The organism is Arthrobacter sp. SlRoot2-15 (assembly GCF_059739345.1).
Genome location: NZ_AP046058.1, coordinates 2,600,506 through 2,656,882 on the forward strand (window position 1 = coordinate 2,600,506; position 56,377 = coordinate 2,656,882).

General features: G+C 65.5%; 60 protein-coding genes and 1 tRNA gene (1 of these 61 cut by a window edge). 48 read left to right on the plus strand and 13 right to left on the minus strand.

What is annotated here, in order from left to right:
* Positions 1-345, minus strand: partial view of a winged helix-turn-helix transcriptional regulator gene (locus AC6I9V_RS11990; RefSeq protein ID WP_146336841.1) — the beginning only. The gene continues 354 nt to the left of window position 1, outside the view; only the first 345 of its 699 coding nucleotides appear in the window; it begins with the start codon at positions 343-345; the stop codon falls past the left edge of the window.
* Positions 346-639: 294 nt separating this feature from the next.
* On the opposite strand from AC6I9V_RS11990, the gene AC6I9V_RS11995 reads away from it, so the two are divergent.
* The 6 genes from AC6I9V_RS11995 (at position 640) to AC6I9V_RS12020 (ending at position 6,101) form a co-directional block, all read left to right on the plus strand.
* A complete protein-coding gene (locus AC6I9V_RS11995) occupies positions 640-1,374 on the plus strand; it encodes a permease (protein ID WP_497899603.1) in 735 nt (244 codons plus the stop codon).
* A gap of 183 nt (positions 1,375-1,557) precedes the next feature.
* Positions 1,558-2,172 (plus strand): nitrobindin family protein, encoded by a 615-nt coding sequence (locus AC6I9V_RS12000; protein ID WP_349412233.1) that lies wholly within the window; start codon positions 1,558-1,560, stop codon positions 2,170-2,172.
* A gap of 75 nt (positions 2,173-2,247) precedes the next feature.
* On the plus strand, positions 2,248-2,970 hold the full coding sequence (locus AC6I9V_RS12005) for a flavodoxin family protein (RefSeq protein ID WP_349412232.1): 723 nt from the start codon (positions 2,248-2,250) through the stop codon (positions 2,968-2,970).
* Between the two features lie 22 nt (positions 2,971-2,992).
* Positions 2,993-4,075 (plus strand): CAF17-like 4Fe-4S cluster assembly/insertion protein YgfZ, encoded by a 1,083-nt coding sequence (gene ygfZ / locus AC6I9V_RS12010; RefSeq protein WP_497899604.1) that lies wholly within the window; start codon positions 2,993-2,995, stop codon positions 4,073-4,075.
* Complete coding sequence (locus AC6I9V_RS12015) at positions 4,072-4,503, plus strand: ankyrin repeat domain-containing protein (RefSeq protein WP_497899605.1); 432 nt, start codon at positions 4,072-4,074, stop codon at positions 4,501-4,503. Before ygfZ ends, AC6I9V_RS12015 begins: the two co-directional genes overlap by 4 nt.
* 62 nt (positions 4,504-4,565) lie before the next feature.
* Positions 4,566-6,101 carry a DHA2 family efflux MFS transporter permease subunit gene (locus AC6I9V_RS12020; protein ID WP_497899606.1) on the plus strand — a complete coding sequence of 512 codons (1,536 nt, stop codon included), beginning with the start codon at positions 4,566-4,568 and terminating at the stop codon, positions 6,099-6,101.
* A 38-nt stretch (positions 6,102-6,139) separates the two neighbouring features.
* Here AC6I9V_RS12020 and AC6I9V_RS12025 read toward each other — a convergent pair whose 3' ends face one another.
* The 5 genes from AC6I9V_RS12025 to AC6I9V_RS12045 all read right to left on the minus strand — a co-directional run bounded on the left by AC6I9V_RS12025 (position 6,140) and on the right by AC6I9V_RS12045 (position 10,207).
* A complete protein-coding gene (locus tag AC6I9V_RS12025) occupies positions 6,140-6,850 on the minus strand; it encodes a GNAT family N-acetyltransferase (RefSeq protein WP_497899607.1) in 711 nt (236 codons plus the stop codon).
* Positions 6,851-6,883: 33 nt separating this feature from the next.
* Positions 6,884-7,909: a 6-phosphofructokinase gene (locus AC6I9V_RS12030; protein WP_349412226.1), complete on the minus strand. Its 1,026-nt coding sequence runs from the start codon at positions 7,907-7,909 to the stop codon at positions 6,884-6,886.
* Between the two features lie 203 nt (positions 7,910-8,112).
* On the minus strand, positions 8,113-8,367 hold the full coding sequence (locus tag AC6I9V_RS12035; RefSeq protein WP_146336849.1) for a PspC domain-containing protein: 255 nt from the start codon (positions 8,365-8,367) through the stop codon (positions 8,113-8,115).
* Between the two features lie 3 nt (positions 8,368-8,370).
* Positions 8,371-8,643: a hypothetical protein gene (locus tag AC6I9V_RS12040; protein WP_497899608.1), complete on the minus strand. Its 273-nt coding sequence runs from the start codon at positions 8,641-8,643 to the stop codon at positions 8,371-8,373.
* A gap of 1 nt (position 8,644) precedes the next feature.
* The gene (locus AC6I9V_RS12045) at positions 8,645-10,207 is read right to left on the minus strand and encodes a PspC domain-containing protein (protein ID WP_497899609.1); all 1,563 of its coding nucleotides are present in this window, start codon (positions 10,205-10,207) and stop codon (positions 8,645-8,647) included.
* Positions 10,208-10,332: 125 nt separating this feature from the next.
* On the opposite strand from AC6I9V_RS12045, the gene AC6I9V_RS12050 reads away from it, so the two are divergent.
* Both AC6I9V_RS12050 and AC6I9V_RS12055 read left to right on the plus strand, forming a co-directional pair.
* Positions 10,333-11,697 (plus strand): ATP-binding protein, encoded by a 1,365-nt coding sequence (locus tag AC6I9V_RS12050; protein ID WP_497899610.1) that lies wholly within the window; start codon positions 10,333-10,335, stop codon positions 11,695-11,697.
* 53 nt (positions 11,698-11,750) lie between these two features.
* A complete protein-coding gene (locus AC6I9V_RS12055) occupies positions 11,751-12,383 on the plus strand; it encodes a LuxR C-terminal-related transcriptional regulator (RefSeq protein ID WP_349412462.1) in 633 nt (210 codons plus the stop codon).
* A gap of 231 nt (positions 12,384-12,614) precedes the next feature.
* Here AC6I9V_RS12055 and AC6I9V_RS12060 read toward each other — a convergent pair whose 3' ends face one another.
* Positions 12,615-13,832, minus strand: a complete 1,218-nt coding sequence (locus tag AC6I9V_RS12060; RefSeq protein WP_497899611.1) for a pyridoxal phosphate-dependent aminotransferase — start codon at positions 13,830-13,832, stop codon at positions 12,615-12,617.
* 288 nt (positions 13,833-14,120) lie between these two features.
* Here AC6I9V_RS12060 and AC6I9V_RS12065 point away from each other — a divergent pair.
* From AC6I9V_RS12065 to AC6I9V_RS12110, 10 genes are all read left to right on the plus strand, one after another.
* Positions 14,121-14,193 (plus strand) — tRNA-Trp (locus tag AC6I9V_RS12065).
* Positions 14,194-14,272: 79 nt separating this feature from the next.
* Positions 14,273-14,557 (plus strand): preprotein translocase subunit SecE, encoded by a 285-nt coding sequence (gene secE, locus AC6I9V_RS12070; RefSeq protein ID WP_146336854.1) that lies wholly within the window; start codon positions 14,273-14,275, stop codon positions 14,555-14,557.
* A 112-nt stretch (positions 14,558-14,669) separates the two neighbouring features.
* Positions 14,670-15,476: a transcription termination/antitermination protein NusG gene (nusG, locus tag AC6I9V_RS12075; protein WP_497899612.1), complete on the plus strand. Its 807-nt coding sequence runs from the start codon at positions 14,670-14,672 to the stop codon at positions 15,474-15,476.
* 130 nt (positions 15,477-15,606) lie between these two features.
* Positions 15,607-16,038, plus strand: a complete 432-nt coding sequence (rplK, locus tag AC6I9V_RS12080; RefSeq protein WP_018773647.1) for a 50S ribosomal protein L11 — start codon at positions 15,607-15,609, stop codon at positions 16,036-16,038.
* 177 nt (positions 16,039-16,215) lie between these two features.
* Positions 16,216-16,923 (plus strand): 50S ribosomal protein L1, encoded by a 708-nt coding sequence (gene rplA / locus AC6I9V_RS12085; protein ID WP_146336856.1) that lies wholly within the window; start codon positions 16,216-16,218, stop codon positions 16,921-16,923.
* Positions 16,924-17,016: 93 nt separating this feature from the next.
* Entirely contained in the window at positions 17,017-18,129 is a 1,113-nt protein-coding gene (locus AC6I9V_RS12090) for a GNAT family N-acetyltransferase (protein ID WP_497899613.1), read from the plus strand.
* Between the two features lie 140 nt (positions 18,130-18,269).
* Complete coding sequence (locus AC6I9V_RS12095; protein WP_349412219.1) at positions 18,270-19,379, plus strand: GNAT family N-acetyltransferase; 1,110 nt, start codon at positions 18,270-18,272, stop codon at positions 19,377-19,379.
* A gap of 293 nt (positions 19,380-19,672) precedes the next feature.
* The gene (rplJ, locus tag AC6I9V_RS12100; RefSeq protein WP_138768559.1) at positions 19,673-20,263 is read left to right on the plus strand and encodes a 50S ribosomal protein L10; all 591 of its coding nucleotides are present in this window, start codon (positions 19,673-19,675) and stop codon (positions 20,261-20,263) included.
* Between the two features lie 80 nt (positions 20,264-20,343).
* Positions 20,344-20,721 carry a 50S ribosomal protein L7/L12 gene (gene rplL, locus AC6I9V_RS12105; RefSeq protein ID WP_066436823.1) on the plus strand — a complete coding sequence of 126 codons (378 nt, stop codon included), beginning with the start codon at positions 20,344-20,346 and terminating at the stop codon, positions 20,719-20,721.
* A 204-nt stretch (positions 20,722-20,925) separates the two neighbouring features.
* Positions 20,926-22,758, plus strand: coding sequence for a 5'-nucleotidase C-terminal domain-containing protein (locus tag AC6I9V_RS12110; RefSeq protein ID WP_497899614.1), 1,833 nt, complete (start codon positions 20,926-20,928; stop codon positions 22,756-22,758).
* A 109-nt stretch (positions 22,759-22,867) separates the two neighbouring features.
* Here the strand turns inward: AC6I9V_RS12110 and AC6I9V_RS12115 are convergent, their stop codons facing one another.
* Both AC6I9V_RS12115 and AC6I9V_RS12120 read right to left on the minus strand, forming a co-directional pair.
* Positions 22,868-23,395, minus strand: a complete 528-nt coding sequence (locus AC6I9V_RS12115) for an aminoacyl-tRNA deacylase (protein WP_497899615.1) — start codon at positions 23,393-23,395, stop codon at positions 22,868-22,870.
* Positions 23,395-24,594: an acetyl-CoA C-acetyltransferase gene (locus AC6I9V_RS12120; RefSeq protein ID WP_349412216.1), complete on the minus strand. Its 1,200-nt coding sequence runs from the start codon at positions 24,592-24,594 to the stop codon at positions 23,395-23,397. The genes AC6I9V_RS12115 and AC6I9V_RS12120 overlap by 1 nt, the downstream gene beginning before the upstream one ends.
* Before the next feature lie 369 nt (positions 24,595-24,963).
* Between AC6I9V_RS12120 and rpoB the strand changes: the two genes are divergently transcribed.
* From rpoB to AC6I9V_RS12155, 7 genes are all read left to right on the plus strand, one after another.
* Entirely contained in the window at positions 24,964-28,479 is a 3,516-nt protein-coding gene (rpoB, locus tag AC6I9V_RS12125; protein WP_349412215.1) for a DNA-directed RNA polymerase subunit beta, read from the plus strand.
* Positions 28,480-28,585: 106 nt separating this feature from the next.
* A complete protein-coding gene (locus AC6I9V_RS12130) occupies positions 28,586-32,485 on the plus strand; it encodes a DNA-directed RNA polymerase subunit beta' (RefSeq protein WP_497899616.1) in 3,900 nt (1,299 codons plus the stop codon).
* Between the two features lie 412 nt (positions 32,486-32,897).
* On the plus strand, positions 32,898-33,272 hold the full coding sequence (rpsL, locus tag AC6I9V_RS12135; protein ID WP_011692814.1) for a 30S ribosomal protein S12: 375 nt from the start codon (positions 32,898-32,900) through the stop codon (positions 33,270-33,272).
* Position 33,273: 1 nt separating this feature from the next.
* Positions 33,274-33,744: a 30S ribosomal protein S7 gene (gene rpsG, locus AC6I9V_RS12140; protein WP_026531948.1), complete on the plus strand. Its 471-nt coding sequence runs from the start codon at positions 33,274-33,276 to the stop codon at positions 33,742-33,744.
* Positions 33,745-33,813: 69 nt separating this feature from the next.
* Positions 33,814-35,928 (plus strand): elongation factor G, encoded by a 2,115-nt coding sequence (fusA, locus tag AC6I9V_RS12145; protein ID WP_349413020.1) that lies wholly within the window; start codon positions 33,814-33,816, stop codon positions 35,926-35,928.
* 263 nt (positions 35,929-36,191) lie between these two features.
* On the plus strand, positions 36,192-37,382 hold the full coding sequence (tuf, locus tag AC6I9V_RS12150) for an elongation factor Tu (protein WP_349413019.1): 1,191 nt from the start codon (positions 36,192-36,194) through the stop codon (positions 37,380-37,382).
* A gap of 154 nt (positions 37,383-37,536) precedes the next feature.
* A complete protein-coding gene (locus AC6I9V_RS12155) occupies positions 37,537-37,662 on the plus strand; it encodes a hypothetical protein (protein ID WP_349413018.1) in 126 nt (41 codons plus the stop codon).
* Between the two features lie 19 nt (positions 37,663-37,681).
* Here AC6I9V_RS12155 and AC6I9V_RS12160 read toward each other — a convergent pair whose 3' ends face one another.
* Positions 37,682-39,109 (minus strand): GH1 family beta-glucosidase, encoded by a 1,428-nt coding sequence (locus tag AC6I9V_RS12160; RefSeq protein WP_497899617.1) that lies wholly within the window; start codon positions 39,107-39,109, stop codon positions 37,682-37,684.
* A gap of 453 nt (positions 39,110-39,562) precedes the next feature.
* Between AC6I9V_RS12160 and rpsJ the strand changes: the two genes are divergently transcribed.
* The 23 genes from rpsJ to map all read left to right on the plus strand — a co-directional run bounded on the left by rpsJ (position 39,563) and on the right by map (position 52,919).
* Positions 39,563-39,871, plus strand: a complete 309-nt coding sequence (rpsJ, locus tag AC6I9V_RS12165; RefSeq protein ID WP_003803825.1) for a 30S ribosomal protein S10 — start codon at positions 39,563-39,565, stop codon at positions 39,869-39,871.
* Between the two features lie 17 nt (positions 39,872-39,888).
* On the plus strand, positions 39,889-40,539 hold the full coding sequence (gene rplC, locus AC6I9V_RS12170; protein ID WP_003803812.1) for a 50S ribosomal protein L3: 651 nt from the start codon (positions 39,889-39,891) through the stop codon (positions 40,537-40,539).
* Positions 40,540-40,543: 4 nt separating this feature from the next.
* Positions 40,544-41,164 (plus strand): 50S ribosomal protein L4, encoded by a 621-nt coding sequence (gene rplD, locus AC6I9V_RS12175; protein WP_138768569.1) that lies wholly within the window; start codon positions 40,544-40,546, stop codon positions 41,162-41,164.
* On the plus strand, positions 41,161-41,466 hold the full coding sequence (gene rplW, locus AC6I9V_RS12180) for a 50S ribosomal protein L23 (protein ID WP_018773664.1): 306 nt from the start codon (positions 41,161-41,163) through the stop codon (positions 41,464-41,466). The genes rplD and rplW overlap by 4 nt, the downstream gene beginning before the upstream one ends.
* 29 nt (positions 41,467-41,495) lie before the next feature.
* Positions 41,496-42,335 (plus strand): 50S ribosomal protein L2, encoded by an 840-nt coding sequence (gene rplB, locus AC6I9V_RS12185; protein ID WP_024366131.1) that lies wholly within the window; start codon positions 41,496-41,498, stop codon positions 42,333-42,335.
* A gap of 12 nt (positions 42,336-42,347) precedes the next feature.
* On the plus strand, positions 42,348-42,629 hold the full coding sequence (gene rpsS / locus AC6I9V_RS12190) for a 30S ribosomal protein S19 (protein ID WP_018773666.1): 282 nt from the start codon (positions 42,348-42,350) through the stop codon (positions 42,627-42,629).
* A gap of 38 nt (positions 42,630-42,667) precedes the next feature.
* The gene (gene rplV / locus AC6I9V_RS12195; protein ID WP_003803798.1) at positions 42,668-43,033 is read left to right on the plus strand and encodes a 50S ribosomal protein L22; all 366 of its coding nucleotides are present in this window, start codon (positions 42,668-42,670) and stop codon (positions 43,031-43,033) included.
* Positions 43,034-43,867, plus strand: a complete 834-nt coding sequence (gene rpsC / locus AC6I9V_RS12200; RefSeq protein WP_146336867.1) for a 30S ribosomal protein S3 — start codon at positions 43,034-43,036, stop codon at positions 43,865-43,867.
* Entirely contained in the window at positions 43,868-44,284 is a 417-nt protein-coding gene (gene rplP / locus AC6I9V_RS12205; RefSeq protein WP_138768571.1) for a 50S ribosomal protein L16, read from the plus strand.
* Positions 44,285-44,286: 2 nt separating this feature from the next.
* Positions 44,287-44,616: a 50S ribosomal protein L29 gene (gene rpmC, locus AC6I9V_RS12210; protein ID WP_138768572.1), complete on the plus strand. Its 330-nt coding sequence runs from the start codon at positions 44,287-44,289 to the stop codon at positions 44,614-44,616.
* Positions 44,613-44,921 carry a 30S ribosomal protein S17 gene (gene rpsQ, locus AC6I9V_RS12215; RefSeq protein WP_056737811.1) on the plus strand — a complete coding sequence of 103 codons (309 nt, stop codon included), beginning with the start codon at positions 44,613-44,615 and terminating at the stop codon, positions 44,919-44,921. The genes rpmC and rpsQ overlap by 4 nt, the downstream gene beginning before the upstream one ends.
* A gap of 843 nt (positions 44,922-45,764) precedes the next feature.
* Positions 45,765-46,133, plus strand: a complete 369-nt coding sequence (rplN, locus tag AC6I9V_RS12220) for a 50S ribosomal protein L14 (protein ID WP_003803789.1) — start codon at positions 45,765-45,767, stop codon at positions 46,131-46,133.
* A gap of 3 nt (positions 46,134-46,136) precedes the next feature.
* Positions 46,137-46,496, plus strand: a complete 360-nt coding sequence (gene rplX / locus AC6I9V_RS12225; RefSeq protein ID WP_066436866.1) for a 50S ribosomal protein L24 — start codon at positions 46,137-46,139, stop codon at positions 46,494-46,496.
* Complete coding sequence (gene rplE / locus AC6I9V_RS12230; protein WP_056737813.1) at positions 46,496-47,077, plus strand: 50S ribosomal protein L5; 582 nt, start codon at positions 46,496-46,498, stop codon at positions 47,075-47,077. Before rplX ends, rplE begins: the two co-directional genes overlap by 1 nt.
* An 80-nt stretch (positions 47,078-47,157) precedes the next feature.
* Positions 47,158-47,556 carry a 30S ribosomal protein S8 gene (gene rpsH / locus AC6I9V_RS12235; RefSeq protein ID WP_056737814.1) on the plus strand — a complete coding sequence of 133 codons (399 nt, stop codon included), beginning with the start codon at positions 47,158-47,160 and terminating at the stop codon, positions 47,554-47,556.
* Between the two features lie 18 nt (positions 47,557-47,574).
* Complete coding sequence (gene rplF / locus AC6I9V_RS12240) at positions 47,575-48,111, plus strand: 50S ribosomal protein L6 (RefSeq protein ID WP_028269576.1); 537 nt, start codon at positions 47,575-47,577, stop codon at positions 48,109-48,111.
* Positions 48,112-48,113: 2 nt separating this feature from the next.
* Positions 48,114-48,497, plus strand: coding sequence for a 50S ribosomal protein L18 (gene rplR, locus AC6I9V_RS12245; protein WP_018773674.1), 384 nt, complete (start codon positions 48,114-48,116; stop codon positions 48,495-48,497).
* 26 nt (positions 48,498-48,523) lie between these two features.
* Complete coding sequence (gene rpsE / locus AC6I9V_RS12250) at positions 48,524-49,204, plus strand: 30S ribosomal protein S5 (protein WP_173403037.1); 681 nt, start codon at positions 48,524-48,526, stop codon at positions 49,202-49,204.
* A gap of 3 nt (positions 49,205-49,207) precedes the next feature.
* Positions 49,208-49,414: a 50S ribosomal protein L30 gene (gene rpmD / locus AC6I9V_RS12255; protein ID WP_056626615.1), complete on the plus strand. Its 207-nt coding sequence runs from the start codon at positions 49,208-49,210 to the stop codon at positions 49,412-49,414.
* Positions 49,415-49,909: a 50S ribosomal protein L15 gene (gene rplO / locus AC6I9V_RS12260; protein ID WP_497899618.1), complete on the plus strand. Its 495-nt coding sequence runs from the start codon at positions 49,415-49,417 to the stop codon at positions 49,907-49,909.
* Between the two features lie 185 nt (positions 49,910-50,094).
* Entirely contained in the window at positions 50,095-51,405 is a 1,311-nt protein-coding gene (gene secY, locus AC6I9V_RS12265; RefSeq protein WP_349413016.1) for a preprotein translocase subunit SecY, read from the plus strand.
* Positions 51,406-51,410: 5 nt separating this feature from the next.
* Positions 51,411-51,980, plus strand: coding sequence for an adenylate kinase (locus AC6I9V_RS12270; protein WP_349413028.1), 570 nt, complete (start codon positions 51,411-51,413; stop codon positions 51,978-51,980).
* A 111-nt stretch (positions 51,981-52,091) separates the two neighbouring features.
* On the plus strand, positions 52,092-52,919 hold the full coding sequence (gene map / locus AC6I9V_RS12275) for a type I methionyl aminopeptidase (RefSeq protein WP_497899619.1): 828 nt from the start codon (positions 52,092-52,094) through the stop codon (positions 52,917-52,919).
* Between the two features lie 85 nt (positions 52,920-53,004).
* Here the strand turns inward: map and AC6I9V_RS12280 are convergent, their stop codons facing one another.
* The 3 genes from AC6I9V_RS12280 to AC6I9V_RS12290 all read right to left on the minus strand — a co-directional run bounded on the left by AC6I9V_RS12280 (position 53,005) and on the right by AC6I9V_RS12290 (position 56,287).
* Complete coding sequence (locus AC6I9V_RS12280; protein ID WP_349413014.1) at positions 53,005-54,351, minus strand: ABC transporter substrate-binding protein; 1,347 nt, start codon at positions 54,349-54,351, stop codon at positions 53,005-53,007.
* A gap of 62 nt (positions 54,352-54,413) precedes the next feature.
* Positions 54,414-55,340: a carbohydrate ABC transporter permease gene (locus AC6I9V_RS12285; protein ID WP_497899620.1), complete on the minus strand. Its 927-nt coding sequence runs from the start codon at positions 55,338-55,340 to the stop codon at positions 54,414-54,416.
* Positions 55,337-56,287, minus strand: a complete 951-nt coding sequence (locus AC6I9V_RS12290; protein WP_349413013.1) for a carbohydrate ABC transporter permease — start codon at positions 56,285-56,287, stop codon at positions 55,337-55,339. The genes AC6I9V_RS12285 and AC6I9V_RS12290 overlap by 4 nt, the downstream gene beginning before the upstream one ends.
* Between the last annotated feature and the right edge of the window lie 90 nt (positions 56,288-56,377).

The following is a 56,377-nucleotide window of genomic DNA, read 5'->3' on the forward strand; positions in this document are numbered from 1 at the left end:
CCGGGCAACGCCGAGGCGGATGCGGGCCTCGACTTCGGCGGGGCCGGCGGATTCGAGCAGGATGTCGTCCACGGCCCAGGCCGAGGAGACTGCGGCCATGCCGCCTTCGGTCAGGATAAGCATCAGGGGGGCGCTCAGGCCGGTCGCCTTGAGCAACTGGGTGAGGGAGCGGGCGCCAACGAGGTCCTTGCGGGCGTCAAGCAGGACAATGTCGCACGGGTCGGTTTCCAGCAGGGCAGTGGGCTCGGCCGGCAGGATGTGGACGCGGTGGTTGAGCAGTTCCAGTGCAGGCAGGACATCCACCGATGACCCGGTGCTGTTCGTCAGTAGCAGGATGTGCGACATGGTTCCTCCAAGGGGTGTCCGCGCATCGTTGGGCGTCTGAGCCGGGCTTTCACCGGCCGGTACTGAGCTTCCTGGCGGTGCCCTGCCTGCGGCTGCCGGAGGAAGCGTAGCTGATTCTTGAGTATACCCAACACGCCCTGCGCAGGGCGTGTTCCGCCGCTCCAGCAGGGTTCTTTTGCGACACAAAACGTTCACATAGGGCAGGATTGATCGGGAAACCGCATTGGGAAGAGCCGCAGCGGAAGATCCGCAGGGGGAAACAGCAGTGGGAAGAGCCGCATTGGGAAGAACCGCGTGAAGTCCTGGAGCGTCGGGGCCATCGGCCTGGCCGGGCTCGCCGCGATCATCGCCGGTGCCTACTCAACGCCCGAGGCGCTGCTGGCCGTCGCCGCGCTCACCGCCGCCTGCGTCGGCATCGGCTGGCCGCACTTCCTGGGCATCCCGGCCAAGAAAACCCTCGCCGCCCTGATCGGCCTGCCCGGAATCGGCTCGGCCGTGGCCGCCACCTACCTGCCCGCCCCGGGTTTCCTGAACTGGACGCCGGCGTTTGTGGCGGCGGGGGTGATGGCGGTCTTTGTGATGCAGCTGATCCGAGGCACAGGCCAGGCCCAGCGCCTCGAATCGACCCTGGGCTCCTGCGCCGGCGTGCTGCTCTCCTGCCTGGGGGCCGGCTGGATCGCGTGTTCGCGCTTCAATGGTGTGCGCGAAATGCTGCTCATCGCCGCCATCAGCGCCGCGATCGCCCTGGCGGCGGGCCTGATCCGCTGGCCGGACCGGATTGTTGCGCCGCTGGGCATCGTCGGGGCCGGGCTCGCCGGTCCGCTGGCCGGCCTGGTGCTCTCGGACATCGCGGTCCTGCCGGCCGCCGTCGTCGGGATCGTCGTCGGGTCCGTCCTGGTCAGCTTCCGCCGGCTCGTGATCCTGCGCGGCGAAACTTTGAATCTGCCGGCCGTGCTGGGCATGGGCCTGGGGCCTGTCTCCGCGGTCGGTTCCCTGGCCTACTTCATAGACAAACTACTCATTCACTAACGCGTTAGGATGGCATCATGTCCGTACTTGCATTTGAGATTTTCTTCCTTGTTCTGCTTGGCGTCGCCAGCCTCGCCATGGCCTGGTTCGCCGGCTTTGTGGTGTACCGGCTCTTCAAAGGCCAGAAGTAGGCAGCCGGAGCCACCACCCGTCCAGACCCCGTAGTTTCCAGAGGTAGCTGCTGTGCCGATTGAAATCCCTACCGACCTGACCCCCGAAATCGTTCCGCTGTCCTGGCTCATTGGTGAGTGGGAGGGCCGGGGACGGCTCGGTGCCGGCGACGAAGATTCCGAGCACTTCCTGCAGCACGTCTCCTTCACCCACAACGGCCTGCCGTACCTGCAGTACCGGGCCGAATCGTGGCTGACCGACGACGAGGGAACCAGGCTCCGCCCCCTGACCGTCGAAACCGGTTTCTGGGCCCTCGAGCGCAAGCAGCGCGAGGAGGACGGCGGCCCCGGCCTCATCCCGGCCGACATCGTGCCCGTGCTCAAGAGTGCCGACGAAGTCGAGGAGCTGCGCAACAGCGACGGCGGCTTCGACATTTCCGTCTCCATCGCGCACCCGGGCGGGATCTCGGAGCTGTACTACGGCCAGATCAAGGGCCCGCAAATCCAGCTCAGCACCGACATGGTGATGCGCGGCAGCCATTCCAAGGAATACACCGCGGCCACGCGGATCTTCGGCCTGGTCGACGGGAACCTGCTCTGGCGGTGGGATGTCGCCACCGGCAAGGGCTCGACGCCCGGAGCCGGACTGGAGGCCCACGCCTCCGCCATCCTCGGCAAAGTCGGCTGAACCGCGCGTCCGGCTGGCGCAACGCCGGGTCTCACTGATTTTCCGTTGTCCGCAGCGAACGCAGGGAGCACCACAGTGAACGGCACCACCAAACCCGCACAATACAGCGACCTCAAGGCAGTCTTCTTCAACGGCACCTTGAAGAGATCGCCGGAGCGATCCCACACGCAGGGCCTGATCGAGGTCAGCCGCGCCATCATGGAGAAGCAGGGTGTCACCACCCGCGTCATCCGGACGGTGGACCACGACATCGCCAGCGGCGTGTATCCGGACATGCGCGAGCACGGCTGGGCCACGGACGAATGGCCTGAACTGTACCCCGCCGTGCAGGAGGCGGACATCGTCGTCGTCGCCGGCCCGATCTGGCTGGGAGACAACTCGTCCCAGACGAAGAAGCTGATCGAACGGCTGTACGCGCACTCCGGCCAACTGAACGCCAAGGGCCAGTGGGCGTTCTACCCTAAGGTAGGCGGCTGCCTCATCACCGGCAACGAGGACGGCATCAAGCACTGCGCCATGAACGTGCTCTACAGCCTCCAACACGTCGGCTTCACGATCCCGCCGCAGGCCGACGCCGGCTGGATCGGCGCGGTCGGCCCCGGTCCGAGCTACCTGGACGAAGGTTCCGGCGGCCCGGAGAGCGACTTCACCAACCGCAACACCACCTTCATGACATGGAACCTGCTGCACCTTGCCCGGACCCTCAAGGACGCCGGCGGAATCCCCGCCTACGGCAACCTGCCGGAGGGATGGAAAGCCGGAACCCGATTCGACTTCGAAAATCCGGAATACCGCTGAGCGCTGGGGACTTCTACTTCATATGACTACCAAGAGCCCCCTGCTGTCGCGCCCCGGCGCGGTTGAAGCGGCCGGCGCGGACGCCGGCGTCGCCGCCCACTACGGCGAACCGCTGCGCGAACAGCGCGCGCTGGCCGCCGGAACCGCCGTCGTCGATCTGTCCCAGCGCGGCGTGGTCACGGTGGGCGGGCCGGACCGGCTGAGCTGGCTCAACACCCTGTCCTCCCAGCAGCTCACCGCCCTGGCCCCCGGGCAGTCGAGCGAGCTGCTGCTGCTCAGCGTGCAGGGACGGATCGAATTCGACGCGCGGGTGGTGGACGACGGCGCCGCCACCTGGCTGATCGTCGAAGCGGCCGAAGCCGCCCCGCTGGCCGAATGGCTCAACAAGATGAAGTTCATGCTCCGGGTCGAGATCGCCGATGTGTCCGCCGACTGGGCCGTTCTGGGCGCCACCCGCCCGGTGCCGGAGTGGTCCGGGCGGCTCGTCTGGGAGGATCCCTGGCCGCACGTGGGGGCCGGCGGGTACTCCTACGCGGTGGTCGGCGAAGACTCGCACCCCGGCCTGGAGCGGCCGTGGTTCGAATACCTTGTCCCCGCTGCCGAGCTTGAGGCCGCCGTGGCGGGCCGCCCGCTGGCCGGCGTGCTTGCGGCCGAGGCGCTGCGCATCGCGGCGTGGCGGCCCCGCTGGGGAGCCGAGACCGACGACAAGACCATCCCGCACGAGCTGGACCTGCTGCGCACCGCGGTGCACCTCGCGAAGGGCTGCTACAAGGGGCAGGAAACCATCGCCCGGGTGCACAACCTGGGACACCCGCCGCGGCGGCTGGTGTTCCTGCAGCTGGACGGTTCGCAGCACACCCTGCCCGCTGTCGGCAGCGAGGTCCGCGCCGGCGAACGGAAGGTCGGCACCGTCACCTCCGTGGCGCAGCACTTCGAAATGGGTCCGGTGGCCCTGGCCGTCATCAAACGCTCCACCGCCCCGGACGAGGTGCTGACCGTGATGGACGGCGAGGAAGCCTACCCGGCGGCCCAGGAGCTCATTGTCGCGCCCGACGCGGGGCAGGTCGTCGGCCGGCAGACCGGGTTCCTCCGGGGGACCCGGTGAACGGCGGCCCGGAGGCCGCGGCGCCGGAGCTGGCCGCGCCCGCAGGACCGGGTCCCGACGACGGGACCCTCGCCCTCGCCCATGCCCTGTTCGACGCCGCCCGCGGGGGCGACTCCGCCATGCTCGGCGGCTACCTCGCGGCGGGCGCCCCGGCCACGCTGACCAACGCGGCGGGCGATTCGCTCTTGATGCTCGCCGCATACCACGGCCATGCTGACACCGTACGGCTGATCGTGGCGCACGGCGGGGACCCCAATACGGCCAACGACCGCGGCCAGACGCCGTTGGCGGGGGCGGTGTTCAAGGGCTACCCGGACGTCGTCCGCGTGCTGGTGGACGCCGGCGCCGACCCCGACGCCGGCAGCCCCTCCGCCCGGGCGGCCGCCCAAATGTTCGCCCGGGACGATATTCTGGCGCTCCTCGGCTGAGCCCAGGCTTCCCCGACGCACCCCACACTTCAACCGGCACCACGCACCGTAAGGAACCCCCGATGGAAAACGTAGCGAGGCCGTGGGCCGCCCTCTGGTCCCTGGTGATCGGATTCTTCATGATCCTGATCGACACCACCATCGTCTCGGTGGCCAACCCCAAGATCATGGAGGGGCTGAACGCGGACATCAACTCGGTGATCTGGGTGACCAGCGCCTACCTGCTGGCCTACGCCGTGCCGCTGCTCATCACCGGCCGCCTGGGTGACCGCTTCGGGCCCAAGAAGCTCTACCTCGCGGGCCTGGTGGTGTTCACCCTCGCCTCACTGTGGTGCGGGCTCTCCGGTGACGTCCACACCCTGATCGAGGCCCGGGTCCTGCAGGGCCTTGGCGCCGCGATGATGACGCCGCAGACCATGGCGGTCATCACCCGGATCTTCCCGCCGGACCGCCGCGGTGCGGCCATGGGCATCTGGGGCGCCACCGCCGGCGTTGCCACCCTGGTGGGGCCGATTCTCGGCGGCGTCCTGGTGGACGGGCTGGGCTGGGAGTGGATCTTCTTCATCAACATCCCCGTCGGCATCGCCGGCTTCGTCCTGGCCTGGCGGTTCGTCCCGTCCCTGAGCACCCACCCGCACAAGTTCGACATCCCCGGCGTGCTGCTCAGCGCCGTCGGCCTGTTCCTGCTGGTGTTCGGCATCCAGGAAGGCGAGACCTACAACTGGGGCACCATCACCGGCCCCATCACGGTGTGGGGCCTGATCATCGGCGGCATCGTGGTCCTCGCCGCCTTCGTGGCCTGGCAGCGGATCAATAAGGGCGAACCCTTGCTTCCGCTGGGACTGTTCAAGGACCGCAACTTCTCCCTGGCCAACATCGGCATCACCACCGTGGGCTTCACCGTGACCGCCTTCAGCCTCCCGCTGATCTTCTACTACCAGGTGGTCCGCGGCCTGACCCCGACCCAGTCCGCGCTCATGATGGTCCCGATGGCGGTCATCTCCGGCGGGCTGGCCCCGGTGGTGGGCCGGATCATCGACCGGGTCAACCCGAAATTCGTCACCGCCCTGGGCCTGACCCTGATGTCCGTGGCGCTGTTCTGGAACGCCTCGCTGATGCACCCGGACACCCCCATCTGGCTCTTCCTGCTCCCCAGCGCGGTGCTGGGCTTCGCGAACGCCGGGATCTGGGCGCCGCTGAGCTCCACGGCCACCCGGAACCTGCCGCCGCGCCAGGCCGGGGCCGGCTCCGGCGTGTACAACACCACCCGCCAGATCGGTGCCGTCCTTGGCAGCGCGGCCATCGCCGTGCTGATCCAGGCTCGGCTCGCGGCCGAACTTCCGGCGGCGCCCGGCGCCTCGGGGGAGTCGAGGCCGATGGCGTTCGGCGGCCAACTTCCCGAGGCGCTGCACGCGGGGTTCTCGACGGCGATGGGCCAGTCGATCCTGCTGCCCGCTGCCGTGATCCTGCTCGGCGCGGCCGTGGCACTGTTCTTCGCCAAGCCCCAGCCGCACCAGGGCTGGGGTACCCCCGGCACGGTGCCGGCCTCCGGCAGCGGGCACACCGTGGCGGAGGGGACCGAGGCCCGGCGGGGCTAGGGCAGGCAGTGCCGGGCGGTACCTCTCCAAACGCGCGGCTAGCCCAGGAGCACGCTGGTCTGGATGCCGCCGGCGGTGAAGCCGAGCCTCCGGGCCAGGGCGAGTGAGCCCTTGTTGCTGACGTCGGCGCGCCATTGCAGGGTCAGGCCGGAGGCCAGGGCCTCGTGGGCGGCGATGGAGCCGGCGAGCGTGCCGACGCCGCGGCGCCGCCACTCGGGGGCCACGAGTACCCCGAGCTGCGCCAGGATGCCTTCCCACTCGGTGTAGGCGCCGCAGGCAACGGGCGTCCGGCGGCCGTCCTCCAGGTGCATGATGGTGAAGCGGTGCTCCAGGTCCGCCAGGCCCACCTCGTTGACGTCGTCCGGCGGGCACAGCCCTTCGAGTTCGATCGCTTCCGGGTTCCCGTGCGAGACGGTCAGCTCCTCGGAGGGCTGCTGCAGCGGCAGGTCGTCGGCGAAGAACAGCGCGGCGGCGCCCAGCCCGTGGCCGCCGTGTCCGCGGGTAATGGTCAGCAGCGTGACGTGCTGGGCCAGTTCCTCGTCCGTGTAGCCGCCGGCGGCGTCGAGGGCCCATTGCGGCCCCACCAGGGCGGAGCTGCCGAACAGGCGGACGAAGTGCAGCGACCGCGCCGCGTCGTTGGCCAGGGTGAGGCGGCGTCCCGCGGCACCGGCGAAGGCGCCGTCGTCGAATCCCAGCCTGCGGTCCCAGGCGAGCTGGATGATTTCGGCGGAGCCGGGCGCAAGAGTCATGACCCAACCCTACCCAGCAGCCGCCCGGAAGCCTCAGCCGAAGAGGACCGCGGCTTCCTCGTAGCGGTTCTTCGGCACGCTCTTGAGGTTGCCCAGGGCGGCGTCGAAGCCCACGTGGACAATGTCGGTGCCATGCAGGGACACCATGGTGCCCCAGCGCTGCTCGACCACCGAGTCGATCGCGGCCATGCCCAGGCGTGTCGCGAGCACGCGGTCGAACGCCGTGGGGACGCCGCCGCGCTGGATGTGTCCCAGCACGGTGGCCCGGGTCTCGATGCCCGTGCGGGCCTCCAGTTCGGGGGCCAGCAGTTCGGCGATGCCGCCAAGGCGGGGCCGGCCGAAGGTGTCCAGCCCGCGCTCGGAGTGCGGGGACTCCTGGCCCTCCGGGACGAAGCCCTCCGCGACGACCACCAGCGGGGCGCGGCCGCGGTCGCGGGCGGAGACGACCCATTCGGTGATCTGCTCCATCGAGGCCTTCTGCTCGGGGATCAGGATGGCGTGGGCGCCGGAGGCCATGCCGGCGTGCAGGGCGATCCAGCCGACGTGGCGGCCCATCACCTCCGCGATCATGGTCCGGTGGTGGGATTCCCCGGTGGTGCGGAGCCGGTCGATCGCTTCGGTGGCGATTTCGACGGCGGTATCGAACCCGAAGGTGTAGTCGGTGGCGTCGAGGTCGTTGTCCACGGTCTTGGGCACGCCGACGATCTTCAGGCCGGCGTCGGTCAGGCGCTTCGCGGCGGCGAGGGTTCCCTCGCCGCCGATGGCGATGATGGCGTCAATGCCCAGCCGTTCCATGTTGGCCTTGATGACCTCCGGGCCGCCGTTGTTCTCGAACGGGTTGGTCCGGGAGGTGCCGAGGATGGTGCCGCCCTGCTTGGCGATGCCGCGGACCAGTGCGCGGGGGATGTCGATGATGTCGCCCTCGACCACGCCGCGCCAGCCGTCCAGGAATCCCACGAATTCGTGGCCGTGCACGGCGATGCCCTTCAGGACGGCGCCGCGGATGACGGCGTTCAGTCCGGGGCAGTCTCCGCCGCTGGTGAGGATTCCAATTTTCATGTCTCGGCTCAAATCCTGGTTCGAAGGGATACAGGCAGAGCGCCACGCTGAGCTCACCTAGAAGTCTACTGGCGCATGTGGGGCAGGACACAAACCGTGACCAACGCACAAAGTGCCCCCGCCGGCGTCGGCAGGGGCACTGGGTGGTGGGACTGGATCTGGCCGCCGCGGGTCCCCGCGGACCCGGCCCGGCTGGAGACCCGTTAGGGCTGGCCCGCGCGCCGCTCGAGGAAGGATTCGAGGACGATCGCGTTCCGCTGGTCCGGCAGGACCAACCAGGCCGCCAGGTAGAACACGAAGGCCGGGCCCGGGAGGAGGGCGAAAAGCAGGAACGCGATGCGGACGAACGCGACGTCGACGTTCAGTTTGGCGGCGATCCCGCCGCAGACGCCGCCCAGCCAGCGCTGCGGACCGCGTTTCAGGCCAAGGCCCCGGACGATGCTGAAGAACTTATCCATGGTTCAAGACTTCCCTGTTGTGGTTTCTTTGTCACGTCCGCGGGCGGACAGCAGCCCGCCGATTACCAGCGCGGCGCCGGCGCCGATCATCAGGCCGATCAGGACGTAGGTCCCGTTCAGGGTGACGATGCCGAGCCGGGAGATGATGATCAGCGCGGCCAGGGCCAGCACGATCAGCCCCCAGACCACCGTGCCGACGCGGGCCCGCTGGCTGCCGGGCATTGAGGGGTCCGCCGGCGTTTCCGGCGCATCTGTTGCCGGGTCATAGCTGCTCATGTCAGTTCCCTTCCTTCACGGTGATGTTGCTCAGTGTCCCGGAAATCTTGACGATCAGGCGGCCGCCGGTCTTGTCCGTGTTGTAGTCGCTTTGCTGGGTGGTCATGCCGCCGTGGTTGCCGCGGCCGTCGTTGAGGTTGCCCATGGTCAGGTCGGTCTGCACCTGGACTGGGACGGTGGCGGGGATGGCCACCGTGACGTTGCTCGCCGTGGCATCCAGCCGGACCACGACGTCGGATCCCAGCGGCGGGTTCAGGTTCAGCTTGGTCAGGTCCACCGTGCCGGTCCCGCCCGTGATGTCAAAGCCGTCCGCGGCCTGCTCGATGCTCACCGGGCGCCAGTCGACGTTCTGGAAACGGGCCCGGTCGGCGTTGGGCACCAGGTTGAAGATCCCGCCGATGATCAGGGCGACGACGGCGAAGAAGCCCAGGATGCCGGCCGTCCGGCCGCGGAGTCCGGAGACAAGGATGCCGAGGCCCAGCACCGCCGCGCCGCTGGCCCACACCACGGCGTTGCCCGTGGTTCCCAGGTTGATCGCGTGCACGGCGTCGAGCGCCTTGATGCCGCCGCCGACCAGCAGGGCCAAGCCGGTGGTGACGGCCACGGCGGGGGCGCCCGGACCCAGGTTGCGGGTCTTCGGCGCGGGCGCGGGGGGCGGCACCGGACCGTAGCCGCCATACCCTCCGCCGTAACCGCCGCCGTAGGGCGGGGTGGGGCCCGGAGGCGGAGCGGCGGCCGGGCCGGCGCCGGAGTGCTCCTGCCAGCCGTGGGCCGGGACGCCCTCCAGCGGCAGGGTCTGGTTGCTCAGGGTGGTGTCCGGGACGGACCCCGGGACAGTTGTGGCGGGGGCGGCCCGGTCCGGGAAACCGGGGGCGTGCCCGGCCGGGCCGAAGGCGGAGGCGCCGTGGGCCGCAGCACCGCGGGCCTTGTTGCGCTGGGTCAGGTAGTAGATGACATAGATGGCGCCGCCCACCCAGAACACCGTCCAGACGAAAGCGCCGAAACCATGGCGGTCCCAGCCCCAGGCGCCGCTGCCCAGGCTGGGGAAGCCGATGATGGTCGTGACCAGGGCTCCGGTCATGCCCGAGCTCCAGCGGCCCGCCGCCGCTTCCTGGACGTGGATCCGCCCGTCGGGCTCGGGGAGGAACGCCCACGCCAGCCCGTAAAGCAGGACGCCGACGCCGGCGAAGACTGTCAGGACGATCAGGATGCCGCGCACAATCAACGGGTCGACGCCGAGCCGCTGCGCGATGCCGCTGGCGACACCGCCGATCCAGCGCTCGCGGCCCCGGTAGATGCCGTGCCCGCGGATCCAGTCGAAGAAGTTCTGCGGCTGCGCGCCGGGACCCGGGGTGCCGGGATAGCGCGGCGGGGTGGTGCCGGCGGAGGAGGGGTAGGGGCCGCCTGGCGGGTACAGGGGAGGCGCTTCCTGGGCGGGCTCGCCGGCGGGTGCACGGTTCCCGTCGGAACCGCCGGAACGGGCGTCCGGGGTGCCGTCCGGGGTGGTGTCCGGACGGCCCGGGACGCTCGGGTCTTCATCTGGGTGCGGAGTGTGCGGGTTCATACTTCGATCCTCCTGCCCGCGGGGGTCTCCGCTCTACTGGGGAACACCCTGAACCGTCCCTGAGCGGCCCCCGGTTCGGCCCGAAAACGGCTCCGGGAAACCCCGGTCCGTGTTTGGATTGAGGCATGACAACAGCCGTTTCCCGCCCGCCCCTGGCGCGCAGCAGTGACCGCATGATTGCCGGTGTCTGCGCGGGCCTCGCCCACCACCTGGGCTGGCCGGTGCAGATGGTCCGGATCGGCATGGTGGTGGCGGCGCTCGCGGGCGGTGCCGGCGTCGCGTTTTATGCCTGGCTCTGGATTATGGTGCCCACCGCGGACGAGAGCGCCAAGCGCACCGCGCGGCGGCCGGCGTCGCCGATCGCCCCGGCTGTGAGTGACCACGCCGGGGACGGCCTTCCGTCCATCTCCCGGCCCGGCGGGCCCGCCGGCGTGCCGGCCGGATCCTGGCGGAGCCGGCTGCCGGGCATGCCGTACGGCAAGGAGATCCTGCTCGGCGCGGGGCTTCTGCTGGCGGCCGGCATCCTGATCGCGCGGCTCTTTGGCCTGGACGTCCCACTGGGCACCCTGATCCCGGTGGCCGCGATTCTGGGCGGCGCCGCGATTGCGTGGATGCAGCTCGATGAGACCCGGCGCGCGGGCATTGTGGACAAGACCAAGGCCGATCAGGCCGGCGGCTGGGCCAGGCTCGCGGCCGGGCTCGGCCTGGTCGTGGCCGGCGTGCTGCTGATGGTCTCCGGTTCCGGGTCCTGGGAGCAGACCTGGCTGGCGCTGCTGGCGTCCGTCGCCGTCCTCGGCGGCGTGGCACTGGTGCTGCTGCCTTGGGGGCTGAAGTTCTGGCGGGATCTGGAGGCCGAGCGCGCCGGCCGGGTGCGGGCCACCGAACGGGCCGAGATCGCCGCCCACCTGCACGATTCGGTGCTCCAGACCCTGGCGCTGATCCAGCGGCGGGCCGGCAGCGAGCACGACGTCGTCCGCCTGGCCCGCGCGCAGGAGCGGGAACTGCGGGGCTGGCTCTACCGGGACCCGGGACGCGAAGCGGGCCAGCTCTCCGACGCGCTCCAGGCCGCCGCCGCGGAGGTGGAAGACTCGCTTGGGCACGCCGTCGACGTCGTCACGGTGGGCGACTGCGCCCTCACCGAACGCCTGGAGGCCATGGTCCAGGCGGCACGCGAAGCCATGCTGAACGCGGCCCGCCACGGCGGCGGCGCCGTCTCGGTCTACCTTGAGGTCACCGACGACGCCGCCGAGGTGTTCGTCAAGGACCGGGGCCCGGGGTTCGATCCGGGGTCCATCCCGGCCGACCGCCTGGGCGTGCGCGAATCCATGATCGGGCGGATGCGGCGCCACGGCGGCACCGCAACCATCGCCAGCAGCCCCGACGGCACCGAGGTCCGGCTCCGGCTGCCGCTCGCGGCCGCTGCGGGAACCAACGGCACGGCCGGAACCAACGGGGCCGCCGCAACCAACGGAGAGGACACCACGCAGTGAGCAACCAGTCAGTGGCAGGCAGCGGGGCAGCGAACCCGCCCGGCGCCACGCGCGTGGTCATCGTCGATGACCACGCCATCTTCAGGTCCGGGCTGAAGGCCGACCTCGACCCCGGCGTCGTCGTCGTCGGCGAGGCCGGGACCGTGGAGGAAGCCGTCGCCGTGATTGCCGCAACACGGCCCGACGTCGTCCTGCTGGACGTCCATCTCCCCGGCGGACTCGGCGGCGGCGGTCGCGACGTGCTGGCCGGTTCCGCGGCGCTGCTGGGCAGCACCCGGTTCCTGGCGCTGAGCGTGTCGGATGCCGCAGAGGATGTGGTCTCCGTGATCCGGGCCGGCGCGCGGGGCTACGTCACCAAGACCATCTCGGGGGCCGAGATCAGCGACGCGGTGCGCCGCGTGGCCGGCGGCGACGCCGTCTTTTCACCCCGGCTGGCCGGTTTTGTCCTGGATGCCTTCGGCACCGCCCCCGCGGACATCGCCGACAACGAGCTCGACCGGCTGTCCGCCCGCGAACTCGAAGTGATGCGGCTGATCGCCCGCGGCTACAGCTACAAGGAAGTCGCCAAGGAACTCTTCATCTCGATCAAGACGGTCGAGACCCACGTTTCCGCGGTGCTGCGAAAGCTCCAGCTCTCCAGCCGTCACGAGCTGACCCGCTGGGCCGCGGAACGCCGCCTCCTCTGACCCCAGCCCCCCGACGCTCCCGCAGTTCCGGCGGCTAGCCCCCCGACGCTCCCGCAGTTCCGGCGGCCTTCCGACGGACGCTCCCTCAGTTCCGGCGGCCTTTCGGCGGACGCTCCCTCAGTTCCGGGCGTCTTACGACGAACGCCCCCGCAGTGAGTGCGGGAGCGTTCGTGGTAATCGTGCAGGACCTGCGGGAGCGTCCGTTTTGTTGCTGCAGGATCGGAGGGATCGTTATTTCGCCTTGCCGAGGAAGTCCTGGAGGCGGCCGACGCCGGTGGCCAGGTCCTCGTCGCCCAGGGCGTAGGACAGCCGCAGGTAGCCGGAGGGGCCGAAGGCCTCGCCGGGAACGACGGCGACCTCCACCTCATCGAGGATCAGCGCGGCGAGTTCGGCCGACGTCGAGGGCCGCACCGGGCCGTTCGCGGAGGGGAATTCCTTGCCCAGCAGCGCCCGGACGTCCGCGTACACGTAGAACGCCCCCTTGGGGGTGGGGCAGTCCACGCCCTCGATCGCGTTGAGCCCGGCCACGATGGCCTTCCGACGGCGGTCGAAGGCCACCTTCATCTCGTCCACCGCGGTCAGCGGACCGGACACGGCCGCGAGGGCCGCGACCTGCATGATGTTTGAAACGTTGGACGTGGCATGCGACTGCAGGTTGGTGGCGGCCTTGATGACGTCGGCCGGGCCGATCATCCAGCCTACCCGCCAGCCGGTCATGGCGTAGGTCTTGGCGACGCCGTTGAGGATGACCACCTTGTCGCCGAGTTCCGGGGCGGCCGTGGCGATCGAGGTGAAAGGCACGCCGTCGTAGGTCAGGTGTTCGTAGATCTCATCCGTGACCACCCAGAGGCCCTTCGAGGCGGCCCACTGGCCGATTTCCCGGACCTGCTCCGGGGAGTACACGGCTCCGGTGGGGTTGGAGGGGGACACGAAGAGCAGGATCTTGGTGCGGTCCGTGAGGGCCGCTTCGAGCTGCTCCACGGTGACCAGGTAACCCTGTTCGGGGCCCGCGAAGACCTCTACCGGAACGCCTCCGGCCAGCCGGATCGCCTCCGGGTAGGTGGTCCAGAACGGCGACGGGACGATCACCTCGTCGCCCGGATCCAGCAGGGTGGCAAACGTGTTGTAAACGGCTTGCTTGCCGCCGTTGGTGACCAGCACCTGGGCGGCCTCGGCCTTGTAGCCGGAGTCCCGGAACGTCTTGTCCGCGATGGCCTGCTTCAGCTCGGGCAGCCCGCCGGCAGGGGAGTAGCGGTGGTATTTCGGCTGCCCTGCGGCTGCGATGGCTGCCTCGACGATGTAGCCGGGGGTCGGGAAGTCCGGTTCGCCGGCGCCGAAGCCGATCACAGGCCGGCCGGCCGCCTTCAACGCCTTCGCCTTGGCATCGACAGCCAGGGTGGCGGATTCGGCTATGGCGGAAATGCGCTGGGAAATGCGGGCGGCAGGCATTGCGGGTCCGTTCTTCGCGTTCAGCTCGGGGCTGGATGTGGGATTCGACGAAATCTACTCTATGCTGTTCAGCGGATCCTCCGGGGTGCCGGGTATGAATGTGACCCACCGCGGGAATGAGACCTCACAGTCGGCCATTTCCGCAGGCAGCCAAGGGTCCGGACGGGGCCGGTTCGACGTGGACGCAGTTGTTGCGTAGACTGGTTCTCCGGTGTTGAAAACACGATGATGGCGTGCGCCTCAGGGAAGCCTGCGGAAACAGCGCAGTCTGACCGGTTTTCGATCCATAGGGTAGTGGCGCAATTGGTAGCGCAGCGGTCTCCAAAACCGCAGGTTGCAGGTTCGAGTCCTGTCTGCCCTGCGCAAGCTGTTCCGGGGTTTACCGGAACCAGCGCAGCAACCATGGTTCAGTCCAGAGCCGGGTATCCGACATCGCGAGGATGAGTGAGGATCAGGTGACCGAAACAGCTGCCAGCAGCTCCCAAGGCCGCCCCGCCAAGAATGCCCCCAAGGCAGGCTTCTTCGCTCGGATTGCACTCTTCGTCCGCCAGGTCATCGGCGAACTGAAGAAAGTCGTTGCACCCACCCGCAAGGAACTGATCAACTACACGCTCGTGGTGCTGGTGTTCGTGGTCATCATGATGGTGATCGTCACCCTGCTGGACCTGGCCTTCGGGACCGGAGTGAGCTGGGTCTTCGGCGGAACAGGCGCCACGGACCGCTAAGGCGACCGGTCCGCAGACTGCGTGGACCTCCGGGAAACCGGAGCTTCCGCGGGGTGTGCGGAATTGAGCCATTTAAATAGGCATGTTAGGCAATGAGGAAGCAGGAGACCAAGTGTCTGAGCAGGAGCTCGAGGTAAACGAGACTGAGCTGGATAAGAGCCAGGACGCCGCGGTGGAAACCACGGAAGAGTCCGAGGCTGAGTCTGCTGCGCCCGCATCCGACGCCGCTGACGAATCTGCCGACGAGGCCGTAGCTGCCGAGGGCACCGACTCCGGCGAGGAAGGCGACGCCCTTGCGGTGGCCGCCGCCGCTGCCGACGTCGACCCCGCCGAGGAGTTCAAGGCCAAGCTGCGCCGCCAGGAAGGTGACTGGTACGTCATCCACTCCTACGCCGGCTACGAAAACCGCGTCAAGGCCAACCTTGAGACCCGCATCCAGACCCTGGACATGGAAGATTACATCTTCGAAATCCAGGTTCCGATGGAAGAAGTCGTTGAGATCAAGAACGCTCAGCGCAAGGTCATCAACCGCGTCCGCATCCCCGGTTACGTCCTGGTCCGCATGGACCTGACGGACGCCTCCTGGGGCGCCGTCCGCCACACCCCCGGCGTCACCGGCTTCGTGGGCAACGCCCACAACCCCGTGCCGCTGCGCCTCGACGAGGTCTTCTCCATGCTCGCCCCGGTCTTCGAAGAAGAGCAGGCCGAGAAGGGCAAGCCGGTCAAGCACGCTGCCGCCGCCGTCGACGTCGACTTTGAGGTCGGCGAGTCGGTCATCGTCAAGGAGGGCCCCTTCGAGACCCTGCCCGCCACGATCTCCGAGATCAAGGTCGATTCGCAGACCCTGGTGGTGCTGGTCTCCATCTTCGAGCGCGAGACCCCGGTTACCCTGGCGTTCAACCAGGTCAGCAAGATCTAGCAATACCAACAGAATTCGCCCCGGACTGCCCGCTTAGCAGCCCCGGAGCGGCCGGCCGCCTCGCCATGGCGGCCACCAACCTGAGGCACGCTCCTGTGTCCCAGGACGTAATTGAGAGAAGGACCCTACATTGGCTCCCAAGAAGAAGGTCACCGGCCTCATCAAGCTGCAGATCCAGGCAGGTGCCGCCAACCCGGCCCCGCCGATCGGTCCTGCGCTTGGCCAGCACGGTGTCAACATCATGGAATTCTGCAAGGCGTACAACGCTGCGACGGAAGCCCAGCGCGGCAACGTCATTCCGGTTGAAATCACGGTCTACGAGGACCGCTCGTTCACGTTCATCACCAAGACCCCGCCGGCTGCAGAGCTCATCAAGAAGGCTGCAGGCGTCGCCAAGGGTTCGGCTACCCCGCACACCGTCAAGGTTGCCAAGCTGACCCAGGCCCAGGTCAACGAGATCGCCACCACCAAGATGGAAGACCTCAACGCCACCAGCCTGGAAGGCGCCGCGAAGATCATCGCCGGCACCGCCCGTTCCATGGGTATCACCGTCGAGGGTTAATTCCCCCACCGCTGATGCGCCGGGTTCGGGGAACCGATCACGACGCCGTCAGCACCGCCGGGCGACCGGCACCACCTAAACATAGAAGAGCGGGAACCGGATACACCACCGGGATCCCGACTGTGGCAGGGCCCAGCGCGGTCCGCAGACCACAACTGCACAAGGAGAATAAGCAGCATGGCAAAGCGCAGCAAAGCATATGAGGCAGCCGCCGCCAAGATCGACGCGGAGAAGTTCTACGCGCCGTTCGAGGCAGTGACCCTCGCCAAGGACACCAACCCGTCCAAGTTCGACGCCACCGTTGAGGTCGCGTTCCGCCTCGGCGTCGACCCCCGCAAGGCCGACCAGATGGTCCGCGGCACCGTCAACCTGCCGCACGGCACCGGTAAGGTCGCCCGCGTCCTGGTCTTCGCCACCGGTGACAAGGCTGAAGCCGCCATCGCGGCCGGCGCCGACTTCGTTGGTTCCGACGACCTGATCGAGAAGATCGCCGGCGGCTGGACCGACTTCGACGCCGCCGTCGCCACCCCTGACCTCATGGGCAAGGTTGGCCGCCTCGGTAAGGTCCTCGGCCCGCGCAACCTGATGCCGAACCCGAAGACCGGCACCGTGACCGCTGACGTCGCCAAGGCCGTCAACGACATCAAGGGCGGCAAGATCGACTTCCGCGTCGACAAGCACTCGAACCTGCACTTCATCATCGGCAAGGTTTCCTTCGACGCCGTCAAGCTGGCCGAGAACTACGCCGCTGCCCTGGAAGAGGTTCTCCGCCTCAAGCCGTCCGCTTCCAAGGGCCGCTACATCCAGAAGGCCACCGTCGCCACGACGTTCGGCCCGGGTATCTCGGTTGACCCCGCCGTCACCAAGGTCCTGACCGAGGCCTAAGCCTCCGGCTTAGCCTGAACAGGCAGCGAAAAGACCGTCCCGCGTCAGCGGGGCGGTCTTTTCTGCGTTCCGGGCGGCGGCTAGGCTGTGCCGGTGACTGCCGCGACGTACCGCATCGAGCCCCTTTCCCTGCCCGAGTCCCTTGACGCGCCCGACGCCGCCGAGTTCCTCGAGTTCGGCCGGCTCTGCGACGCCATCACCCAGGAGATATGGGGCAGCATGGACCGCGCGACGGCGGACCGGGCGCGGCTGCGTTTTTGGCAGGACAACGTCTACACCCGGACGCGGATCTTCTTCGTGCGCCTCGACGGGCGGATGGTGGCGAAGTCCTGGGTCCGCTTCGGGCTGCAGGAGAACCTGGGCAGCGCACTCCTGCAGGTCGCCGTGCTGAAGGCCTGCGCCGGCCGCGGAATCGGCCGTGCGCTGCTCGAACACGCTGAAGCGCTGGCAGCCGCCGAGGGCCGCACCGTCCTGAAGAGCTACTCGGAGCACCCGGCGGACTTCGACGCCGACGGCCCGGGCGTGCTCGCACCGCTGACCGGCACCGGTGCGCTGCCGGCGACGGCGCGCGGTGTCCGCTTCGCCACGGCGGCGGGCTACCGGCTGGAACAGGTCGAGCGGTACAGCAGCCTGGACGTCGCCGGCTCAGCCCCGGGACTGGACCGTTTGGAGCGGGATGCGCGGGCCAAGGCAGCAGGCTACGAACTGCTGAGCTGGACGGACCACTGCCCGGACGAGCACGTGGCGCAACTCGCGGTCCTGATGTCGCGGATGAGCACCGATGCGCCGACCGGGGGCCTCAGCTATGAAGAGGAAATCTGGGACACCGCCCGCGTCCGCCATGTCGAGGACACCTGGAAGCGGGCCGGCAACACCTCGCTCGTGACGGCGGCGCGGCACCTGGACAGCGGCGAGCTGGCTGCCTACTCGGTGCTTGAACTGGCGCCCGGCAAACCCTGGCTGGCGGAGCAGGATGACACCCTCGTGGTCGCACCCCACCGCGGTCACCGCTTGGGGATGCTCGTCAAGATCGCCAACCTCCGGCGCCTCGCGGACTACCCGGACGTCCGGCGTGTCACCACGTTCAACGCTGCCGAAAACGACCACATGCTGGCCATCAACGTCGCGCTCGGATTCCGGCCGGCCGGCTGGGACGGGGAGTGGCAGAAGACCGTCAACGCGGGAGGTTCCGCCGCTGCCGACTAGGCTCCGCCTGGTGGCCGGGGACGGCGGAAAACTGACCCTGCCGGGCCATGGAATGCGGGCCCGAACGGGCATATGCTGACGCTTGAAAGCCCGGCGCAAGCGGGGCACTGGGCGGCAGAATGGCTGGGAAGATGCCCGCTATGGCAAACGAGGTACAGGTCGAGCAGCTCTGGGTTCCGGATTCGCTGGACGGACCGGATGCGGCAGACTTCCTTGCCGCCGTCGAAGTGGGGCGCAAGGTCCGGATGCAGACGTGGGGGAGCGATGACCTCGCCTACGCCCCGCTCGAGAAGCTGCTGGAAATGTCGGACCCGTATGAGCGGCAGGTGATCCTGGTGGCCCGGGTCGACGGCGTAATCGTCGGGACCGTGGACATTGCGCTGCCACTCTCGGACCACCTGGACCTCGCCGAATTCACCCTCGACATCCTGCCGGAGTTCCAGGGCCGCGGCGTCGGCCGGCGGCTGCTGGAGGCGGCGGAGCGCTTCGCCCGGGACGAGGGCCGGCGCACCATCCTGATCGACACGAACCATCCCGGCGCGACGCTGGCGGACAGCAGGGCCGGGCAGCTGATCCCCGGCTCCGGCCTCGGCTTCGTTCCGCTGAACAGTCGGGAGGTGGAGTTCGCGCAGCACACCGGCTACACCCTCCAGCACATCGAACAGTTCAGCTCCTGCGCCCTGCCGCTGGACAGCAAGCTCGTCGCCGACCTGCAGGCCGAGGCGGAGGAAGCCAACGCCGGGCGGTACCGGCTGCACCATTGGACGGACCGCTGCCCCGAGCAGTGGCTCGAGGCCGTCGCGGCACTGGAAAACCGGGCCGGCGAGGACGGAATCCCCGGCGCCGACGACGCGGATCTGGTGTTCGACGGCGGTATCCTCCGCGAGGCGGAAGACGTCGCCATCGCGCAAGGCCGCCGGACGGTGGTCACCGCCGTCGAACATATCGCCAGCGGGGCCCTGGTGGGGCTGACCACCATCAGTGTCCTGGCGCTGCGCCCCGACGTCGTTTTCCAGGACGACACCGTTGTCCTGGGCGAGCACCGCGGCAACAAGCTGGGGCTGCTGATCAAGGTGGCCAACATGGAAAGGCTCACCGAACAGTTCCCGGACGCGCGGGTGCTCTACACCTGGAACGCCCCGGAAAACCGCTACCTGCTTACCGTGAACAAGCAGCTCGGCTTCACCACCGCCGGGGTGACGGGCATCTGGCAAAAGGAGCTGCCGGACCTTGGCCCCAGCATCAGCTGAGCCGATTTGGAGCGCACGGGCCTCTTCCCGTAAGCTGGGAGGACCAAAGACCGTCGGTTGTTGGAAATCCACTCTCCCAAGCAAGGCTCACTTCTGCAGCCGCGCCGGGAGAGCCAGTGGATCTCCGGACGAAGGACCCTGAACATAGGGCGGCCGGCGCAGGTGAACGAAGCAAAGCTCCGCGGCACGTCCGCGTTGAGCCAAGCCCCGTGCATCTGCGCGGGGCGTTTTTAGTTTTTAGCTCATCCGAGCGGGGACCCGGACACACCGGCACTATCCCCGGAAGGAGGGTTATGGCAACGCCTACCAAGGTTTCAGCAGTAGCTGAGATCACTAACGATTTCAAGGAATCGAACGCCGCTGTCCTGACCGAATACCGTGGGCTCACCGTTGCACAGCTCAAGCAGCTGCGTGTTTCTCTCGGCCAGGACACCAAGTTCGCGGTCGTCAAGAACACCCTGACCGCCATTGCAGCCAAGGAAGCCGGTGTCGAAGCATTCGACGGCCAGCTTGCCGGCCCCACTGCAATCGCGTTCATCAAGGGTGACGCAGTTGCAGCTGCCAAGAGCCTGACGGATTTTGCCAAGGCCAACAAGCAGCTGGTTATCAAGACCGGTTACTTCGAGGGCAAGGCACTGAACGCCAGCGAAGTTGCTGCCCTGGCAGCACTCGAGTCCCGCGAGCTGCAGCTCGCCAAGGTTGCAGGCATCCTCAAGGCTCCTGCTGCCGCTGCTGCACGCATCATCGACGCCCTGCGCCTCAAGCTTGAAGAAGAGAACGGTGCACCGGCAGCTGCCGAAGCGCCCGCCGCTGAAGAAGCCCCGGCCGCAGAAGCAGCAGAGACCGAAGCTCCGGCCGAAGCCGCAGCCACCGAAGAGAACTAACTCTCTCTTTCAAACCAGACTCCGGTGCGAGGGCAACGGCTCCGGCCGCCAAGCACCACCTATAGGAAGGACGCCACACCATGGCGAAGCTCAGCAACGAAGAGCTCATTGAAGCTTTCAAGGAACTGACCATCATCGAGCTCTCCGAGTTCGTCAAGCTCTTCGAAGAGACCTTCGAAGTTACCGCAGCTGCTGTTGCCGTTGCCGGCCCCGCCGGTGGCGGAGCTGCTGAAGAGGCCGAAGAGAAGACCGACTTCGACGTCGTCCTCGAAGCCGCTGGCGACAAGAAGATCGCAGTGATCAAGGAAGTTCGCGCCATCACCTCCCTCGGCCTCAAGGAAGCCAAGGACCTGGTTGACAGCGCACCGAAGGCAGTCCTCGAAGGCGCCACCAAGGAAGCTGCCGAGAAGGCCAAGGAGCAGCTCGAGGCTGCCGGCGCCACCGTTACCCTCAAGTAACACTCGCAGCTCCGGGAGGCTTCCGGCCTTCCAGCTCCGGGAAACCCCGTCCACTCCGGTGGGCGGGGTTTCCTGCGTTCCGGGGCCGTCGCAGCCATGTGAACCTTCGGTAAACGATTGCCGGCTCTCCTTTTCAGGACGGGGCGGGACCTCTAGACTTTGGCATTGTGCCGACCGGCCGCCAACCCTTCAGGAGCTCACACAATGACCGATCCGAACCCGTCGTTCTCCCGCCGCGCCATGCTCGCCGCGGCCTTCGTCGGCGGCAGCGCCGCCGCCGCAGCGCTCTCGGGCGCCCCCGCCGCCCAGGCCGCACCCGGCAACGCGAAGAAGCAGTTCAACCTGACCGTGCTCGGCACCACCGACCTGCACAACAATGTCTTCAACTGGGACTACTTCAAGGACGTCCCCTACTCGGATAAAGCCGGAAACAAGATCGGCATCGCGCAGGCGTCCAGCCTGATCAAGGCCGTCCGGGCCGAGCGCGGCGCCGCCAACACGCTCACCATTGACTCCGGCGACACCATCCAGGGCACGCCGCTGGCCTACTACTTCGCCAAGGTCAACCCGATCTCCGACACCGTCAAGCACCCCATGGCGCTGGCCATGAACGCCGTCGGCTACGACGCCGTCGGGCTCGGCAACCACGAATTCAACTACGGTATCCCGATGCTGCGGACCTGGGAGAAGCAGCTGGACTTCCCGCTGCTCGGCGCCAACGTGCACGATGCCGTCACCGGCCAGCGCGCCTTCACCCCGTACGTCCTGAAGCGGGTCAGGACCGAGAACGGCTGGGTGACCGTCGGTCTCGTCGGTTTCGTGACCCCCGGCTGCGCCCTCTGGGACCGCGACAACGTCCAGGGCAAGCTCGACTTCAACGGCATTGTTGAGGAGGCCAAGACGGTCATCCCGCAGATGAAGGCTGCCGGAGCCGACGTTATCATCGTCTCCAGCCACTCGGGCGCGACGCCGGGCTCCTCCTACGGCGACGCGCTGCCGTTCGCCGAAAACGCCTCCACCCAGCTCGCCGAGGAAGTCCCGGGGATCGACGCGATCCTGGTCGGACACGCACACCTGGAGATTCCGGAGCGGTTTGTCGCCAACAAGGAAACCGGCCGGCAGGTGCTCCTGACCGAACCGCTGAAGTGGGGCATGCGCGTCGCCGTCATCGACCTGCAGCTGACCAAGGGCGAGGACGGGTGGGCCGTCACCTCGGCGCACTCGCACCTCCTGAACGCCAACACCGCCGATCCGGACCCCGCCGTCGTCAGCGCCGTGCAGGCCGGCCACGAGGCGACGGTGAAGTACGTGAATCAGGTGATCGGCACCTCCACCGCGCCGCTGACCACGGAGACTGCCTGCTGGGGAGACTCGGCCGCGATCGACGCGATCAACTACGTGCAGGCCAGCACCATCAAGGCGGAACTGGCCAACGGCCCCGCCGCCGGGCTCCCGGTGCTCTCCATCGCGGCGGCGTTCTCGCGCTCGGTGGACGTCAAGGCCGGCCCGCTGACCATCCGCGACGTGGCCGGGCTGTACATCTTCGACAACACACTCCTGTCCATCAAGGTCACCGGCGCCCAGGTCAAGGCCTACCTCGAGTGGTCGGCGCAGTACTTCAAGCCGGTGGCCACCACCTCGGCCCGGGCGCAGGACGTCACGAACGCCGCCACCACCCTGGCGCCGAACGGCACGCCGGACTACAACTACGACGTCGTCTACGGCCTGGACGCGCCGCTGAACTACGAGATCGACCTGGCCCGGCCGGTGGGGGACCGGATCATGAACCTGAGCTACGGCGGTTCGCCCGTGCCGGCGGACAAGGAGTTCGCGATGGCGATCAACAACTACCGCCAGAGCGGCGGAGGCAACTTCCCGGGTGTGAAGACGGCACCGGTGCTCTCGAACAGCCAGCAGGAGATCCGCCAGCGGATCATCGACTACGTCGTGGCGCACGGCACCCTCGATGCCGCCGTGTTCAGCCAGAACAACTGGCGGCTCACGGTCAACGGTGCACCCCTGACGGTCACCGCCTGACGCCTGGCCGGCCCTTCGGCCGAAAACAGCAACGCGGGGTCACTTCGCGCCCATCCTTTGGCCTCGGATGGGCCTGAAGTGACCCCGCGTTGCTTTTAACCCGGATGTCTTAGGCGTACGGCCCCGGGTCGGTGATGTCCGCGACGACGGCGCCGAGGGCCGCGGTGAGCGCGTCGGCGTCGACGAAGGCGCTGTAGCCGTGTTCCCCGGCGCCCATCGAGATCCGCCGGCCGGTGATGGTGCTGTCGGCGTACACCGGCCACGCGGTGGTGCTGCCGAGTGGGGTGATGGTGCCGCGCTCGTAGCCGGTTGCCGCGAGGGCGACGTCGGCGGCGGGCAGCGAGAGCTTGTTGACGCCGACCAGCTGGCGGAGCTTGGGCCAGCTGATCTGCCGGTCGCCCGGGACCAGGGCGAACAGGAAGCTGCCGTCCTTGTGCTTGACCACCAGGGATTTCACAATGTCCCCGGGCCTGATGCCGAGGATCGCGGCGGCTTCTTCCAGGCTGTGCGCGGCGAGCCGCTCCACCAGTTCCACCTCAAGGCCGCGCGCGGCGGCGTCGGCGAGGAACCGCTTCCTGCCGGTACTGCCGCCGCGCTCCTGGCCGGATGCAAGCCCGGCCGCCGTCGGGTCGGTCATCAGTCGCGGTACAGCAGCAGGGCCTCGCCCTGGCCGCCGCCGCCGCAGAGCGACACGGCGGCCTTGCCGGCACCGCGCCGCTTCAGCTCGTGGGCCGCGTGCAGGGCAAGCCGTGCCCCGGAGGCGCCGATCGGGTGGCCCAGTGCGATCGCGCCGCCGTGGATGTTGCACTGCTCCAGCGGGTAGTCCAGGTCCTTGAGGGACTGCACGGCCACGGAGCCGAAGGCCTCGTTGATCTCAATGAAGTCCAGGTCCGCGGCGGACCAGCCGGCCTTCTCCAGCGCGTTCTTGATCGCATTGGAGGGCTGGGAGTGCAGCGAGTTGTCCGGTCCGGCGACCTGTCCGGGCTTGCCGACCACGGCCAGGTACTCCAGGCCGTGCTCCTCGGCGAACTTCCGGGACGTGAGGACCAGGGCAGCGGCGCCGTCGGAGAGGGGGGAGGAGTTGCCGGCGGTGATGGTGCCGTCCGTGGCGAAGGCCGCGCGCAGCCCGGCCAGGGAGGCGACGGAGGTGTCCGGGCGGACGCCCTCGTCGGTGCCGACCTGGACCGGGTCGCCCTTGCGCTGCTTGACGCTGATCGGCGCGATTTCGCCGTCGAACACCCCGTCCTTGGCGGCGCGGGCGGCGCGCTGGTGCGAGGCCGCCGCGACCTCGTCCTGGGAGGTCCGGTCAATGCCGAGTGTGACGTTCTTGCTCTCGGTGGACAGGCCCATGGACTGTCCGTCGAAGGCGTCGGTGAGGCCGTCGTGGGCGGCGGCGTCGAGCGCCTGGACCGAGCCGTAGGTCCAGCCCTGCCGGGAGCCGGGGAGCAGGTGCGGGGCCCGGCTCATGGATTCCTGGCCGCCGGCGACCACGACGGTGGCGTCGCCGCTGCGGATCATCCGGGCCGCGTCGATCACGGCGGTCAGGCCGGAGAGGCAGACCTTGTTGATCGTGACCGTCGGAACGTTCCAGCCGATGCCGGCGCCGATGGCGCTCTGCCGGGCCGGGTTCTGGCCGGCCCCGGCCTGCAGCACCTGGCCCATGATGACCGAGTCGACCTGGTCCGGCTTCACTCCGCTGGCGGCCAGTGCCGCCCGGATCGCGTGGGCGCCGAGTTCGACGGCGGTGAAGCTGGCCAGCTGCCCGTTGAGCCGGCCCTGCGGGGTGCGGGCGGCGGCGAGGATGACAACATCATTGTTGTCCGCGGAGTTGCTCATGGTTATCTCTTCCGATCTCTAACGATGTACTCCAAGGTTATCGTGAGCCCCATCACGGAGCCATTCAGCCGGACCGCCCGGGCGGCGACGGCCGTGCTTGCAATCACGCCGCAAGTGGGGTAGACAAGTAGGTTGCTTTGCCGTATCGTAGATATTTGCGTCTTCCCTGTTTACCTTCAGCCTTCATATAGCGGTGGGCTTAGCCTGAGCGCTGCTCCATCAATGTGCCGTCTACAACGTGCACCAGCATGGTCAGCGCGGGTCCCGGGTCATATAGCGGAACCGGACTGGTAGCACTGCGGAGTCACTCCGCAGGGTGCATAACGGGGGAGATCTGAAAACGCCTGAAGGTCTGTGGAAGGATCCCTCTTGGTCGCCTCGAGCACCTCTAATGTAAACAACGCTACCGCTATCAATGCCGACAGCACCGACGGTGCAACCCGCCGGCTCTCCTTCGCAAAGATTCACGAACCGCTTGACGTTCCGAATCTGCTTGCCCTGCAAACGGACAGCTTCGACTGGCTGGTCGGAAACGAACGCTGGCAGGCACGCGTCGCGAAGGCCGTCGAGGAAGGCGACCTCAGTGTCGCCACCACGTCGGGCCTGTCTGACATCTTCGAAGAGATCTCCCCGATCGAGGACTTCCAGGGCACCATGTCCCTGAGCTTCTCCGAGCCGGAGTTCGCTGACCCGAAGTACACCATGGCCGAGTGCAAGGACCGGGACGCTACGTACTCCGCTCCGCTGTACGTCAAGGCCGAATTCATGAACAACAACACGGGCGAAATCAAGCAGCAGACCGTGTTCATGGGTGACTTCCCGCTGATGACCGAGAAGGGCACCTTCGTCGTCAACGGCACCGAGCGTGTCGTCGTGTCCCAGCTGGTCCGTTCCCCGGGCGCCTACTTCGAGCGCACCGCGGACAAGACGAGCGACAAGGACATCTTCACCGCGAAGATCATCCCGTCCCGCGGCGCCTGGTTCGAACTCGAAATCGACAAGCGCGACCAGGTCGGCGTTCGCCTCGACCGCAAGCGCAAGCAGTCCGTCACCGTGCTGCTGAAGGCCCTCGGCTGGACCGAAGGCCAGATTCTCGAGGAATTCGGCCAGTACGACTCCATGCGCGCGACGCTGGAGAAGGACGCCACCGAAACCCGCGAAGACGCCTTGCTGGACATCTACCGGAAGCTGCGACCGGGCGAGCCGCCCACCGTCGAGGCTGCGCAGTCCCTGCTGGACAACCTGTACTTCAACTCCAAGCGCTACGATCTGGCCAAGGTCGGCCGCTACAAGATCAACCGCAAGCTTGGCATCGACCGCTCCCTTGGCGACAAGGAAGCATCCGTGCTGCACGTTGAAGACATCGTTGCCATGATCAAGTTCCTGGTAGCCCTGCACGCCGGTGAGAAGACCCTCACGGGCAAGCGCGACGGCCAGGACCACGAGCTGCGCGTCGAGATCGACGACATCGACCACTTCGGCAACCGCCGCATCCGCGCCGTCGGCGAGCTCATCGAAAACCAGGTCCGTACCGGCCTGTCCCGTATGGAGCGCGTTGTCCGCGAGCGTATGACGACCCAGGACGTCGAGGCCATCACGCCGCAGACCCTGATCAACATCCGCCCCGTCGTGGCTGCGATCAAGGAGTTCTTCGGAACGTCCCAGCTCTCGCAGTTCATGGACCAGAACAACCCGCTCTCGGGTCTGACCCACAAGCGCCGCCTGTCCGCGCTTGGCCCGGGTGGTCTGTCCCGTGACCGTGCCGGCATGGAAGTCCGAGACGTCCACCCGTCCCACTACGGACGTATGTGCCCGATCGAAACCCCTGAAGGCCCGAACATCGGCCTGATCGGTTCGCTGGCATCCTACGGCCGCATCAACCCGTTCGGTTTCATCGAGACCCCGTACCGCCTCGTTTCCGAGGGCGTCGTTTCCGATGAGGTCCAGTACCTCACCGCCGACGACGAGGCCGAGGTCCTGATCGCACAGGCCAACGCCCCGCTCGACGAGAACAAGCGTTTCGCCGAAGAGACCGTCCTGGTCCGTGCCCGCGGTGGTGGAGGCGAGCCCGTGCTGGTTCCCGCCGCCGACGTCGAGTTCATGGACGTCTCCCCGCGCCAGATGGTGTCCGTGGCGACCGCCCTGATCCCGTTCCTCGAACATGACGATGCCAACCGTGCACTCATGGGTGCCAACATGCAGCGCCAGGCTGTGCCGCTGGTCCGCTCCGAGGCGCCGTTCGTCGGCACCGGCATGGAGCGCGCCGCCGCCGTCGACGCCGGTGACGTTGTCATCGCGAAGAAGGCCGGTGTGGTCACCGAGGTTTCCGCCGAACTCGTCATCATGCTCAACGACGACGGCACGGAAACCAACTACCGCATCAACAAGTTCGCCCGCTCCAACCAGGGCAACTGCTACAACCACCGCGTCCTGGTGAACGAAGGCCAGCGCCTGGAAGTCGGCGGCATCATCGCCGACGGCCCGGCAACGGACCAGGGCGAGCTCGCCCTCGGTAAGAACCTGCTCGTGGCATTCATGTCATGGGAAGGCCACAACTTCGAGGATGCGATCATCCTGTCCCAGCGGATCGTGGCCGAGGACGTCCTGTCCTCGATCCACATCGAGGAGCACGAGATCGATGCCCGCGACACCAAGCTTGGTGCCGAGGAAATCACCCGTGACATCCCGAACGTGTCCGAGGAAGTCCTGGCAGGCCTGGACGAGCGCGGCATCATCCACATCGGTGCCGAGGTTGAAGCCGGCGACATCCTGGTCGGCAAGGTCACCCCCAAGGGCGAGACCGAGCTGACCCCGGAAGAGCGCCTGCTGCGCGCCATCTTCGGTGAGAAGTCCCGCGAAGTGCGAGACACCTCCCTGAAGGTGCCGCACGGCGAGTCCGGCACCGTGATCGGTGTCCGCGTCTTCGACCGCGACAACGACGACGAGCTGCCCCCGGGCGTCAACCAGCTGGTCCGCGTCTACGTCGCCGCCAAGCGCAAGATCACCGACGGCGACAAGCTCGCCGGCCGTCACGGCAACAAGGGTGTTATCTCCAAGATCCTCCCCGTGGAGGACATGCCCTTCCTTGCCGACGGCACCCCCGTTGATATCGTCCTGAACCCGCTGGGTGTTCCGGGCCGTATGAACGTCGGCCAGGTGCTCGAAACGCACCTCGGCTGGGTTGCCAAGACCGGCTGGAAGATCGAGGGCGAGCCCGAGTGGGTCAAGCAGCTGCCGAACCTGCCGCGCGAGAGTGGCCAGACCACTGTCGCCACGCCGGTCTTCGACGGTGCGCGTGAAGAAGAAATCACGGGCCTGCTCGACTCCACCAACGTCACCCGCGACGGCGACCGCCTGATCAACTCCTCGGGCAAGACCCGCCTGTTCGACGGCCGCTCCGGCGAGCCGTTCCCGGATCCGATCTCGGTCGGCTACATGTACATCCTGAAGCTCCACCACCTGGTGGACGACAAGATCCACGCGCGCTCCACCGGTCCGTACTCCATGATCACGCAGCAGCCGCTGGGTGGTAAGGCACAGTTCGGTGGCCAGCGCTTCGGTGAAATGGAAGTGTGGGCGCTCGAAGCCTATGGCGCCGCCTACACGCTCCAGGAACTCCTCACGATCAAGTCGGATGATATCCACGGTCGTGTGAAGGTCTACGAAGCCATCGTCAAGGGCGAGAACATCCCGGAGCCGGGCGTTCCTGAGTCCTTCAAGGTCTTGATCAAGGAAATGCAGTCGCTGTGCCTGAACGTGGAAGTTCTTTCCACGGACGGAACCACAATTGAAATGCGTGACTCTGATGACGCAGTCTTCACGGCTGCGGAAGAACTGGGCATCGATCTGTCTCGTGCAGAGCCCAGTTCCGTAGAAGAGGTCTAGCAGGTCGGGGTCCGACGGCGGGTCACCACCCGCCGTCGGACGCCACCTCCCTCTTCCCGTAACCCAAGACTTCAGAATTTAGAGAACAAGAGAGAACAGGGACCATATGTCCAGCGAATCCTCCTTCGGCCTCATGCAGATCGGCCTCGCCACCGCGGAAGACATCCGTGGCTGGTCTTACGGCGAGGTTAAGAAGCCGGAAACCATCAACTACCGCACGCTCAAGCCCGAGAAGGACGGCCTCTTCTGCGAGAAGATCTTCGGCCCGTCCCGCGACTGGGAATGCTACTGCGGCAAGTACAAGCGCGTGCGCTTCAAGGGCATCATCTGCGAGCGGTGTGGCGTTGAGGTCACCCGCGCCAAGGTCCGCCGTGAGCGCATGGGCCACATCGAGCTGGCCGCCCCGGTCACGCACATCTGGTACTTCAAGGGTGTCCCGTCCCGCCTGGGCTACCTCCTTGACCTGGCTCCGAAGGACCTTGAAAAGGTCATCTACTTCGCCGCCTACATGATCACCAGCGTCGACGCCGATGCCCGCCGCGAGGAACTGCCCAACCTCCAGGTTGAGCACGACATCGAGAAGAAGCAGCTGATCGACAACCGCGACTCCGACATCGCCACGATCGCCCGCGACCTCGAAAACGAGATCGCGCGCCTCGAGGGTGAAGGCGCCAAGGCTGCCGACAAGAAGAAGGCCCGCGACTCCGCCGACCGCCAGATGGCCAACGTCCGCAAGCGCGCGGACGCCGAGATCGAGCGCCTCGAGCAGGTCTGGGACCGCTTCAAGAACCTCAAGGTCGCCGACCTCGAGGGTGACGAGGGCCTGTACCGCGAGCTGCGTGACCGCTACGGCATGTACTTCGAAGGCTCCATGGGCGCCGAGGCCATCAAGAAGCGTCTTGAGGGCTTCGACATGCAGGCCGAGTCCGACCTGCTGCGCGACATCATCGCCAACGGCAAGGGCCAGCGCAAGACGCGCGCCCTGAAGCGGCTCAAGGTGGTCAACGCGTTCCTGACGACCAACAACAGCCCGCTCGGCATGGTGCTGGACGCCGTCCCGGTGATCCCGCCGGAACTGCGCCCGATGGTCCAGCTGGACGGCGGCCGCTTCGCGACCTCCGACCTCAACGACCTGTACCGCCGCGTGATCAACCGCAACAACCGCCTCAAGCGCCTGCTTGACCTCGGTGCCCCGGAGATCATCGTCAACAACGAGAAGCGCATGCTTCAGGAAGCCGTTGACAGCCTGTTCGACAATGGCCGCCGCGGCCGTCCGGTCACCGGACCGGGCAACCGCCCGCTGAAGTCCCTGTCCGACATGCTCAAGGGCAAGCAGGGTCGTTTCCGCCAGAACCTCCTTGGTAAGCGCGTTGACTACTCCGGCCGTTCGGTCATCGTCGTCGGCCCGCAGCTGAAGCTGCACCAGTGTGGTCTGCCCAAGCAGATGGCCCTGGAGCTCTTCAAGCCGTTCGTGATGAAGCGCCTGGTTGACCTCAACCACGCGCAGAACATCAAGTCGGCCAAGCGCATGGTCGAGCGTTACCGCCCGCAGGTCTGGGACGTGCTCGAAGAGATCATCACCGAGCACCCGGTGCTGCTGAACCGTGCACCTACCCTGCACCGTCTCGGCATCCAGGCGTTCGAGCCGCAGCTGGTCGAAGGCAAGGCAATCCAGCTCCACCCGCTGGTCTGTGGCGCCTTCAACGCCGACTTCGACGGCGACCAGATGGCAGTCCACCTGCCGCTGAGCCCCGAAGCCCAGGCCGAGGCCCGGATCCTGATGCTGTCCTCGAACAACATCCTGAAGCCGTCCGACGGACGCCCGGTGACGCTGCCCTCGCAGGATATGATCATCGGCCTCTACCACCTGACCACCAAGCGTGTCGGTTCAGCTGGCGAAGGCCGGATCTTCTCCTCCGTCTCGGAAGCCATCATGGCGTTCGACCTGCACGAGCTGCACCTGAACTCCAAGGTCAAGATCCGGCTCGAGGACTTCGTCCCCTACGCCGGCTGGGAAGCTCCCGAAGGCTGGGAGCCGGGTCAGACCACGCTGGTCGAAACCTCCCTGGGCCAGGTCATCTTCAACCAGACGCTGCCCGCGGACTACCCGTGGGTGGAGGCTGTTGCCGACAAGGGTGAGCTCTCCCGGATCGTCAACGACCTCGCCGAGCGTTACCCGAAGGTCGTCACGGCGGCAACGCTGGACAACCTGAAGGATGCCGGTTTCTACTGGGCAACCCGCTCGGGCGTCACGGTCGCCATCTCCGACATCGAGGTCCCGGCCTCCAAGCCGGAGCTCCTTGCCGGCTACGAGACCATGGCCGCGAAGATCCAGGGCCAGTACGACAAGGGCCTGATCGACGACGACGAGCGTCGCCAGGAACTGATCGAGATCTGGAACAAGGCAACCAACGAGATCGCCCAGGCGATGCGTGACAGCCTGTCGCCGATGAACACCATCAACCGCATGGTGTCCTCCGGTGCCCGTGGTAACTGGATGCAGGTCCGTCAGATCGCGGGTATCCGTGGCCTGGTGGCCAACCCGAAGGGTGAGATCATCCCGCGTCCGATCAAGTCCTCCTACCGCGAGGGCCTGTCGGTGCTGGAATACTTCATCGCCACGCACGGTGCCCGTAAGGGGCTGGCCGATACCGCGCTGCGTACCGCCAACTCGGGTTACCTGACCCGTCGTCTGGTGGACGTGTCGCAGGACGTCATCGTCCGTGAAGAGGACTGCGGCACCGAACGTGGCCTCGTCACCCCGATCGCTGTGGCTGACGCCAACGGCGAGCTGGTCCTGGACGAGAATGTCGAGAACAGCGCCTACGCCCGCACCCTGGCCGTGGACGTCGTTGACGCCAAGGGCAAGGTCCTGGCAGCGGCCGGTACTGACTGCGGCGACGTCGTCATTGCCGAACTGTTCGCGGCCGGCATCACCGAGGTCAAGGTCCGCTCTGTGCTCACCTGTGAGTCCAGCGTCGGCACCTGCGCCCTGTGCTACGGCCGTTCGCTGGCCACCGGCAAGACCGTGGACATCGGCGAGGCCGTCGGCATCATCGCCGCGCAGTCCATCGGTGAGCCCGGTACCCAGCTGACCATGCGTACCTTCCACACCGGTGGTGCTGTCTCCGCCGGCGGTGGCGACGACATCACCCAGGGTCTGCCCCGTATCCAGGAGCTCTTCGAAGCCCGCACTCCGAAGGGTGTGGCGCCGATTGCGGAAGCAGCCGGCCGCATCGCCATCGAAGAGTCCGAGCGTCAGATGCGCCTGGTCATCACCCCGGATGACGGATCCGAAGAGATCGCCTACCCGGTGCTGCGCCGTTCACGTCTTCTCATCGAAGACGGCGAGCACGTCAGCGTTGGCCAGAAGCTCATCAACGGTCCGGTCGACCCCAAGCAGGTGCTGCGCATCATGGGCCCCCGGGCCGCGCAGAAGTTCCTGGTGGACGAAGTCCAGGGCGTGTACCGCAGCCAGGGCATTGGTATCCACGACAAGCACGTCGAGGTTATCGTCCGCCAGATGCTGCGCCGCGTCACGGTCATCGAGTCCGGCGAATCGGACCTGCTGCCCGGCGAGCTCGCCGAGCGCAGCCGCTTCGAGGACGCCAACCGCCGCGTTGTATCCGAGGGCAAGACGCCGGCCTCCGGCCGTCCCGAGCTCATGGGTATCACCAAGGCGTCCCTGGCGACCGAGTCCTGGCTGTCGGCAGCTTCCTTCCAGGAGACCACCCGCGTCCTGACGCAGGCGGCCATGGAAGGCAAGAGCGACCCGCTGCTGGGCCTCAAGGAGAACGTCATCATCGGTAAGCTCATCCCGGCCGGCACGGGTCTCCCGCGCTACACCGAGGTCACGGTGGAACCGACTGAAGAAGCGAAGGCCAACCTGTTCACCGGCCCGAGCGCGTTCAGCGACTTCTCCTACGATTCCCTGGGCGGCGACGGAGCTCCTGAGTTCCACGCCATCCCGCTGGATGACTACGACCTGGGCAGCGACTTCCGCTAGCGGATAGCGTTCCCAAGGATGGTCCCGCACCGCAAGGTGCGGGACCATTCCCGTTTAACATGGGAGTGGTCGACGTCGGAGGGCCGCAGTTTCCCGCCGATTAAGGGCTGGGGACCGTCCGTGTTAGACTGGAGACTAATTGTTATTGTGGCAGTGGATGAGTGCGCCGGTTGCAGCCGAGAGGCTGGACCAGGACGACGTTTCCGGTTTGCAGGGTTCTTGTGCAACGTATGCCACATTTTCGCATGCCTAGGGGCCATTCAGGATGAAAGTCCGGAGCCCCGGCGTGCGGTCCGACTATTAAGGCTTCGCCTCAGCTGCTCTGGAGAGAACTTCAAAGCTCGAGCGGCGGGGCGCAGCGACAAGAGAGCGGCTGCCAACGGCCGCTCCGGATAAAACGGAGAACACGAGAGTGCCTACGATTAACCAGCTGGTCCGCAAGGGCCGCACGCCTAAGGTCAAGAAGACCAAGGCTCCCGCGCTTAACGGCAGCCCGATGCGCCGCGGTGTTTGCACCCGCGTGTACACCACGACCCCGAAGAAGCCGAACTCGGCTCTGCGTAAGGTTGCGCGTGTGCGCCTCAACGGCGGCGTTGAAGTCACCGCCTACATCCCCGGTGTTGGCCACAACCTGCAGGAGCACTCCATTGTGCTCGTCCGTGGCGGCCGTGTTAAGGACCTCCCGGGTGTCCGTTACAAGATCGTCCGTGGCGCCCTCGATACCCAGGGTGTGAAGAACCGTAAGCAGGCACGCAGCCGCTACGGCGCAAAGATGGAGAAGAAGTAATATGCCTCGCAAGGGTCCGGCCCCCAAGCGGCCGCTAGTACTAGATCCCGTTTACGGCTCCCCGCTGGTCACGCAGCTGATCAACAAGGTGCTGGTTGACGGCAAGAAGTCCACCGCAGAGCGCATCGTCTACGGTGCACTCGAAGGCGCACGCGCCAAGTCCGGCGGCGACCCGGTTGCAGCCCTCAAGAAGGCCATGGACAACGTCAAGCCTTCCCTCGAGGTCCGCTCCCGCCGCGTCGGTGGCGCCACGTACCAGGTTCCCGTCGAGGTCAAGCCGGGCCGTTCCACGGCCCTCGCCCTCCGCTGGCTGGTCGGCTACTCCAAGGCCCGCCGCGAAAAGACGATGACCGAGCGCCTCCAGAACGAAATCCTGGATGCCTCGAACGGTCTCGGAGCCGCTGTGAAGCGTCGCGAAGACACCCACAAGATGGCCGAGTCCAACAAGGCCTTCGCTCACTACCGCTGGTAATACTTCCCGGACGCCGCCGGCTCACCCGAGTCGGCGGCGAACGTGCAGTCCATCCGAAAGGGAGACACCGTGGCACAGGACGTGCTTACCGACCTTAGCAAGGTCCGCAATATCGGCATCATGGCCCACATCGATGCCGGCAAGACCACTACTACCGAGCGCATCCTGTTCTACACGGGTGTGAACCACAAGATCGGCGAAACGCACGACGGCGCGTCGACCACTGACTGGATGGAACAGGAAAAGGAACGCGGCATCACCATCACGTCTGCCGCCGTGACCTGCTTCTGGGAAAACAACCAGATCAACATCATTGACACCCCCGGCCACGTTGACTTCACGGTTGAGGTTGAGCGCTCCCTGCGCGTCCTCGACGGTGCCGTCGCCGTGTTCGACGGCAAGGAAGGTGTGGAGCCGCAGTCCGAGACTGTGTGGCGCCAGGCCGACAAGTACAACGTGCCCCGCATCTGCTTCGTCAACAAGATGGACAAGCTCGGCGCTGACTTCTACTTCACCGTCGACACCATCGTCAGCCGCCTCGGTGCCAAGCCGCTCGTCATGCAGCTGCCGATCGGCGCCGAGAACGACTTCATCGGCGTCGTCGACCTGCTTTACATGCGCTCACTGGTCTGGCCCGGCGACTCCAAGGGTGACGTCACCATGGGTGCCAAGTACGAGATCCAGGAGATCCCGGCTGACCTCAAGGAAAAGGCCGAAGAGTACCGCGCAACGCTCGTTGAGACCGTTGCGGAGTCCTCCGAAGAGCTCATGGAGAAGTACCTCGAAGGCGAAGAGATCTCGATCGACGAGCTCAAGGCCGGCATCCGCAAGATGACGATCAACTCCGAGCTCTACCCGGTCTTCTGTGGCTCCGCGTTCAAGAACCGCGGCGTGCAGCCGATGCTCGACGCCGTCGTGGACTACCTGCCGAACCCGCTCGACGTCCCCCCGATGATCGGTCACGATCCTCGCGACGAAGAGAAGGAACTGACCCGTAAGCCTTCCGCTGACGAGCCGTTCTCCGCACTGGCGTTCAAGATCGCCGCGCACCCCTTCTTCGGCCAGCTCACCTTCATCCGCGTGTACTCCGGTCACGTGGAAGCAGGCGCACAGGTGGTCAACTCCACCAAGGGCAAGAAGGAGCGCATCGGCAAGCTGTTCCAGATGCACGCCAACAAGGAAATGCCGGTGGACGGCGCTACCGCAGGCCACATCTACGCAGCGATCGGTCTCAAGGACACCACCACGGGCGACACCCTGTGCGATTCGTCCAACCAGATCGTCCTCGAGTCCATGAGCTTCCCGGAGCCCGTGATCTCGGTTGCAATCGAGCCGAACACCAAGGGTGACCAGGAGAAGCTCTCCACGGCCATCCAGAAGCTCTCCGCTGAGGACCCGACCTTCCAGGTCTCCCTCAACGAAGACACCGGCCAGACCATCATCGCCGGCATGGGCGAGCTCCACCTGGACATCCTGGTGGACCGCATGCGCCGCGAATTCAAGGTCGAGGCAAATGTGGGCAAGCCCCAGGTTGCCTACCGCGAAACCATCAAGCGTGCTGTGGAGCGTCACGACTACACGCACAAGAAGCAGACCGGTGGTTCGGGCCAGTTCGCAAAGATCCAGATCGCGATCGAGCCGCTGGACACGTCCGAAGGCGAGATGTACGAGTTCGAGAACAAGGTCACCGGTGGCCGCGTTCCGCGCGAATACATCCCTTCGGTTGACGCTGGTATCCAGGATGCGCTGAACGACGGCGTCCTGGCCGGCTACCCGGTTGTCGGCATCAAGGCCACGCTGATTGACGGCGCGTACCACGATGTTGACTCCTCGGAAATGGCGTTCAAGATCGCCGGCCGTATGGCTTTCAAGGAAGCTGCACGCAAGGCGAACCCTGTCCTGCTCGAACCGCTGATGGATGTCGAGGTCCGCACCCCTGAGGAATACATGGGTGAAGTTATCGGTGACCTCAACTCCCGCCGTGGCCAGATGCAGTCCATGGAAGATGCCCAGGGCGTCAAGGTCATCCGCGCGCACGTTCCGCTGTCCGGCATGTTCGGTTACATCGGCGACCTGCGTTCGAAGACCCAGGGCCGCGCTGTGTACTCCATGACGTTCAACAGCTACGCGGAGGTCCCGAAGGCAGTTGCCGACGAGATCATCCAGAAGAGCCGCGGCGAGTAGTCCTCCGGGACTCCACGCAGCAGCGACGAAAAACTCGGGTGCGGTTCCTGAACAGGGGATCCACCTGGTGCTGGCGGCCGGTTCCCGGTCGGATGCAATCCGGTCAAACCGGCCGCCAGCACGAACAGGCACTAGGCACTAGTATTAGTTCCTGAATCTGCAATTTCACCAATCCAAAGCCCCCCAAGTAGACTTGCTGGAGTTTCGGCCGCGACAAGCGCGGACGAAGGGTAAGTCATTTGAAAACGTTCTAGGAGGAACCTGTGGCAAAGGCAAAGTTCGAGCGGACTAAGCCGCACGTTAACATCGGTACCATTGGTCACGTTGACCACGGTAAGACGACGCTGACGGCCGCCATTTCCAAGGTGCTGTACGACAAGTACCCGACTCTCAACGAGAAGCGTGACTTCGCGTCGATTGACTCTGCTCCCGAAGAGCGTCAGCGCGGCATTACCATCAACATCTCCCACGTTGAGTACCAGACCGAGAAGCGCCACTACGCACACGTAGACGCTCCGGGTCACGCTGACTACATCAAGAACATGATCACCGGTGCTGCTCAGATGGACGGCGCAATCCTCGTGGTTGCCGCTACTGACGGCCCGATGGCTCAGACCCGTGAGCACGTTCTGCTCGCCCGCCAGGTTGGTGTTCCCTACCTGCTGGTCGCGCTGAACAAGGCTGACATGGTTGACGACGAGGAACTCCTCGACCTCGTCGAAATGGAAGTTCGTGAGCTGCTCAGCTCGCAGGGCTTCGATGGCGACGAAGCTCCGGTCATCCGCGTTTCGGGCCTGAAGGCCCTGGAAGGCGACCCGGAGTGGGTCAAGTCCATCGAGGACCTCATGGAAGCCGTCGACGAGTCCGTTCCGGACCCGGTACGTGACCGTGACAAGCCCTTCCTGATGCCGATCGAAGACGTCTTCACGATCACCGGCCGTGGCACCGTTGTTACCGGCCGCGCCGAGCGTGGAACCCTCGCCATCAACTCCGAGGTCGAGATCGTCGGCATCCGCCCGGTCCAGAAGACCACGGTTACCGGTATCGAGATGTTCCACAAGCAGCTGGACGAAGCATGGGCCGGCGAGAACTGTGGCCTGCTGCTCCGCGGTCTGAAGCGCGACGATGTCGAGCGTGGCCAGGTTGTCGTCAAGCCGGGTTCCATCACCCCGCACACCGACTTCGAGGCCAACGTCTACATCCTCTCCAAGGACGAAGGCGGACGTCACAACCCGTTCTACTCCAACTACCGCCCGCAGTTCTACTTCCGCACCACGGACGTAACCGGCGTTATCACCCTGCCGGAAGGCACGGAAATGGTTATGCCCGGCGACAACACTGAGATGACCGTTGCGCTCATCCAGCCGATCGCAATGGAAGAGGGCCTCGGCTTCGCAATCCGCGAAGGCGGCCGCACCGTTGGTTCGGGACGCGTCACCAAGATCATCAAGTAATTACTTGCTGATCCGAGCTTGATACCGACCGGCCGGGCCGTCTGACGGCCGCCGGAAGGTAGGAACAGCCCCGCTGCACTGCAGCGGGGCTGTTCTGTTTAACACCCTGCTACGGTTGCCGAAGAAGAGTTCGCCAGATAGAAGGGAGTCCGCCGTGGAATGGATCATTTTCCTCGCGGTCGTTGTTGCCGTCGTCGCGGCAGGCCTGTGGGTCAAGAAGCATTTCCGGCACGAGATCGAGCGCGCGAAGCGCATCAACCGCGCCAACAAGAACCGGTAGCCCTGGGGCGCCAGCCGGGTCAGGCCCGCCTGGCCCGGCCGAGCGACTGGTACCAGTAGAAGGATTCCTTGGGGGTCCGCTCCTGGGTCTCGAAGTCGACGTGCACCAGGCCGAAGCGCTGGGAGTAGCCGGCGGCCCATTCGAAGTTATCCATCAGGGTCCAGACGTAGTAGCCGAGAAGCTCGACGTCATCGGCAATACCGCCGGGCGCGGTGGCGGCCAGGGCGTGGCCCAGATGGTCGGACAGGTAGTCGATCCGGCCGGTGTCCGCGATCGGCCCGTCCACGTGGTCCGGTTCGGGGAAGCTGGCCCCGCTCTCCGTGATGTACAGCGGCGGCAGCGCCGCGCCGTAGCGGTCCTTCATCTCGCGCAGCAGGGGGCCCAGGTGGTCCGGGGCAACGGGCCAGCCGAAGCCCGTGGTTCCGTACTCCGGGAACGCGGCCATGTGGAACGGCAGCCGCACCATCGCGTCCGCGGGGCCCACCGGGCTGTCCGCGGGCCCGCGGCCGGTGGCCACCTTCACCGGGTAATAGTAGTTCAGGCCGTAGAAGTCCAGCGGCTGGTGGATGTTGCGCAGGTCCGCGTCGGAGATCCTGCCGAGGGAACGGAACCACGGGCGGGCCAGCAGCGGCGGCTTCGGGTAGCTCCCCAGCAGGATCGGGTCCGCGTAGATTCGGTTCAGTGCCAGGTCGAACACCTTCGCCAGCAGCCGGTCGCTGACGGAGCCGGACGCCGGGCGAACGGGGGAGTGCAGGTTGGTGACGCCGACGGCGCCGCTGACGCCGGCGGCCCGCAACGCCTGCACCGCGAGGCCGTGGGCCAGGAGCTGGTGGTGCACCGAGGGCAGCGCGTCGAAGAGCAGGTCGTGGCCGGGGGCATGGACGCCGAGGGCGTAGCCGTTGAGCGTGACCGAGGCGGGTTCGTTCAGGGTCACCCACTGGGTCACCCGGTCGCCGAAGCGGGCGCCGGCCGCGGCGCTGTACTCGGCGAAGCGCTCCGCCGTCGTTCGGTTCATCCAGCCGCCCCGGTGTTCGAGCGGAAGCGGGGTGTCCCAGTGGTACAGGGTCGCCATCGGGGAGATGCCGGCCTCGAGGAGCCGGTCAATGAGCCGGTCGTAGAAATCGAGGCCCTCGGCGTTGAAGCGACCGGTGCCGTCCGGCTGGATCCTCGGCCACGAGATCGAGAACCGGTAGGAATCGATGCCGAGGTCGCGCATCAGCCGGACGTCTTCGTCCGAGCGGTTGTAGTGGTCGCAGGCGACGGCGGGGGAGTGGCCGTCCTGGATGCTGCCGGGCTTCTCGGCAAAGGCGTCCCAGCCCGACGGGCCGCGGCCGCCCGCCGCAAGGCCGCCCTCGATCTGGAAGGCGGCGGAGGCAACCCCCAGCATAAAGCCGGGCCGCAGCTTCGCGGCGAGATCCTGGACTGCTGACGAATCCTGCACGGTCATGCCCCCTATCTTCGTATCGACCGTTGCTGAAGGCAATGACCCGGGACGCTGCCCGTGCCCGGGCAAGGGTGCCCGGCACGGTGCCGCCCCGGGGTTCCGGGCGGCGTCGACGGGCACTGATTCGCTTCTGCCGATTAATTCCGGCATACTAGATGAGTTGTTCAAGCGCTCTTTCGCGTCCCGATCCGGATAATGCCGGGTGTCAGGGTCCAGGTAAGAGCCCAAACATAACCCACTTCCCAAGGAATTGCGGACGAGTACGCGTGCAAAGCGCGACACGCCCGACCGCGGGGGTCGGTTGCGCCGGCAGGTTGAGGAACCCGGATTCATCCGGATTCAGCTTGTGCGGCGGGTGGTAGTTACGACTTCAAATGCTTCGGCAGCCATACAACGAGTAAGTGAACAGGGCAGCCCTAATCAGGGGAAGCACAGACTGAAAGAGAGTCAGGCGACATGGCGGGACAAAAAATCCGCATCCGGCTGAAGTCATACGACCACGAGGTCATTGACGTTTCAGCACGGAAGATCGTTGAGACGGTCACGCGCGCAGGCGCAACTGTAGTCGGCCCCGTGCCGCTGCCGACGGAGAAGAACGTTTACTGCGTAATCCGCTCTCCGCACAAGTACAAGGACAGCCGCGAGCACTTTGAAATGCGCACGCACAAGCGTCTTATCGACATCATCGATCCCACGCCCAAGGCTGTTGATTCGCTCATGCGTCTCGACCTGCCGGCCGACGTGAACATCGAAATCAAGCTGTAGGGAGGTGCTGAGAGACTATGACCGCAACCCGTAACGTAAAGGGCCTGCTGGGCACGAAGCTCGGCATGACCCAGGTCTGGGACGAGAACAACAAGCTCATCCCCGTCACTGTGGTCCAGGCAGACTCGAACGTCATCACGCAGCTGCGCAACGCAGAGACTGATGGCTACGTCGCCGTTCAGATCGGCTACGGCCAGATCGATCCCCGCAAGGTCACCAAGCCGCTGGCTGGTCACTTTGAAAAGGCAGGCGTCACGCCTCGCCGCCACGTCGTAGAACTGCGCACCGCAGATGCTGACTCTTACGAGCTGGGCCAGGAGCTCTCCGTTGAGCTCTTCGAAGCCGGCCAGAAGATCGACGTCGTTGGCACCACCAAGGGTAAGGGCTTCGCCGGTGTTATGAAGCGCCACGGCTTCCACGGCGTTGGAGCTTCCCACGGTGCCCACAAGAACCACCGTAAGCCCGGTTCTATCGGTGGAGCATCCACCCCGAGCCGCGTCTTCAAGGGCATGAAAATGGCCGGCCGCATGGGCGCCGTTCGTCACACCACGCTGAACCTCACGGTCCACGCGGTTGACGTCGAGAAGTCGCTGCTCCTGATCAAGGGTGCCGTCCCCGGCGCCCGCGGCCAGGTCGTACTCGTACGCACCGCCGTGAAGGGAGCCTAGTTCAATGACTAGCACTGTCAAGGTTGACCTGCCCGCAGAGATCTTCGACGTACAGACCAACGTGCCGCTGCTGCACCAGGTCGTCGTTGCACAGCTCGCTGCTGCTCGCCAGGGTACCCACAAGACCAAGACCCGCGCCGAGGTTTCCGGTGCAGGTCGCAAGCCGTTCAAGCAGAAGGGCACCGGCCGCGCCCGTCAGGGTTCCATCCGTGCTCCTCACATGACCGGTGGTGGCATCGTCCACGGCCCGACGCCGCGTGACTACAGCCAGCGCACCCCCAAGAAGATGATTGCTGCTGCCCTGCGCGGCGCTCTCTCTGACCGCGCCCGTAACGGCCGCATCCACGTCGTTGCTGAACTGGTCGCCGGCACCAAGCCGTCCTCCCGTGAAGCACTGGCAACGCTGCGTGGCGTCTCCGAGCGCAAGAACCTGCTCGTTGTCATCGACCGCGCCAACGATGTTGCTGCACTCTCCGTGCGCAACCTCCAGGATGTTCACGTTCTGTACGCAGACCAGCTGAACACCTACGACGTGCTCGTTTCTGACGACGTAGTCTTCACCAAGGCTGCCTACGAAGCATTCGTTGCTGACAAGGCTGCAAAGAACGAGGAGGATGCCAAGTGAGCGCAGCCACCATCAAAGACCCGCGCGACGTCGTGCTTGCACCCGTCGTCTCGGAAAAGAGCTACGGCCTGATCGACGAGGGCAAGTACACCTTCCTGGTGGACCCCCGCTCGAACAAGACCGAGATCAAGCTGGCCGTGGAGAAGATTTTCTCCGTCAAGGTCGAATCGATCAACACCATCAACCGTGCCGGTAAGCGCAAGCGCACCAAATTCGGATGGGGTACCCGCAAGAACACCAAGCGTGCCATTGTGAGCCTCAAAGAAGGCACTATCGACATCTTCGGCGGTCCGCTCTCGTAGCGGAGACCACTTTAACGAGGAAATAAATTATGGGAATCCGTAAATACAAGCCGACTACCCCGGGCCGTCGTGGCTCGAGCGTAGCGGACTTCACCGAAATCACGCGGTCGACGCCGGAAAAGTCGTTGGTTCGTCCCCTCCCGAAAAAGGGTGGCCGTAACAACACCGGTAAGATCACGACCCGTCACAAGGGTGGTGGCCACAAGCGCCAGTACCGTCTGATCGACTTCCGTCGCCACGACAAGGACGGCGTCAACGCCCGCGTTGCCGAAATCGAGTACGATCCGAACCGCACGGCTCGCATCGCCCTCCTGCACTACGTTGATGGCACCAAGCGTTACATCATCGCCCCGAACAAGCTGGCCCAGGGTGACACCGTGGAAGCAGGTGCCGACGCTGACATCAAGCCCGGCAACAACCTGCCGCTGCGCAACATCCCGGTCGGTACCGTAATCCACGCAGTTGAACTGCGTCCGGGTGGCGGCGCCAAGATGGGCCGCTCCGCCGGCGCATCGATCCAGCTCGTTGCAAAGGAAGGCCGTTTCGCCCAGCTGCGTCTGCCTTCCGGCGAAATCCGCAACGTTGACGTGCGCTGCCGCGCAACCGTCGGCGAGGTCGGCAACGCCGAGCAGTCGAACATCAACTGGGGCAAGGCCGGCCGTATGCGCTGGAAGGGCGTCCGCCCGACCGTCCGTGGTGTCGCGATGAACCCGGTCGACCACCCGCATGGTGGTGGCGAGGGTAAGACGTCCGGTGGACGTCACCCCGTCAACCCGAACGGTAAGCGCGAAGGCCGCACCCGCCGTCCCAACAAAGAGAGCGACAAGCTTATTGTTCGTCGCCGTCGTACTGGCAAGAACAAGCGATAGGAGCCTGGACACATGCCACGCAGCCTGAAAAAAGGTCCTTTCGTTGACCAGCACCTCTTTGTGAAGGTAGCCAGGGAAAACGAAAAGGGCACCAAGAACGTCATCAAGACCTGGTCCCGCCGTTCGATGATCGTCCCCGACATGCTCGGCCACACGATCGCCGTGCACGACGGACGCAAGCACATCCCGGTGTTTGTCACTGAGTCGATGGTCGGGCACAAGCTCGGCGAATTCGCTCCCACGCGGACATTCCGCGGCCATGTCAAGGACGACCGTAAGGGCAAGCGCCGCTAGGCGCCTGCACTTACGTCAAAGACGAGAGAAGGAAAGCAATGGAAGCCAAGGCAATTGCGCGTCACATCCGCGTAACGCCTATGAAGGCCCGGCGCGTCGTCAACCTTGTTCGTGGTAAGCAAGCGAACGAGGCTCTGGCAATTCTGAAGTTTGCCCCGCAGGCAGCTTCGGAGCCGGTATTCAAGGTAGTTCAGTCGGCAATCTCCAACGCCCGGGTCCTCGCGGACCGCGACGGCGTGGCGTTTGACGAAGGTGACCTCATCATCAGCGAAGCGTTTGTTGATGAAGGCCCGACCATGAAGCGGTTCCAGCCGCGTGCCCAGGGTCGTGCATTTCAGATCAAGAAGCGCACGAGCCACATCACCGTGGTAGTCGCTACCCCGGAGAAAGAGGAGGCTCGCTAAGTGGGACAGAAAGTTAACCCGCACGGGTTCCGACTCGGTATCACCACCGATCACGTATCGCACTGGTTCGCCGACAGCACCAAGTCCGGCCAGCGGTACAAGGACTTCGTTCGCGAAGACATCCGTATCCGCCAGCTCATGTCCACGGGCATGGAGCGCGCCGGCATCGCCAAGGTTGAGATCGAGCGCACCCGCGACCGTGTCCGCGTGGATATCCACACGGCACGTCCGGGCATCGTGATCGGCCGCCGCGGCGCCGAGGCAGACCGCATCCGCGGCGAGCTCGAAAAGCTCACCGGCAAGCAGGTTCAGCTGAACATCCTCGAGGTCAAGAACCCCGAGATGGAAGCACAGCTTGTTGCCCAGGGTGTTGCAGAGCAGCTGACTTCCCGCGTGGCTTTCCGCCGTGCGATGAAGAAGGCAATGCAGTCCGCACAGCGCGCTGGTGCCAAGGGCATCCGTATCGCTTGCTCGGGTCGACTGGGTGGCGCAGAAATGTCCCGCTCGGAGTTCTACCGCGAAGGCCGTGTGCCCCTGCACACCCTGCGCGCGAACATCGACTACGGCTTCTACGAGGCCAAGACCACCTTCGGCCGCATCGGCGTGAAGGTCTGGATCTACAAGGGTGACGTCACCGCCAAGGAACTGGCTCAGCAGGCAGCTGCTGCTCCGTCCCGCGGCCGCGGTGCCGGCGACCGTCCGGGCCGCCCGGGTGGCGCCGACCGTGGTGACCGCCGTCGTCGTAACGACCGTCCGGCCGCCGACGCAGCTCCTGCTGCCGACGCTCCGGCAGTTGAGGCTGCACCTGCTGCAGTAGAAGGAGGACAGGCTTAAATGCTTATCCCACGTCGAGTCAAGCACCGTAAGCAGCACCACCCGGGTCGTTCCGGCGCTGCTACGGGCGGCACCGAGGTCTCGTTCGGCGAGTGGGGTATCCAGGCTCTGAGCCCGGCATACGTCACCAACCGTCAGATCGAGTCTGCCCGTATCGCGATGACCCGCCACATCAAGCGTGGCGGAAAGGTCTGGATCAACATCTACCCGGACCGTCCGCTGACGAAGAAGCCGGCCGAAACCCGCATGGGTTCCGGTAAGGGTTCTCCGGAATGGTGGGTTTCAAACGTCAAGCCGGGCCGGGTTCTCTTCGAACTCTCCGGTGTTAGTGAAGAGGTAGCTCGCGAGGCCCTGCGCCTGGCAATCCACAAGCTGCCGTTGAAGGCACGCATTGTGCGTCGCGAAGGTGGTGAGTAGAAATGGCAGTAGGATCCAAGGAACTTGCATCCGCACAGCTGGACGGTTTCGACAACGAGCGTCTCGTTGAAGAACTCCGCAAGGCCAAGGAAGAGCTGTTCAACCTGCGTTTCCAGTCCGCCACCGGCCAGCTGGAGAACCACGGTCGTCTGCGCGCGGTAAAGAAGGACATCGCACGCATCTACACCGTTCTCCGTGAGCGCGAGCTGGGCATTCGTGCCGAGGTTGCCGCACCGGTTGTGGAAGCCAAGGAAGAGAAGAAGTCCAAGAAGGCTTCGACCAAGAAGGCTGACACGGCTGAAACGGTTGAGACCGAGGAGGACGCCAAGTGAGTGAAAAGGACGAGAACGTGACGGAAACTGTTTCCGACGCAGCCAAGGCTGACGAGCGCGGTTACCGTAAGACTAAGCGTGGCTACGTCGTCTCGGACAAGATGGAAAAGACCATCGTTGTCCAGGTCGAGGACCGCGTGAAGCACGCCCTCTACGGCAAGGTCATGCGCCGCAACACGAAGATCAAGGCTCACGACGAAGAGAACAGCGCCGGCATCGGCGACCTCGTTCTCCTCGCCGAGACCCGCCCGCTCTCCGCTACCAAGCGGTGGCGCCTGGTGGAGATCCTCGAGAAGGCCAAGTAACACCAGCACCCTGGTGATACAGCCGAAGCCCTCGTTCCCCTTTGGGGGAGCGGGGGCTTCTGCGTTGCCCGGGGTGGGGAGTCGCCACGGGGTCACGCAGGGCAGGCTTTTGCGGGGCGTACGACGCCGGTGGGCCGGGTTTCCGGGGGAGTGGGGCGGCCGGCGGGCCAAAAGGCTGTCCTGCGTGACGGCGTCGTCGCCTTGTTCCGACGCTCCCTCACTTGTGGTGCGCAATTGGTTGACGCTCCCTCACTTGTGGCTGTCTCTTGGATGACGCTCGATCACTCCTGCCTGAAGGCCTGCAGGATGTGAGGGAGCGTTGCTGGAAGGCCCGCCGGATGTGAGGGAGCGTTGCTGGAAGACCTGCCGGATGTGAGGGAGCGTTGCTGGAAGACCTGCCGGATGTGAGGGAGCGTCGACCAGGTGGATACGACGCCGGTGGGCCGGGTTCCCGGGGGAATGGGGCGGCCAGTGGGCCAAAAGGCTGTCGTGCGTGGCGCCGTCGTGCGCCGCCGACGGGCGGGGCCTCAAGTGTCCGTTCGCGCTTTGGTGCCGTGCGGGGGAGGGCAGCTGTGATATGGGGATGCGCCGGAAACGTGCTAAGATTTTGAGTTTGTATGGCGCCTTTCGTGCGTCATCGTCAACCTCGTAAACAATCGTGCCACGGCATAGTGCCCCCTCGCGCCTCGCGCGCCAGGGAAGCAACTGTTTTTGGCACGGGCGTTTAGGCCTGGTCTGGCAAAATCCAGGCAGGTCAAGAGACACCCCGATCAACCGTTCCGCAAGGCTCATTCCGTAGGAAGATTTTCGGTCTGAGAACCGGCGCGACGCAAGGAGTAAATAGTGATTCAGCAGGAGTCGCGACTCAAGGTCGCCGACAACACGGGTGCTAAGGAAATCCTTACCATTCGCGTTCTCGGTGGATCTGGCCGTCGCTACGCAGGCATTGGCGACGTGATCGTCGCTACCGTCAAGGACGCAATTCCGGGCGGCAACGTAAAGAAGGGCGACGTCGTCAAGGCTGTCATCGTCCGTACCAAGAAGGAACGCCGCCGTGCGGATGGTTCCTACATCAAGTTTGACGAGAACGCAGCTGTGATCCTGAAGAACGACGGTGACCCCCGCGGTACCCGTATCTTCGGACCGGTTGGTCGTGAGCTTCGCGACAAGAAGTTCATGAAGATCGTTTCTCTGGCTCCGGAGGTGCTCTAGTCCATGGCTAAGATCAAAAAGGGTGACCTCGTTCAGGTCATCACTGGCGCCAAGGCTGAGCGCGGCGGCGACCGTGGCAAGCAGGGCAAGGTTCTGCGCGTATTCCCGGAGACCAACCGCGTGTTGGTCGAAGGCATTAACCGCGTAACCAAGCACACCAAGGTCGGTCAGTCGCAGCGCGGCACCAAGACCGGTGGCATCGAGGTCGTTGAGGCTTCAATCCACATCTCCAACGTGGCCCTGGTTGACCCCTCCACCAAGAAGCCCACCCGCGTCGGTTTCCGCACCGAGACCGTTGAGCGCGATGGCGTGAAGCGTGAAGTGCGTGTCCGCGTGGCCAAGAGCTCAGGGAAGGACATCTAATGACTGAGACTCTCGAGACTCCGGCAAGCAAGATCGTTCCTCGTCTGAAGACCAAGTACGCGGATTCCATCAAGAGCGCGCTCGTTGAGGAATTCAAGTACGAGAACGTCAACCAGGTTCCCCGTCTGGTGAAGGTCGTTGTGAACATGGGTGTTGGAGATGCCGCCAAGGACTCCAAGCTGATCGACGGCGCCGTCCGCGATCTGACCCTGATCACCGGCCAGAAGCCGCAGGTAACCAAGGCCCGCAAGTCGATCGCACAGTTCAAGCTGCGCGAAGGCATGCCGATCGGTGCGCACGCAACTCTGCGTGGCGACCGTATGTGGGAATTCCTGGACCGTCTGGTCACGCTGGCACTGCCGCGTATCCGCGACTTCCGGGGCCTCAGCGGCAAGCAGTTCGACGGCAACGGCAACTACACCTTCGGTCTGACCGAGCAGGTTATGTTCCACGAGATCGACCAGGATTCCATTGACCGCGTTCGCGGTATGGACATCACCGTCGTGACCACTGCCAAGACCGACGACGAAGGCCGCGCGCTGCTCAAGGCGCTTGGCTTCCCGTTCAAGACCGAAGATTAATCTAGCTACGTAAAAGGTCCGGCTGGCTGGCTCTGATGCCAGGGCAGCGGAAACCGTTATGAGGAAGGGCAAGAGCCCACATGACTATGACAGATCCTGTCGCAGATATGCTTACGCGTCTGCGCAATGCAAACTCGGCATACCACGATTCCGTGTCTATGCCTTACAGCAAGCTCAAGGCACGCGTTGCTGACATCCTGAAGGCAGAAGGCTTCATCGCCTCCTGGAAGGAAGAAGACGCGGAGGTTGGCAAGAAGCTGACCCTCGAGCTCAAGTTCGGTCCGAACCGCGAGCGTTCCATCGCTGGCGTTCGTCGTATTTCCAAGCCGGGACTGCGCGTTTACGCAAAGTCCACCAACCTGCCGCACGTGCTCGGTGGCCTGGGTATCGCAATCCTGTCCACCTCTTCCGGCCTCCTGACTGACAAGCAGGCCGGCAAGAAGGGCGTGGGCGGCGAAGTCCTCGCTTACGTCTGGTAACGGGAAAGGAAGAGAATAATGTCACGTATTGGACGTCTCCCCATCACCGTTCCTGCCGGCGTTGAGGTCAAGGTTGACGGCTCTGTCGTCAGCGTCAAGGGTTCCAAGGGCGAGCTGAGCCACACTGTGGCCAGCCCGATCGAGGTCACCCTGGAAGATGGCACCCTGACTGTCGCCCGCCCGAACGACGAGCGCGCCTCCCGTTCGCTGCACGGCCTGACCCGCACCCTGATCGCCAACATGATCCAGGGCGTTACCGCAGGCTACGAGAAGAAGCTTGAGATCGTCGGTACCGGTTACCGCGTCCAGGCCAAGGGTTCTGACCTGGAGTTCGCTCTGGGCTACAGCCACCCGGTCAACGTCTCGGCTCCGAACGGCATCACCTTTGCAGTTGAGACCCCGACCAAGCTCTCTGTTTCAGGTATCTCCAAGCAGCAGGTCGGCGAGGTTGCTGCCAACATTCGCAAGCTGCGGAAGCCGGACCCCTACAAGGGCAAGGGCATCCGCTACGCCGGCGAAGTCATCCGCCGCAAGGTCGGAAAGGCTGGTAAGTAACCATGGCCATCGCAATTAACAAGAAGCGTACGAACAAGAGCAAGTCTGCCCAGCGCAGCCGCCGCCAGCTTCGTATCCGCAAGCGCATCTCCGGTACGGCTGTACGTCCTCGCCTGGTCGTCAACCGTTCCGCCCGCCACGTATTCGTCCAGGTTGTCGATGACACCAAGGGCCTGACCGTAGCGAGCGCCTCCACGCTGGAAGCCGACCTTCGTGCATTCGACGGTGACAAGACCGCCAAGGCCAAGCGCGTTGGCGAGCTCGTCGCCGAGCGTGCCAAGGCTGCCGGTATCGAAGCCGTTGTCTTCGACCGCGGTGGTAACAAGTACCACGGCCGGATCGCCGCCGTCGCTGACGGCGCACGTGAAGGTGGGCTGGCACTGTGACCGAAAATAACGAAAAGGACATTCAGGTGACTGAAGCTGTAGCTGCTCCGGCAACTGAGACCGCTGCGCCTGCTACCACTGACGACCGCCGTGGTGGCGCGCGTCGTGGCGAGCGTGGCGACCGCGGCCAGGGCCGTGGCGACCGTGGTGGCCGTGGTGGCCGCGACGGCGGCCGCGAAGCCGAGAAGAGCCAGTTCGTAGAGCGCGTCGTAACCATCAACCGTGTTTCCAAGGTCGTCAAGGGTGGTCGTCGCTTCAGCTTCACCGCCCTCGTCGTCGTCGGTGACGGCAACGGTATGGTCGGCGTCGGCTACGGCAAGGCTAAGGAAGTTCCCGCCGCCATCGCGAAGGGCGTTGAAGAGGCCAAGAAGTCCTTCTTCCGCGTTCCCCGCATCGGCAGCACCATCCCGCACCGCGTTCAGGGTGAGGCCGCCGCAGGCGTCGTAATGCTGCGTCCGGCTTCCGCCGGTACCGGTGTTATCGCCGGTGGTCCGGTCCGTGCAGTACTGGAGTGCGTGGGCATCCACGACATCCTCTCCAAGTCGCTCGGTTCCTCGAACGCCATCAACATCGTTCACGCGACCGTTGATGCGCTGAAGCGCCTCGAAGAGCCGGCAGCAGTGGCAGCACGCCGCGGCCTGCCCCTCGACGAGATCGCTCCGCCGGCAATGGTGAAGGCGCTCCTGAACCAGAAGGCAGGTGTCTGAGTCATGGCTAAGAACCTGATCCCCTCCGACGCTCAGTTGGAGATCACTCAGATCAAGTCCGCCATTGGCGGCAAGCAGAACCAGCGCGACACCCTGCGGTCCCTCGGCCTGAAGCGGATCGGACACACCGTTGTCCGCACCGCCGACGCCGTGACCGTCGGAATGCTCAACACGGTTCCGCACCTGGTAAAGGTAGAGGAGGCGAAGTAAATGGCAGATAAGAACACCGCCGAGAAGGCACAGGGCGCCGCTGCTGAGAAGCAGAACGCACTGAAGGTTCACCACCTGCGTCCCGCCCCGGGTGCCAAGACCGCCAAGACCCGCGTTGGTCGTGGTGAAGGCTCCAAGGGTAAGACCGCTGGTCGCGGTACCAAGGGTACGAAGGCCCGTTACCAGATCAAGGCTGGCTTTGCCGGCGGCCAGCTGCCGCTGCACATGCGCCTGCCGAAGCTGCGCGGCTTCAAGAACCCGTTCCGGGTTGAGTTCCAGGTTGTTAACCTGGACAAGCTCAACGAGCTGTTCCCGGAAGGCGGCGACGTCACCGTGGAGAACCTGGTCGCAAAGGGTGCCGTTCGCAAGAACCAGCCCGTCAAGGTGCTGGGTACCGGCGACATCACCGTCAAGGTGAATGTCACCGCCCACGCATTCTCGGCCAGCGCCGCAGAAAAGATTGAAGCAGCAGGCGGCAGCACCACCGCCCTCTAAGGAGGCGGCGGGGCTCCAGCCCGTTGTTCAAACTCCCGGTACCGGGGCTCACGCCCTTGGTACCGGGAGTTTTTTCATTTTCCGGGCCCCGCCGATTGTCCGCGGGACGCATCCACCCGTTAGACTCGGTTGTTGGGTTTATTTGACCTATCTCACACGACTTTACTTAATACTCAGGAGGACGCTTGCTTAGCGCATTTGGCCGGGCCTTTCGCACGCCTGATCTGCGACGCAAGTTGTTGTTCACGCTGGGAATCATCACAATCTTCCGCTTGGGTGCCTTCATCCCCTCGCCTGGTGTGAACTACCAGAATGTCCAGCAATGCTTGCAGAACGGTCAGACCTCGGGCGGGATCTACCAGCTCGTCAACCTGTTCAGCGGCGGTGCATTGCTGCAGGTCTCGATTTTCGCGCTCGGGATCATGCCGTACATCACGGCCAGCATCATCGTCCAGCTGCTTCGCGTGGTCATTCCCCGGTTCCAGCAGCTCTACGAAGAGGGCGCCTCGGGCCAGTCCAAGCTGACCCAGTACACCCGCTACCTGACGATCGCCCTGGGCCTGCTGAACGCCACCACGCTGGTGTCTCTGGCCCGTTCAGGCCAGCTGCTGCCCAACTGCCAGCTGCCCATCATCCCGGACGCGAGCATCATCACCACCATCCTGATCATCATCACGCTGACGGCCGGCACCGGCCTCATCATGTGGATGGGCGAGCTCGTGACCGAGAAGGGCGTCGGCAACGGCATGTCCCTGCTGATCTTCACCTCGATCGCCGCCGGCTTCCCGACGTCCCTCGGCGCCATCTGGAAGGCGCAGGGCCCAGGCACCTTCTTTATGGTCCTCGTCATCGGCCTGCTGACCGTGGCGCTGGTGGTCTTCGTGGAGCAGTCCCAGCGCCGTATCCCGGTGCAGTACGCCAAGCGCATGATCGGCCGCCGCACCGTGGGCGGCACCAGCACCTACATCCCCATCAAGGTGAACATGGCCGGCGTCGTGCCCGTCATCTTTGCATCCTCGATGCTGTACCTGCCGGGCCTGATCTCGCAGTTCAACCGGCCCGCGCCGGGGGAGCCCGTGGCGCCGTGGGTTGAGTGGATCAACAACAACCTCACCCGCGGTGACCACCCCATCTACATGGCCCTCTACTTCGCCATGATTGTGTTCTTCACTTACTTCTATGTTGCGATCACTTTCAACCCTGAGGAAGTTTCTGACAACATGAAGAAGTACGGCGGCTTCATTCCGGGTATCCGTGCCGGCAAGCCGACCGCGGATTACCTGCAGTATGTGCTTTCCAGGATCACCCTGCCAGGCGCGATCTACCTGGGCCTCGTGGCCCTGATCCCGCTGATTGCTTTGGTCTTGATCAATGCCAACCAGAACTTCCCGTTCGGCGGCACCTCGATCCTGATCATGGTGGGCGTTGGTTTGGAGACCGTCAAGCAGATTGATGCGCAGCTACAGCAGCGTCACTACGAAGGGCTTTTGCGATGACGAGAATGTTGATTATCGGACCTCCTGGTTCCGGCAAGGGGACGCAGGCGGAACGCATTTCGGAGCGCCTCGGCGTCGTGGCGATCTCCACCGGCGACATTTTCCGTGCCAACGTCAAGGGTGAGACGCCGCTCGGCATCGAAGCCAAGAAGTACATGGACGCGGGGGACTTCGTTCCGGACAGCGTCACCAACAAGATGGTCCGCGACCGGCTGACCGAGGACGACGTCGAAGCGGGCTTCCTGCTCGACGGCTACCCGCGGACCACCGCCCAGGTGGACTACCTCGACGCGATCCTCGCCGACGGCGAGCAGAAGCTCGACGTCGTCCTGCAGCTCACAGCCGACGATGAGGAACTCGTCAAGCGCCTGCTGGGCCGCGCCAAGGACACCGGCCGCAGCGATGACAACGAAGCCGTCATCCGCCACCGGCTGGACCTCTACCACGGCCAGACGGAGGCCGTGGTCGCCAAGTACGCTGAGCGCGGCATCCTCACCCAGGTCGATGGCATCGGCGGCATCGACGAGGTCACTGACCGCGTCATGGAGGCCATCAAGGCGGCGCAGTCCGCCTGATCCGGACCGCAAACCATTGAGGCTCCTCCCGCAGTGCCGGGAGGAGCCTCAGGCATTTCTCCGCGCAGCCCTTCCCCCGGGCGCACCGGAACCACCGAAAGGACGCTGAGGATGGCATTCGGCCAGCCCCGCATTGAATACAAGACCAACGCCCAGATGCGGACCATGCAGGAGGCGGGCCTGGTCCTCAGTCGCGCCCTCGACGCCGCCGTCGCAGCGGCCGTTCCCGGCGTCACCACCCGCGATCTCGACGCCGTGTTCGCGGCCGTGCTGCAGGAGGCCGGGGCGAAGTCCAACTTCCTCGGCTACCACGGCTTCCCGGCCACCATCTGCACCTCCGTCAACGAGGAAGTGGTGCACGGTATCCCGGGCGACCGCGTACTTCAGGACGGCGACATCATCTCGATCGACGGCGGCGCGATCGTGGACGGCTGGCACTCGGACTCGGCCCGGACCGTCGTCGTCGGCACGGCCGACCCGGAGGACCAGCGGCTTTCCGACGTCACGGAGGCGGCCATGTGGCATGGCATCGCGGCGCTTGCCACCGGGAAGTTTATCGGCGACATCGGCAACGCCGTGGACGACTACGTCTCCTCCGTGCCCGGCAAACCTCTGGGCATCCTGGAGGACTACGTCGGCCACGGGATCGGTTCGGAGATGCACATGGCCCCGGACGTGCTGAACTACCGTACGGGCCACCGGGGGGCCAAAATCCGTCCCGGGCTGTGCCTGGCCATTGAACCCATGCTGGTCCGCGGGAGCATCGACACAGCCGTCCTCGAGGACGACTGGACGGTAGTCACCACCGACGGCAAACGGTCCTGCCAGTGGGAGCACTCCGTGGCTGTCCACGAGAAGGGCATCTGGGTGCTTTCCGCCCCGGACGGGGGAGCCGCGAAGCTGGCACCCCTCGGCGTCGTGCCCGTCCCGATCCCCTAAGTCCCCTTAAAGCCAAGTAGCTCGCATTTGTTGTCGTTCCGAGCGTTCGAAACGACAACAAATGCGAGCTACGTTCGTTTAAGGCCTAGCTCTTGAGCTTCGGCTTTACGTCCTTGGTGTAGATGCCATCCAGGGTGGTCTTGAGTTCGGTCATGGTGGCCTTGACATCGCCCTGCTGGGTGAGGATCTTCGCAGCTGCCTTGGCCATCTCCTGGTCCGCGCCGGGCAGGAACACACGTGCGTTGTCCTGCACCCGGGTCGCCGAGAGCTGATCCATCGCCGTCTTGATCTGCGGGGTCTTGGCCAGGACCGCCGTCATGTCCGCGGAGGTGCGGGTGGGCATGTAGCCGGTGGCGGCGGAGAACGCCGCCGTGTTCTCCGGCTCCGTCATGAACTTCAGGAAGGTCGCTGCGGCGAGCTGGACTTCCTTGCTGACGCCGCTGGGAATGCCGAGGCCGGCGCCGCCGGTGGGGCAGACACCGCTTTCGTTCTTCGGGCCACCGGGCAGGAAGCCGACGCCGACGTTGAATTTGGCGGACTTCAGGACACCGAGCAGGGAGCCCGTGGAGGAGATCGTGGCGGAGGTGATGCCGGCCGCGAAGTCGTCGGCGGCTTCCTTGGAGGAAACACCGGCCCACTTGTCCTTGTAGATCGAGTCCTGCGCCCACTGGAGGGCCGCCACCGACTCGGTGGAGTCACAGTTGATGGTCCACTCGTTGGACCAGCTGCCGCCCCAGCCCCACAGGTTGTTCTGCAGCGTCCAGCCGGCGTAGCCCGCCAGCGCCGGGTAGATGTAGGCGTACTGGGCGCCGGAGCTGGCCATGAGCTTGGGAGCCCATTCGGCGAACTCCTGCCAGGTCTTCGGGGCCCGGTCCGGCAGCCCGGCGGCCTTGAAGTGGTCCTTGTTGTAGTAGAACAGCGGCGTGGAGCGGCCGTAGGGGAGGGCCCACTGCTTGTCGGCGTACTTGTAGTCCGCGACGAGCGACTTCTGGAAGTCGTCCACCTTGATGTCCAGCTGCTTGATCAGGCCGTCCAGGGGGATGATGTTGCCGTTGGTGTAGTACCGGAACCACCAGACGTCGGAGAGCACCACGAGGCCCGGCAGGGCCGACTTCGCGGCCTGGGAGGTCTGGAACTTCTGCGCGATTTCCTCGTAGTTGGCGCCGGCGGTGATCAGGTTGACCTTGATCTCCGGGAACTTCGCCTGGAACTTCTCGATGATGGCCTTTTCCACATCCTGGGATTTGCCCGGGTGGTTGGTCCAGAAGTCGATGGACGAGGCGGGCTTCACGCCGCTGAAGTCGATGTCGGCCGCGGCGGAGGTCGCGGTGCTGCCTCCGGTGGTCGGGCCGCCGCAGGCTGCCAGGGCCGCGGCCCCGGCTCCGGCGCCGGCCAGGCCAAGGAAGTTTCGGCGGTCAAGGGATAGTGCCATGGTGGATCCTCTCAAGGGTGCTGACTCGTTGTGATGTTTAGGGGTGATTGGGGAATTTCGGGTCATCCGGTGACGCTGCCCTGGGTGAGGCCGGCCACTATGTAGCGCTGCAGGGCCGCGAAGACCAGCAGGATCGGCACGATCACGAGCACGGCGCCTGCCATCAGAATGCCCCAGCCGGAACCGTTGCCCTCCGAGTTCTGCAGCAGGGTCAGGCCCACCGGCAGGGTCATGGTCTCCGGCCGGTCGGTGATGATGAGCGGCCAGATGTAGTCGTTCCATTCGCTCACGACGGTGACCAAGGCAACGGTGGCGATGGAGGGGCCGGAAACCGGGACCACCACCTGCCAGAGCCGGCGCCAGTGGCCGGCACCGTCGATCTCTGCGGCTTCCAGGATGGAGCCCGGCAGCGTCAGAAAGTGCTGGCGGAGCAGGAAGGTGCCGAAGGCGGTCCCGAGCCCGGGCAGGATGATGCCCCAGAGGGTGTTCTTTCCGCCCATGCCGGCGATCAGGATGTAGTTAGGCAGGATGGAGACCTGCGGCGGCACCATGAGGGCGACCAGGATGATGATGAAGATGGCGTTCTTGAAGGGGAAGCGGACGAAGACCAGGGCGTATGCCGTGAGGATGGCCAGGATCACCTTTACGGTGGATCCCACCGTGGTGACAATCAGGCTGTTGATGAAGAACTGCGCGAACGGCACGGTCGTCATCGCGACATGGTAGTTATCCAGGTTCACGCTCTCCGGCAGGAGCTTCAGGTCCATCGTGATGATCTCGCCGGGCTGCTTGAAGGAGCTCAGCACCATCCAGAGGAGCGGCAGGACGACGACGAGGGTCGCCAGGATCAGCGGGACGTAGCCGCCGGCAATGGTTTGGACCAGATTGGCGCGCGAGAACGGGCGGTCGCGCCGCGGCGGAGCCTCGGGGCCGGAAACGGGCCCGGCGTTGGCCGCGGGATCGGGGCTGACGGGGGAGAGTGTGCTCACGAGTAGTGCACCTTCCGTTCTACGAACCGCACCTGCAGCACGGTGATGACGAGCAGGATCGCGAACAGGACCACGGAGATGGACGCCGAGTAGCCCGCCCGGTTGAAGGCCCCGAAGGCCTGCAGATAGGCCTCGTAGATCAGGGTGGACGTTCCGTTGCCCAGCGGGGTCATGATGCGGATCAGGTCGAAGGCCTGCAGCGAGCTGAGCATGGTGGTGATCAGCAGGAAGAACGTGGTGGGGGAGAGCAGCGGTATCGCCATGCTGGTGAAGCGGCGGAACCCGTTGGCGCCGTCGAGCGAGGCCGCCTCCATCACGTCCTGGGGCAGCGACTGGAGGCCTGCGAGGTAGACGACGGCGCAGTAGCCGAGGTTCTTCCAGACGTACACGATGATCACCATGACCAGGGAGAGCTGCGGGTCGTTGATCCACTGCGGGCTCTGCTGCCCGATCCCGCGCAGGAGCCAGGACAGAACACCGTAGCCGGGGTCGAAGATGAACAGCCAGACCAGCCCGACGCCGACCCCGCTGAGTACGTAGGGGGCAAACACGGCGGACCGGGCGAAGGTGGTGCCGCGGACCTTCGAGTTCAGGGCCAGCGCCACCAGCAACCCGAGGACCATGGAGCCGCCGACCGTGATGAGCGTGAAGATGGCCGTGGTCCCCAGCACCTTGGGTGCGTCGGTGCTGGTGAAGAAGGTGATGTAGTTGTCGAAGCCGACGACTGTGGCGGAGGCGGAGCCCAGGGTCCAGTCCAGCGTCGAGTAGTAGATGTTGTTGATCAGCGGGAGGTAGGTGAACACCGCTATCAGTGCCAGGTTAGGCAGGGCCAGCGCGAGGAAGACGATGAAGTCCCTGCGGGTCCGGGCGGACCAGCGTCCCCTGCGCTGCTCCGGCGTGACGTTTGCGGCGGTAGCCGCAGGCCTGTCAGTCAGTTGTCTTGTCATGGGGTCTCTAACAGATCCGGGCCTGCCGGTGGCAGGCGGTTGGGCGGGGGATCAACTTAACTTCACCACATGGTTTGTGGGCGGATTCCC

Bases quoted from the DNA above. Each gene is read 5' to 3' on its own strand.
- AC6I9V_RS12115 (WP_497899615.1), bottom strand. From the start codon at position 23,395: ATGACCGACCCGACGGCGGCCGGGCTTGCATCCGGCCAGGAGCGCGGC.
- AC6I9V_RS12040 (WP_497899608.1), bottom strand. From the start codon at position 8,643: ATGAGCAGCTATGACCCGGCAACAGATGCGCCGGAAACGCCGGCGGAC.
- rpsH (WP_056737814.1), top strand. From the start codon at position 47,158: ATGACTATGACAGATCCTGTCGCAGATATGCTTACGCGTCTGCGCAAT.
- rplO (WP_497899618.1), top strand. From the start codon at position 49,415: ATGGCAGATAAGAACACCGCCGAGAAGGCACAGGGCGCCGCTGCTGAG.
- rplF (WP_028269576.1), top strand. From the start codon at position 47,575: ATGTCACGTATTGGACGTCTCCCCATCACCGTTCCTGCCGGCGTTGAG.
- AC6I9V_RS12130 (WP_497899616.1), top strand. From the start codon at position 28,586: ATGTCCAGCGAATCCTCCTTCGGCCTCATGCAGATCGGCCTCGCCACC.
- rpsG (WP_026531948.1), top strand. From the start codon at position 33,274: ATGCCTCGCAAGGGTCCGGCCCCCAAGCGGCCGCTAGTACTAGATCCC.
- rplP (WP_138768571.1), top strand. From the start codon at position 43,868: ATGCTTATCCCACGTCGAGTCAAGCACCGTAAGCAGCACCACCCGGGT.
- rplR (WP_018773674.1), top strand. From the start codon at position 48,114: ATGGCCATCGCAATTAACAAGAAGCGTACGAACAAGAGCAAGTCTGCC.
- rplL (WP_066436823.1), top strand. From the start codon at position 20,344: ATGGCGAAGCTCAGCAACGAAGAGCTCATTGAAGCTTTCAAGGAACTG.
- AC6I9V_RS12120 (WP_349412216.1), bottom strand. From the start codon at position 24,594: ATGAGCAACTCCGCGGACAACAATGATGTTGTCATCCTCGCCGCCGCC.
- rplE (WP_056737813.1), top strand. From the start codon at position 46,496: ATGACTGAGACTCTCGAGACTCCGGCAAGCAAGATCGTTCCTCGTCTG.
- rplD (WP_138768569.1), top strand. From the start codon at position 40,544: ATGACTAGCACTGTCAAGGTTGACCTGCCCGCAGAGATCTTCGACGTA.
- AC6I9V_RS12025 (WP_497899607.1), bottom strand. From the start codon at position 6,850: ATGACTCTTGCGCCCGGCTCCGCCGAAATCATCCAGCTCGCCTGGGAC.
- rplC (WP_003803812.1), top strand. From the start codon at position 39,889: ATGACCGCAACCCGTAACGTAAAGGGCCTGCTGGGCACGAAGCTCGGC.
- rplV (WP_003803798.1), top strand. From the start codon at position 42,668: ATGGAAGCCAAGGCAATTGCGCGTCACATCCGCGTAACGCCTATGAAG.
- AC6I9V_RS12110 (WP_497899614.1), top strand. From the start codon at position 20,926: ATGACCGATCCGAACCCGTCGTTCTCCCGCCGCGCCATGCTCGCCGCG.
- rplJ (WP_138768559.1), top strand. From the start codon at position 19,673: ATGGCAACGCCTACCAAGGTTTCAGCAGTAGCTGAGATCACTAACGAT.
- rplA (WP_146336856.1), top strand. From the start codon at position 16,216: ATGGCAAAGCGCAGCAAAGCATATGAGGCAGCCGCCGCCAAGATCGAC.
- rplX (WP_066436866.1), top strand. From the start codon at position 46,137: ATGGCTAAGATCAAAAAGGGTGACCTCGTTCAGGTCATCACTGGCGCC.
- AC6I9V_RS12050 (WP_497899610.1), top strand. From the start codon at position 10,333: ATGACAACAGCCGTTTCCCGCCCGCCCCTGGCGCGCAGCAGTGACCGC.
- AC6I9V_RS12030 (WP_349412226.1), bottom strand. From the start codon at position 7,909: ATGAAAATTGGAATCCTCACCAGCGGCGGAGACTGCCCCGGACTGAAC.
- AC6I9V_RS12035 (WP_146336849.1), bottom strand. From the start codon at position 8,367: ATGGATAAGTTCTTCAGCATCGTCCGGGGCCTTGGCCTGAAACGCGGT.
- secE (WP_146336854.1), top strand. From the start codon at position 14,273: ATGAGTGAGGATCAGGTGACCGAAACAGCTGCCAGCAGCTCCCAAGGC.
- AC6I9V_RS12280 (WP_349413014.1), bottom strand. From the start codon at position 54,351: ATGGCACTATCCCTTGACCGCCGAAACTTCCTTGGCCTGGCCGGCGCC.
- AC6I9V_RS12290 (WP_349413013.1), bottom strand. From the start codon at position 56,287: ATGACAAGACAACTGACTGACAGGCCTGCGGCTACCGCCGCAAACGTC.
- AC6I9V_RS12045 (WP_497899609.1), bottom strand. From the start codon at position 10,207: ATGAACCCGCACACTCCGCACCCAGATGAAGACCCGAGCGTCCCGGGC.
- AC6I9V_RS12160 (WP_497899617.1), bottom strand. From the start codon at position 39,109: ATGACCGTGCAGGATTCGTCAGCAGTCCAGGATCTCGCCGCGAAGCTG.
- AC6I9V_RS12020 (WP_497899606.1), top strand. From the start codon at position 4,566: ATGGAAAACGTAGCGAGGCCGTGGGCCGCCCTCTGGTCCCTGGTGATC.
- rplB (WP_024366131.1), top strand. From the start codon at position 41,496: ATGGGAATCCGTAAATACAAGCCGACTACCCCGGGCCGTCGTGGCTCG.
- rpmC (WP_138768572.1), top strand. From the start codon at position 44,287: ATGGCAGTAGGATCCAAGGAACTTGCATCCGCACAGCTGGACGGTTTC.
- ygfZ (WP_497899604.1), top strand. From the start codon at position 2,993: ATGACTACCAAGAGCCCCCTGCTGTCGCGCCCCGGCGCGGTTGAAGCG.
- AC6I9V_RS12060 (WP_497899611.1), bottom strand. From the start codon at position 13,832: ATGCCTGCCGCCCGCATTTCCCAGCGCATTTCCGCCATAGCCGAATCC.
- rpmD (WP_056626615.1), top strand. From the start codon at position 49,208: ATGGCTAAGAACCTGATCCCCTCCGACGCTCAGTTGGAGATCACTCAG.
- map (WP_497899619.1), top strand. From the start codon at position 52,092: ATGGCATTCGGCCAGCCCCGCATTGAATACAAGACCAACGCCCAGATG.
- AC6I9V_RS12270 (WP_349413028.1), top strand. From the start codon at position 51,411: ATGTTGATTATCGGACCTCCTGGTTCCGGCAAGGGGACGCAGGCGGAA.
- rpsJ (WP_003803825.1), top strand. From the start codon at position 39,563: ATGGCGGGACAAAAAATCCGCATCCGGCTGAAGTCATACGACCACGAG.
- AC6I9V_RS12095 (WP_349412219.1), top strand. From the start codon at position 18,270: ATGGCAAACGAGGTACAGGTCGAGCAGCTCTGGGTTCCGGATTCGCTG.
- rpsS (WP_018773666.1), top strand. From the start codon at position 42,348: ATGCCACGCAGCCTGAAAAAAGGTCCTTTCGTTGACCAGCACCTCTTT.